At 66.8% G+C, this 43,312-nt stretch carries 40 protein-coding genes and 1 riboswitch; of the genes, 19 read left to right on the top strand and 21 right to left on the bottom strand.

Features of this window, described 5'->3' with window-relative positions; all coding sequences use genetic code 11:
- The first annotated feature begins 180 nt into the window (after positions 1 to 180).
- Positions 181 to 275: riboswitch (glycine riboswitch) on the top strand.
- Positions 276 to 473: 198 nt separating this feature from the next.
- From gcvT to ACUH78_RS08895, 4 genes are all read left to right on the top strand, one after another.
- Positions 474 to 1,565 carry a glycine cleavage system aminomethyltransferase GcvT gene (gene gcvT, locus ACUH78_RS08910; RefSeq protein ID WP_445333267.1) on the top strand — a complete coding sequence of 364 codons (1,092 nt, stop codon included), beginning with the start codon at positions 474 to 476 and terminating at the stop codon, positions 1,563 to 1,565.
- A gap of 113 nt (positions 1,566 to 1,678) precedes the next feature.
- Positions 1,679 to 2,065: a glycine cleavage system protein GcvH gene (gene gcvH, locus ACUH78_RS08905; protein ID WP_418363364.1), complete on the top strand. Its 387-nt coding sequence runs from the start codon at positions 1,679 to 1,681 to the stop codon at positions 2,063 to 2,065.
- 2 nt (positions 2,066 to 2,067) lie between these two features.
- On the top strand, positions 2,068 to 4,962 hold the full coding sequence (gcvP, locus tag ACUH78_RS08900; RefSeq protein WP_435751405.1) for an aminomethyl-transferring glycine dehydrogenase: 2,895 nt from the start codon (positions 2,068 to 2,070) through the stop codon (positions 4,960 to 4,962).
- 122 nt (positions 4,963 to 5,084) lie between these two features.
- Positions 5,085 to 6,704: a glycoside hydrolase family 17 protein gene (locus ACUH78_RS08895; protein ID WP_418363366.1), complete on the top strand. Its 1,620-nt coding sequence runs from the start codon at positions 5,085 to 5,087 to the stop codon at positions 6,702 to 6,704.
- Here the strand turns inward: ACUH78_RS08895 and ACUH78_RS08890 are convergent.
- Complete coding sequence (locus ACUH78_RS08890) at positions 6,600 to 7,037, bottom strand: hypothetical protein (protein WP_418363367.1); 438 nt, start codon at positions 7,035 to 7,037, stop codon at positions 6,600 to 6,602. The two genes, ACUH78_RS08895 and ACUH78_RS08890, sit on opposite strands and share 105 nt — an antisense overlap.
- Before the next feature lie 299 nt (positions 7,038 to 7,336).
- On the opposite strand from ACUH78_RS08890, the gene ACUH78_RS08885 reads away from it, so the two are divergent.
- Positions 7,337 to 9,949 (top strand): glycosyltransferase family 2 protein, encoded by a 2,613-nt coding sequence (locus ACUH78_RS08885; RefSeq protein WP_418363368.1) that lies wholly within the window; start codon positions 7,337 to 7,339, stop codon positions 9,947 to 9,949.
- A gap of 70 nt (positions 9,950 to 10,019) precedes the next feature.
- Here the strand turns inward: ACUH78_RS08885 and ACUH78_RS08880 are convergent, their stop codons facing one another.
- The 8 genes from ACUH78_RS08880 to ACUH78_RS08845 form a co-directional block, all read right to left on the bottom strand.
- Positions 10,020 to 11,357: an SLC13 family permease gene (locus tag ACUH78_RS08880; RefSeq protein WP_418363369.1), complete on the bottom strand. Its 1,338-nt coding sequence runs from the start codon at positions 11,355 to 11,357 to the stop codon at positions 10,020 to 10,022.
- A gap of 94 nt (positions 11,358 to 11,451) precedes the next feature.
- Positions 11,452 to 12,708: a 6-phosphofructokinase gene (locus tag ACUH78_RS08875; protein WP_418363370.1), complete on the bottom strand. Its 1,257-nt coding sequence runs from the start codon at positions 12,706 to 12,708 to the stop codon at positions 11,452 to 11,454.
- A 140-nt stretch (positions 12,709 to 12,848) separates the two neighbouring features.
- Positions 12,849 to 13,502: an adenylate kinase gene (adk, locus tag ACUH78_RS08870; RefSeq protein ID WP_418363371.1), complete on the bottom strand. Its 654-nt coding sequence runs from the start codon at positions 13,500 to 13,502 to the stop codon at positions 12,849 to 12,851.
- An 85-nt stretch (positions 13,503 to 13,587) separates the two neighbouring features.
- Positions 13,588 to 14,373, bottom strand: a complete 786-nt coding sequence (gene kdsB / locus ACUH78_RS08865) for a 3-deoxy-manno-octulosonate cytidylyltransferase (protein ID WP_418363372.1) — start codon at positions 14,371 to 14,373, stop codon at positions 13,588 to 13,590.
- Positions 14,373 to 14,564, bottom strand: coding sequence for a Trm112 family protein (locus ACUH78_RS08860; protein WP_004312605.1), 192 nt, complete (start codon positions 14,562 to 14,564; stop codon positions 14,373 to 14,375). The genes kdsB and ACUH78_RS08860 overlap by 1 nt, the downstream gene beginning before the upstream one ends.
- Positions 14,545 to 15,552: a tetraacyldisaccharide 4'-kinase gene (lpxK, locus tag ACUH78_RS08855; protein WP_445333266.1), complete on the bottom strand. Its 1,008-nt coding sequence runs from the start codon at positions 15,550 to 15,552 to the stop codon at positions 14,545 to 14,547. Before lpxK ends, ACUH78_RS08860 begins: the two co-directional genes overlap by 20 nt.
- A 10-nt stretch (positions 15,553 to 15,562) precedes the next feature.
- The gene (locus tag ACUH78_RS08850; RefSeq protein WP_418363373.1) at positions 15,563 to 15,988 is read right to left on the bottom strand and encodes an ExbD/TolR family protein; all 426 of its coding nucleotides are present in this window, start codon (positions 15,986 to 15,988) and stop codon (positions 15,563 to 15,565) included.
- A 12-nt stretch (positions 15,989 to 16,000) separates the two neighbouring features.
- Positions 16,001 to 16,609, bottom strand: a complete 609-nt coding sequence (locus ACUH78_RS08845) for a MotA/TolQ/ExbB proton channel family protein (RefSeq protein WP_418363374.1) — start codon at positions 16,607 to 16,609, stop codon at positions 16,001 to 16,003.
- Positions 16,610 to 16,914: 305 nt separating this feature from the next.
- Here ACUH78_RS08845 and xseA point away from each other — a divergent pair, with 305 nt between their 5' ends.
- From xseA to tal, 4 genes are all read left to right on the top strand, one after another.
- Entirely contained in the window at positions 16,915 to 18,336 is a 1,422-nt protein-coding gene (xseA, locus tag ACUH78_RS08840) for an exodeoxyribonuclease VII large subunit (protein ID WP_418363375.1), read from the top strand.
- A gap of 137 nt (positions 18,337 to 18,473) precedes the next feature.
- Positions 18,474 to 19,058 carry a superoxide dismutase gene (locus ACUH78_RS08835; protein WP_418363376.1) on the top strand — a complete coding sequence of 195 codons (585 nt, stop codon included), beginning with the start codon at positions 18,474 to 18,476 and terminating at the stop codon, positions 19,056 to 19,058.
- 116 nt (positions 19,059 to 19,174) lie between these two features.
- Positions 19,175 to 20,044, top strand: a complete 870-nt coding sequence (locus ACUH78_RS08830; RefSeq protein ID WP_418363377.1) for a pseudouridine synthase — start codon at positions 19,175 to 19,177, stop codon at positions 20,042 to 20,044.
- Positions 20,041 to 21,117 (top strand): transaldolase, encoded by a 1,077-nt coding sequence (gene tal, locus ACUH78_RS08825; protein ID WP_418363378.1) that lies wholly within the window; start codon positions 20,041 to 20,043, stop codon positions 21,115 to 21,117. Before ACUH78_RS08830 ends, tal begins: the two co-directional genes overlap by 4 nt.
- A gap of 60 nt (positions 21,118 to 21,177) precedes the next feature.
- Here tal and ACUH78_RS08820 read toward each other — a convergent pair whose 3' ends face one another.
- The 10 genes from ACUH78_RS08820 to ACUH78_RS08775 all read right to left on the bottom strand — a co-directional run bounded on the left by ACUH78_RS08820 (position 21,178) and on the right by ACUH78_RS08775 (position 31,737).
- A complete protein-coding gene (locus ACUH78_RS08820) occupies positions 21,178 to 23,082 on the bottom strand; it encodes a chemotaxis protein CheA (protein ID WP_418363379.1) in 1,905 nt (634 codons plus the stop codon).
- Between the two features lie 85 nt (positions 23,083 to 23,167).
- Positions 23,168 to 24,022: a protein phosphatase CheZ gene (gene cheZ / locus ACUH78_RS08815; RefSeq protein ID WP_418363380.1), complete on the bottom strand. Its 855-nt coding sequence runs from the start codon at positions 24,020 to 24,022 to the stop codon at positions 23,168 to 23,170.
- A 32-nt stretch (positions 24,023 to 24,054) separates the two neighbouring features.
- Positions 24,055 to 24,453: a chemotaxis response regulator CheY gene (cheY, locus tag ACUH78_RS08810; RefSeq protein WP_418363381.1), complete on the bottom strand. Its 399-nt coding sequence runs from the start codon at positions 24,451 to 24,453 to the stop codon at positions 24,055 to 24,057.
- A 46-nt stretch (positions 24,454 to 24,499) separates the two neighbouring features.
- Positions 24,500 to 25,450 carry a chemotaxis protein gene (locus tag ACUH78_RS08805; RefSeq protein ID WP_418363382.1) on the bottom strand — a complete coding sequence of 317 codons (951 nt, stop codon included), beginning with the start codon at positions 25,448 to 25,450 and terminating at the stop codon, positions 24,500 to 24,502.
- Between the two features lie 9 nt (positions 25,451 to 25,459).
- Positions 25,460 to 26,434 carry a chemotaxis protein gene (locus ACUH78_RS08800; RefSeq protein WP_418363383.1) on the bottom strand — a complete coding sequence of 325 codons (975 nt, stop codon included), beginning with the start codon at positions 26,432 to 26,434 and terminating at the stop codon, positions 25,460 to 25,462.
- Positions 26,435 to 26,524: 90 nt separating this feature from the next.
- Positions 26,525 to 27,538, bottom strand: a complete 1,014-nt coding sequence (gene motB / locus ACUH78_RS08795) for a flagellar motor protein MotB (RefSeq protein WP_418363384.1) — start codon at positions 27,536 to 27,538, stop codon at positions 26,525 to 26,527.
- A 75-nt stretch (positions 27,539 to 27,613) separates the two neighbouring features.
- Positions 27,614 to 28,468, bottom strand: coding sequence for a flagellar motor stator protein MotA (motA, locus tag ACUH78_RS08790; protein WP_418363385.1), 855 nt, complete (start codon positions 28,466 to 28,468; stop codon positions 27,614 to 27,616).
- A gap of 244 nt (positions 28,469 to 28,712) precedes the next feature.
- Positions 28,713 to 29,291, bottom strand: coding sequence for a flagellar transcriptional regulator FlhC (gene flhC / locus ACUH78_RS08785; RefSeq protein WP_418363386.1), 579 nt, complete (start codon positions 29,289 to 29,291; stop codon positions 28,713 to 28,715).
- 10 nt (positions 29,292 to 29,301) lie between these two features.
- On the bottom strand, positions 29,302 to 29,619 hold the full coding sequence (gene flhD, locus ACUH78_RS08780; RefSeq protein WP_418363387.1) for a flagellar transcriptional regulator FlhD: 318 nt from the start codon (positions 29,617 to 29,619) through the stop codon (positions 29,302 to 29,304).
- 141 nt (positions 29,620 to 29,760) lie between these two features.
- Positions 29,761 to 31,737 carry a sensor domain-containing diguanylate cyclase gene (locus ACUH78_RS08775; RefSeq protein ID WP_418363388.1) on the bottom strand — a complete coding sequence of 659 codons (1,977 nt, stop codon included), beginning with the start codon at positions 31,735 to 31,737 and terminating at the stop codon, positions 29,761 to 29,763.
- Between the two features lie 140 nt (positions 31,738 to 31,877).
- On the opposite strand from ACUH78_RS08775, the gene ACUH78_RS08770 reads away from it, so the two are divergent.
- The 10 genes from ACUH78_RS08770 to ACUH78_RS08725 all read left to right on the top strand — a co-directional run bounded on the left by ACUH78_RS08770 (position 31,878) and on the right by ACUH78_RS08725 (position 40,340).
- Entirely contained in the window at positions 31,878 to 32,426 is a 549-nt protein-coding gene (locus ACUH78_RS08770; RefSeq protein ID WP_418363389.1) for an NUDIX hydrolase, read from the top strand.
- 158 nt (positions 32,427 to 32,584) lie between these two features.
- The gene (gene rsxA / locus ACUH78_RS08765; RefSeq protein WP_418363390.1) at positions 32,585 to 33,169 is read left to right on the top strand and encodes an electron transport complex subunit RsxA; all 585 of its coding nucleotides are present in this window, start codon (positions 32,585 to 32,587) and stop codon (positions 33,167 to 33,169) included.
- A gap of 13 nt (positions 33,170 to 33,182) precedes the next feature.
- The gene (rsxB, locus tag ACUH78_RS08760) at positions 33,183 to 33,734 is read left to right on the top strand and encodes an electron transport complex subunit RsxB (RefSeq protein WP_418363391.1); all 552 of its coding nucleotides are present in this window, start codon (positions 33,183 to 33,185) and stop codon (positions 33,732 to 33,734) included.
- Complete coding sequence (gene rsxC / locus ACUH78_RS08755; protein WP_445333265.1) at positions 33,731 to 35,470, top strand: electron transport complex subunit RsxC; 1,740 nt, start codon at positions 33,731 to 33,733, stop codon at positions 35,468 to 35,470. The genes rsxB and rsxC overlap by 4 nt, the downstream gene beginning before the upstream one ends.
- 7 nt (positions 35,471 to 35,477) lie before the next feature.
- Positions 35,478 to 36,494 carry an RnfABCDGE type electron transport complex subunit D gene (locus ACUH78_RS08750; RefSeq protein WP_445333264.1) on the top strand — a complete coding sequence of 339 codons (1,017 nt, stop codon included), beginning with the start codon at positions 35,478 to 35,480 and terminating at the stop codon, positions 36,492 to 36,494.
- Entirely contained in the window at positions 36,491 to 37,159 is a 669-nt protein-coding gene (locus ACUH78_RS08745) for an RnfABCDGE type electron transport complex subunit G (RefSeq protein ID WP_418363394.1), read from the top strand. Before ACUH78_RS08750 ends, ACUH78_RS08745 begins: the two co-directional genes overlap by 4 nt.
- 2 nt (positions 37,160 to 37,161) lie before the next feature.
- On the top strand, positions 37,162 to 37,875 hold the full coding sequence (locus tag ACUH78_RS08740; protein WP_435751392.1) for an electron transport complex subunit E: 714 nt from the start codon (positions 37,162 to 37,164) through the stop codon (positions 37,873 to 37,875).
- Positions 37,876 to 37,892: 17 nt separating this feature from the next.
- A complete protein-coding gene (gene nth / locus ACUH78_RS08735; RefSeq protein ID WP_435751407.1) occupies positions 37,893 to 38,525 on the top strand; it encodes an endonuclease III in 633 nt (210 codons plus the stop codon).
- A 94-nt stretch (positions 38,526 to 38,619) separates the two neighbouring features.
- Positions 38,620 to 39,054: a DUF1841 family protein gene (locus tag ACUH78_RS08730; protein ID WP_418363396.1), complete on the top strand. Its 435-nt coding sequence runs from the start codon at positions 38,620 to 38,622 to the stop codon at positions 39,052 to 39,054.
- Between the two features lie 158 nt (positions 39,055 to 39,212).
- Positions 39,213 to 40,340 (top strand): aminotransferase class V-fold PLP-dependent enzyme, encoded by a 1,128-nt coding sequence (locus ACUH78_RS08725; protein WP_445333263.1) that lies wholly within the window; start codon positions 39,213 to 39,215, stop codon positions 40,338 to 40,340.
- Here the strand turns inward: ACUH78_RS08725 and cueR are convergent.
- Positions 40,328 to 40,759, bottom strand: coding sequence for a Cu(I)-responsive transcriptional regulator (cueR, locus tag ACUH78_RS08720; protein ID WP_445333262.1), 432 nt, complete (start codon positions 40,757 to 40,759; stop codon positions 40,328 to 40,330). The two genes, ACUH78_RS08725 and cueR, sit on opposite strands and share 13 nt — an antisense overlap.
- A gap of 11 nt (positions 40,760 to 40,770) precedes the next feature.
- Positions 40,771 to 43,302, bottom strand: coding sequence for a heavy metal translocating P-type ATPase (locus ACUH78_RS08715; protein ID WP_445333261.1), 2,532 nt, complete (start codon positions 43,300 to 43,302; stop codon positions 40,771 to 40,773).
- Between the last annotated feature and the right edge of the window lie 10 nt (positions 43,303 to 43,312).

Here is a 43,312-nt window from a genome sequence, read left to right as displayed (position 1 = left end):
GTGCGCATTATAGACCCAGCAGAAACAACGTCAACACAAATCCGCAATCTAAAAATTTATGAGCGAATAAGAAGGTCAGCCAACCAGACGAGGCGCCGCAAGGACTCCGCTCGGCCGGCATCGGCTCCGGCGACATCCGATCCCGCGGTTGCCCGACGGTGGGTGCAGGTGGTATCGTCCGCGCGACACGCGGGAGAGAACTTCTATCTGAATGGCAGAAGTCGCCGAAGGCGCAACCCCCGGAACCGCTCAGGCAAAAGGACCGCGCGTGCAGTAAAAGTCTGGAGAGCGATACGAGCGCGCTGCGTTTGCGTATCCACCGAAGGGGCACTCCGTTGCCGCGCGCCTGAGTCTATATATATGTGGAGGACGGTGAGGACGGAAAATCTCTCAGGTACAAGGGACAGATGGGGCGAACCTGGCGATGCGCTGTGTTCGTCCCTTTTCGTTCACCCCTACGGAGCGCCTCCGCGATGACAACTGCTGCCAAGCAAACCCCACTCCACGCCGCCCATGTCGCTTCAGGTGCACGCATGGTCGACTTTGCCGGCTGGGACATGCCGGTCAACTATGGATCACAGATCGAGGAGCACCATGCAGTGCGCCGCGACGCCGGTATGTTCGACGTCTCGCACATGCTCGCCCTCGACCTCGCGGGCCCGGACGCCACCCATTGGCTGCGCCGGCTGCTCGCCAACGATGTGGCCAAGCTCAAGGAGAGTGGCAAGGCGCTCTACTCCTGCATGCTCAACCCGAACGGCGGGGTGATCGACGATCTCATCGTTTATCGCTTCAGTGAGGCCGACTACCGGATCGTTGTCAATGCGGGCACGGCGGACAAGGACGTGGCGTGGATGCGCCAACAGATCGCATCCACAGGGGTCAATGTGACCCTGCAGGCGCGCCGCGATCTGGCGATGATCGCGGTACAGGGCCCGCGCGCGATCCAGCGCGCAACCGCGGCGCTACCCGAACTTTCCACCGCTAGCGGCATTCCCGCCCCCTTCAGCGGCGCCCGGGTGGGCGACCTGCTGATCGCCCGCACCGGATACACCGGCGAGGACGGCCTCGAGATCGCCGTGCCGGCCGCCCGCGCCGAGGCAATGTGGAACGCACTTGCGGCCTCCGGGGTGAAGCCCTGCGGCCTCGGTGCGCGCGACACGCTTCGCCTTGAAGCAGGCATGAACCTTTACGGGCAGGACATGGACGACACCGTCTCGCCGCTCGACGCCGGACTGTCCTGGACGGTGGACCTGAAAGACGAAGCGCGCGACTTTGTCGGCCGCACTGCCCTGGCGGCCCGACCGGCCACCCAGCGCCTGCTCGGCCTCATCCTCGAAGACAAGGGCGTGCTGCGCTCGCACATGAAGGTCTTCACCGCTGCCGGCGAGGGTGAGACCACCAGCGGCAGCTTCTCCCCCACGCTCGAGAAATCCATCGCCTTCGCACGCGTTCCGCTGGGGAGCAAGGCCGGCGAAGACGTCGAAGTGGAGGTTCGCGGCAAGCGCCTGAGGGCGCGCACCGTAAAACTTCCCTTCGTGCGCAACGGCAAACCACTCGTCTAACCCCCTCCCGGGCGCGGCGACACGCCGTCGCGCCCACTTCCACCGTCCGCAGCGGATCAGCTCGGTCGGTAAGCAGTCATCCGGAATTCCCACCTTCACGATTGGAGCACGCCATGAGCAACATCCCCGCCAACCTCAAGTACACCAAGTCGCACGAATGGATCCGCGTTGAAGACGACGGCACCCTGACCATCGGCGTCACCGACCACGCCCAGGAAGCTCTCGGCGACGTGGTCTTTCTCGAACTGCCCGACGCAGGTCGCAGCCTTTCGGCCGGCGAAGCGTGCGCGGTGATCGAGTCGGTCAAGGCCGCCTCCGACATCTACGCCCCAGTGGCAGGTGAAGTGATCGCCAACAACCAGGACGCGATCGACACCCCCGAGAGCATCAACGCCGACGCCTACGCCAACTGGCTGTTCAAGCTCAAGCCGGCCAACGCAGCCGACGTCGCCGCGCTGATGGATGCCGCTACCTACGAAGCGGAAATTGCCCAGGCCTGATCATGAGCGACTCCCTGCTTTCCGCCCCGCTCGCCCGGCTCGAGCAGCGCGACGCATTCATCGGTCGCCATCTCGGCCCCAACGCCGAAGAGATCGCGTGCATGTGCGCAGCGATCGGCGTACCCAATCTGGACACCCTGATCGCGCAGACAGTACCGGCCGATATCCGCCTCGCGTCGCCGCTGCCGCTCGCTAATCCGATGCCCGAGCATGAGGCCCTCGCCCGCCTGAAGGCCATCGCCGGCCGCAACGTGGTGAAGAAATCCCTGATCGGCCAGGGCTACTACGGCACCCACGTCCCCGCGGTCGTGCTGCGCAACGTGCTCGAAAACCCGGGCTGGTACACCGCCTACACGCCCTACCAGGCCGAGATCTCCCAAGGCAGGCTCGAAGCCCTGCTGAACTACCAGCAGATGGTGATCGACCTCACCGGCCTGGAACTCGCCAACGCCTCCCTGCTTGACGAAGCCACCGCCGCTGCCGAGGCGATGACGATGGCGCGCCGCGTGTCGAAGTCGAAGTCGAACGTATTCTTCATCGACGAGGCCTGCTTCGCGCAGACCATCGACGTGGTGCGCACGCGCGCGCACTATTTCGGCTACGAACTGGTCTATGGCAAGGCCGCCGAGGCCGGCAGCCACGACTGCTTCGGTGCGCTGCTGCAGTACCCGAACGCGCGCGGCGAGGTCGTCGACCTCACCATGCCAATCGCCGAGCTCAAGGCCAGGGGCACCGTGGTCGCGGTCGCCAGTGATCTGATGGCCCTGGTGCTGCTCAAGAGCCCCGGCAGCATGGGCGCCGACATCGCCCTCGGCTCGGCGCAGCGCTTCGGCGTGCCGATGGGTTTCGGCGGCCCGCACGCCGCCTTCTTCGCCACCCGCGAAGGCTACGTGCGCTCGATGCCGGGCCGCATCATCGGCGTCTCCAAGGACGCGCGCGGCAAGACCGCGCTGCGCATGACGCTGCAGACGCGCGAGCAGCACATCCGCCGCGAGAAGGCGAACTCGAACATCTGCACCTCGCAGGTGCTGCTCGCGAATCTCTCCGGCTTCTATGCGGTGTATCACGGCCCGCAGGGCCTGCGCACCATCGCCGCGCGCATCCATCGCCTCGCCGCCGTGCTCGCCGCCGGCCTGCGCGAGGCCGGCTTCGGCCTGCACGACCGCCCCTTCTTCGACACCGTCGAGGTCGAGGTCGGCGTGCGCGCGCCCGCCATCCTGCGCGCGGCCGAGGAAGCCGGCTTCAACCTGCGCAGCGTCTCCGGCACCACGCTCGGCCTCGCAGTGGATGAGACCACCACGCGCGAGGACATCGCGGCAATCCTGGGCTGCTTCGGCGCCTCCACCGACCTCAGTGCACTCGACGCTCGCGTCGCGGCCGCCGGCGGCGCGCTGCCCGTAGAGTTACTGCGTAGCGACGCCGTGCTCGCCCACCCGGTGTTCAACACGCACCACACCGAGCACGAGATGCTGCGCTACCTCAAGAAGCTGCAGAACCGCGACCTGGCGCTCGACCACTCGATGATCTCGCTCGGCTCGTGCACGATGAAGCTCAACGCGACCAGCGAGATGATCCCCATCACTTGGCCGGAGTTCGCCAACATTCACCCGTTCGCGCCGCGCGAGCAGGCTGCTGGCTACCTCGAGATGATCGAGGGCCTGGCCGACTACTTGCGCGCGGTCACCGGCTTCCCGGCGATCAGCATGCAGCCCAACTCGGGCGCCCAGGGCGAGTACGCCGGCCTGGTGGCGATCGCGCGCTACCACGCCAGCCGCGGCGAGGCCAACCGCAGGATCTGCCTGATCCCGAAGTCTGCGCACGGAACCAACCCGGCGACTGCGCAGATGTGCGGCATGCAGGTGGTGGTGGTCGAGTGCGACGACAACGGAAACGTGGACGTTGCGGACCTGCGCGCCAAGGCCGAGAAGCACGCCGCCGACCTGGCCGCGCTGATGATCACCTACCCGTCCACCCATGGCGTGTTCGAAGAGTCGATCCGCGAGATCTGTGACCTGATCCACCAATACGGCGGCCAGGTATACATGGACGGCGCCAACCTCAACGCCCAGGTCGGCCTGACCTCCCCGGCGACGATCGGCGCCGACGTGTCGCACATGAACCTGCACAAGACCTTCTGCATTCCGCACGGCGGCGGCGGTCCGGGCATGGGGCCGATCGGCCTGGCGGCACATCTGGCGCCCTTCATGGCCGACCACGTGATCCAGCCGACTGGCGACGCCGGACGGCCCAACCTGGGCCAGGGCGCAGTCTCGGCGGCACCCTTCGGCTCGGCGAGCATCCTGCCGATCTCCTGGATGTACATCACGATGATGGGCGGAGAAGGTCTCAAGCAGGCAACCGAGGTGGCGATACTCAACGCCAACTACCTTGCCGCGCGGCTGGTGGATCACTACCCGGTACTGTATTCCGGCAGCCAGGGTCGGGTCGCGCACGAGTGCATCCTCGACATCCGCCCAATCAAGGCGGCGACCGGCATCTCCGAGGTCGACATCGCCAAGCGCCTGATGGACTACGGCTTCCACGCGCCGACCATGTCCTTCCCGGTGCCTGGCACGATCATGGTCGAACCGACCGAGTCGGAGGACCTCGCAGAGTTGGAACGCTTCGTGGCCGCGATGGTTGCGATCCGCGAAGAGATCCGCCAGATCGAGACCGGGAACTGGCCCGCAGAGGACAACCCGCTCAAGCAGGCGCCGCATACCCAGGCCGACTTCCTCGGCGACTGGAACCGGCCGTACACGCGCGAGCAGGCGGTGTTCCCGCTGCCCTGGGTGGCGGAGAACAAGTTCTGGCCCAGCGTCAATCGCATTGACGATGTCTACGGCGACCGCAACCTGTTCTGCGCCTGCGTGCCCATGAGCGACTACGCGGCATGACGCAGTAGCGCTGTTAGAATCCGGCGAACCCGGGAGCAGGCCACGCCTTCGGGCGTGGCCTTTTTTCTTGCCGGCGCACGGCGATCGCCGTGCCCCCTCATCCTTGAACGGAAGCACCGAAGGTGTTCATCGCGCCCCGTACCGACCGCAAGCAGCTCTGGCTCGCTCTCCTGCTCTCGAGCCTTGGGGTTCTGCTGCTGCTCGCCCTGATGCTCTGGGATCAGAGCCGCCCCGTGCCCATGCACGACCTGCATCTCGCCGAGGGCGAAAAGCTGCGCTGTGTCTCCTACGCCCCCTACCATCGCCCCGGGCAGACGCCACTGCGGCCGGAAACGCGGATCGAGCGCGAACAGATCGCCACCGACCTTGCCGCACTGGCAGAGATCACCAACTGCATCCGCCTCTACTCGGTCAGCCAGGGGCTGGAGCAGGTGCCGGAACTTGCCCGCAACGTAGGGCTGAAGGTCCTGCTCGGCGCTTGGATCGGCTACGACAAGACGATCAACGCAGCGGAGCTCGAGCGCGCCCTGGCGCTCGCCAACGCCAACACCGACGTGGTGCGCGGACTGATTGTCGGTAACGAGGTCCTGCTTCGCCGCGAGCGCACCGAAGACGAGATGCGCGAACTCATCCGCCACGCCAAGACCCATGCCAAGGTCCCGGTCACCTATGCCGACGTGTGGGAGTTCTGGACCCGCCACGACAGCCTCGCCGCCGAGGTTGACTTCATCACCGTGCACATCCTGCCCTTCTGGGAAGACGAGCCGGTGGATATCGACCGGGCGCTAGAACACGTCGCGGCAACCCGCGAGCACGTCGGCCAACACTTCGCCGGCAAGCCCATCCTGATCGGCGAAACCGGATGGCCGAGCGCAGGCCGCCAGCGCGAGGAATCGAAGCCCTCGCGCGTGAATCAGGCACGCTACATCCGCGAGTTCGTCCACCGCGCCCATGCAGAAGACTGGGACTACAACCTGATCGAAGCCATCGATCAGCCCTGGAAGCGCGCCCTGGAGGGTACGGTCGGCGGCTACTGGGGCATGCTCGAGGCCTCGGAGCTCGCCCCCAAGTTTCCCTTTTCCGGGCCGGTGGCCGAGCGCGAGACCCTATTCGGTCCGATCGGCGGTGCGCTCCTCGGCGGAGTGCTCGGCTTCCTTCTCTCCGCCACCGGCCGGCGCACCTACTGCTTGCGCGTCAGCGCCCTCAGCCTCACCGGCGCAATGGGCGGGCTGGTCGCGGTGCTGCATTGGGAGCACGCCCACCTGGCCTACCGCAATGCACTCGAATGGTCGGTACTAGGCACCGTTGCGGCGCTGGCCGGGCTCCTGCCGCTGGTGCTCACACGTTGGTTCGGCGAGCCGGTTCCCTGCACGCGGCGCGCCGCACGGATCCTCTGGCACGCCGACCGCCTGCGCACCAAGGCGGCATCGATCGGCATGCTGCGCGGACTGCTGCTGTTCGCCGCGGCGGTCGCCGCCCTGCTGCTCTGGGTGGACCCGCGCTACCGGGACTTCCCGGTCCTGCTCTATCTGGCTCCGGCCGTGGTCCTCGGCGTCACCGGCTGGTGGCGCAACGGCACCACCCACGCCGAGCGCCTGTGCGCGGCTGTTCTGCTCTTCTCGGCGCTGGCCCGCTGGTCATCGGAACCGGCCAACCCCCAGGCCATCGCCTGGGCGCTGACCGGCGCCGCATTGGCCCTGCCGGTGCTCCTGGTGCGGCCGCATCAGCACGATCAGGCCTAGGAGCGTGCCGACCGCCGCCGGGTCGTAACTGTAGAGGATCAGCCCGACCAGGCCGGAGAGCCAGGCAAGCCACGCCACCGCCCGCCAGCCGGCAAGGAAGGAGGCCACGCCCGCAGCCAGGCTCAACCACCCCACGCGCTGGTGCTGGAAGCCCTGCACCAGCAGGTCGCGGGCAAGGCAGGCAGGTCCCCCGGAAGTCCCGTCGGAACATGCACTTGCGAGCACCCCGGCCTCGATCACCCGATACCGGAGCCAGAGTGCGACCAGCGCAAGTAGCGTGCCCCAGATCCAGACTGCTGCACCGCCGCATTTCGACCCAATATTTCGCGCCATCCACTGAATTCCCTGCAGAATCAGCCCGCTTTGGACAGGCTGCGACACTGTTGCAAATTGGCACGCTCACGTGCTCGTAAGCATATGAAATCGCGCATAAAATGCGCGCAGCTGCCGAGTTGCACCGGGCTTCGCAGCCATTCTCCGCATTGTGTCACAAGGCTTGCAGGACACGAGAAGCGCAGCGCAACAACACATTCCCCCTTCGGTGACGTCGCCCCTCGTCACCGAACACAAGACTCCGCTCAAAAGGCACTGTTGCAGCCCGCCCAACCGGCGGGTCAAGTACTGGAAACACGATGACCAAAGCCGTCTCCCACCTTGGCCGCCTGGCCATCGCGATCGCCATCGCAGCCGTCGTTGCGCTCACGCAATACTGGATCTGGCACCAGCTCAATCGCAGCGCCGAGTTCACAGGCACCAACCAGAGCATCAAGGGTTTCGCTTACAACGGTTTCCAGCGCGAGCAGAGCCCGCTCAAGGGCACCTTCCCCACGCGCGAGGAGATTGCCTCGGACCTCGACCTGCTCGGGCGCAAATCCGACGGGCTGCGCACCTACGGCGTTACCGACCTGCCCCCGCTGCTCGAACTCGCGGGTCAGCGTGACATGCTCGTCACCGCTGGCGCCTGGCTCGATGCCAACATGGAAACCAACGAGCGCGAGATCACGGCGCTGATCGACGCCGCTCGCAAGATGCGCCACGTCGAGCGCGTGATGGTCGGCAACGAGGCCATCCTGCGCGGAGATCTGAAAGTCGAGGAAATGATCGGCTATCTCGACCGCGTGCGCAAAGCGATCCGCAAACCCGTCTCTACCGCGGAGCCCTGGCACGTCTGGCTGCGCTACCCGGAGCTCGCCAAGCACGTCGACTACATCACCGTTCACCTGCTTCCCTACCACGAGGGGCTGCCCGTCGAGCAGGCGGTCGAATACGCCTTCCAGCGCTACGACGAGGTGGCGCAAGCCCATCCGCGCAAGAAGATCGTGGTGGGCGAGATCGGCTGGCCAAGCCGGGGGCCCACCATCGATGCCGCCGTACCCTCGCTCGACAACCAGGCGCGCTTCGTTCGCGAATTCCTCGCCCATCCTCGCACCGCACGCATCGACTACTTCCTGATGGAAGCCATCGACCAGCCCTGGAAGGTGGACGTCGAAGGCTGGGCCGGTCCCTATTGGGGCATGTTCAACGCCGACCGCGAGCAGAAGTACGCACTGGAAGGCATCGTCGAACGCGATCCGCACTGGTCGACCAAAGCGATCAACGCCGCCGCCCTAGCCTTCATCCCGATGATGCTCACCGCGTTCTTTCTGCCCGGCTGGAGCGTCTTCGGTCGCGTGTTCCTTGCCGCACTGATCCAGGCCTGCGTGTCGACGCTGATCATCGGCATCAACGTGCCGGTCGAGTACTACCTCACCCAGCGTGACCTGATCGGCCTCGCGCTGCTCATCGGCGCCACCGGCATGACCGCGGCGGTGCTGCTGTCCCACGGCTTCGAGTTCGGCGAGGTCCTGTTCAAGAAGAAGTGGCACCGCCGCTTCATGCCGCTGCCGCCGCACGCCCCCGACCAGCAACCCTTCGTATCCATCCACCTTGCGTGCTACAACGAGCCGCCCGAGATGGTGATCGCCACCATCGACAGTCTGGCGAAGATGAACTACCAGAACTTCGAAGTCCTGGTGCTGGACAACAACACCCGCGACGAGGCGCTGTGGAAGCCGCTCGAGCGCCGCTGCGCCGAGCTCGGCCCGCGTTTCCGCTTCTTCCACCTCGCCAACTGGCCCGGCTTCAAGGCTGGCGCGCTCAACTACGGACTCAAGGTCACCGACCCGCATGCCGAGGTCGTCGGCGTGGTGGACGCGGACTACGTCGTCGATCCCGACTGGCTCGCCTGTCTGATCCCGCACTTCGATCAGCCGGACGTCGCCGTGGTGCAGGCGCCGCAAGCGCATCGTGACTGGGAAACCCAGCCCTTCAAGCGCATGTGCAACTGGGAGTTCGACGGTTTCTTCCGCATCGGCATGCACCACCGCAACGAACGCAACGCGCTGATCCAGCACGGCACCATGACCCTGGTGCGCCGTCTGGCGCTGGAGGAGGTCGGCGGCTGGTCCGAGTGGTGCATCTGCGAGGACACCGAACTCGGCCTGCGCCTGATCGAGAAGGGCTATGACACCCGCTACGTCGACCACATCCTTGGCCGCGGCCTCACCCCCTCCGGCTTCGCCGCGATCAAGAGCCAGCGCTTCCGCTGGGCCTTCGGCGCGATGCAGATCCTGAAGGCGCACCTGCCACAGATGATCGGGCGCAGCAGCTTGAACCTCGCCCAGCGCTACCACTTCCTCACGGGCTGGTTCGCCTGGCTGGGCGACGCGCTGCAGCTGGTGTTCGCCTTCGGAAGCCTGCTCTGGACGCTTGGCATCCTGCTGTTTCCGAAGGCCTTCGGCCTGCCGGTGGTGTCCCTCGCGCTGCCGATCTTCGGCTTCATGATCTTCAAGGCGGCACTCGGCCCCATTCTGTACCGCCGCACCATGGACTGTCCCTGGAGGGACATCCTCGGCGCCTCGATCCTGTCGGTGGGGCTCGCACATGCGATCGCGCGCGGCGTGTTCGCCGGCCTGGTGAAGAAGAAAGGCGTCTTCGTGGTTACGCCCAAGGGCTGGCGCGGCGGCGGTGCGCTTGCTTTCTTCAACCCCATCCGCGAAGAGATCGGCATGCTGGTCGCACTGCTGATGGGCGCGGCAACGCTGGTCGCACAGCGTGGCGCGGACAACCTGGAGACGCAGCTATGGGTCGGCATCCTTTGCCTGCAGTGCATCCCCTACGTGGCCGCCATCTTGTGCCAGGTCGCCGCCTACATGCCCGAACGGCGCAACGCTGGGGCCTCATGCGCCCTGCCCGGCTCGGCCTGAGGAACCTGAGGAACAGGCAGCCGCACACGGGGCGCGGCACCGCCGCCCTGGCTTTGTGGCGCTGCACGCGTCAGTACAGCGCGAGCGCCAGGGCTGCAGCAACGATCAGTACTGGGTAGATAAGCGCTGTCACACGCAGGCCGCCAGCAATCATCGCCCTCTGCGGCACATGTCCGCTGCCGAAGATGATCGCATTGGGCGGCGTCGCCACCGGCAGCATGAAGGCGCAGGAGGTTCCCACCGCAACCAGCACCGCAAGCGGGACCTGATCCACCTGCGGCGCCAACCCCAGGAAAAGCGGGATCAGCAGCGCGGCGCTCGCGGTGTTGCTGGTGACCTCGGTGAGCAGCAGGGCGAACAGCACCATCAGCGCCAGACACAGCAGCGCAGGCATGCCTGCCAGCGGCCCGCCCAGCTGGGCCGCCAGCCAGCTCGCGGCGCCGCTTTCGCCCAGCACCTTGCTCAGGGTGAGCCCTCCCCCGAACAGCAGCAGCACGCCCCAGTCGGTACTCCGCTCCACGTCCTTCCACTCGGCCAGGCGCAGGCCATGCAGCAGCACCAGAGCCAGAACCGCCACCATCGCGTCATAGCCGCGCGCCAGCCCCAGCCAGTTCGAAAGCGGTGCACCGAGGACCCACAGCAGCACCGTGGCCCCGAACACAGCGATCATCCGTCGCTGCGCTTCCGTCCAGGCCGCCGGCGGCGGGGGAGGTGAAACACAGGCGCTCAGGCGCGGCTTCAGCGCCCAGCGCAACCCGAGCTCCATCAAGGGCATCAGCACCACGACCAGCGGCAGACCCCAGGCCATCCACTGCGCAAAGCCCAGCCCCACATTTGCGGCTGCGATCGCGTTCGGCGGGCTACCGACCAAGGTACCGATGCCGCCGATGTTGGCCGCAAAGGCCACCCCGAGTAGCACGTACATCCAGGTCCGGCGCTCGTCCTGCAGCGGTAGCGGCGCAAGCAGGCCGAGCGCAAGCGGCAGCATCATTGCCGCGGTGGCAGTATTGCTGATCCACATCGACAGCAAGGCGGTGAGCCAGAACAGCCAGCGCACCGCCCGGCCAAGATCCGAGCCCGCACGCCGCATCACATGCGCCGCAATCCAGCGATCCAGCCCCTGGCGCTGCAGACCCGCGGCAAGGGCGAAGCCGCCGAGGAACAGGAAGATGACCGGGTCCGCAAACTGCAGCAGCGCGTCGTCGAAGGCGAGGACGCCCGAGAGCGCCGCCAGCAGCGGCACCAGCAAGGCCGTCACGCTGACATGCAGTGCCTCGGTGATCCATAGCCAGGCGATGGTCACCAGCAGCGCGATCCCCGCCCCGCTCTGCTCGGGCAATCCCTGCAGTCCGGCGAGCAGCCCGACGTAGAGCACCAGCGCGAAGATCAGCTTGAAACTACGGTGCACGACCCTGGCTCCGTCAAAGCGAATGACACGCGCGCCAACCCTGCAGGACACTCGGCGTACCCGGTCGCGCCTCGGGGCACCGCACCCCGCCGCCTCAGCCCTGCCAGGGCGGCAGGCGGGCCGGTACCTGCGCCCAATCAAAGGGGCGATAGTCCGGCAGACCGCCGCGCACCGGCTGCACGACCTCGCCCGAGATCAGCGGGCGGATGTACTCACAGGCCGCAGGCGTGACGTGGAGGCCATCTGCAGCGATGAACCCGGGCGGCAGCGTGCGCTCGAGGTTTGCAATCCCGGCCGTGTCCACCGCCTCGATCGCCCATGCATACGGCTCACTCCCCAACCGCCGAATCCCCGGCATCATGCCACCCTGCCCAGCCAGCGCAAACCGGACCGCCGCCTCCCCGACCGCCAGCGCCTGGGCCTGGTCGGCGGCCGAGAGCCAGTGCCCGGCAGACCTCTGCATGTAATCGGGGATAGCCCAGTGGTACTTGTAGCCGAGCCGTTCGTGAATGAGGCGCGCGACCGCGAGCCCTGCGCCGCCGAGCTGCACGTAGCCACGCGCATCGCGCGATTTTTCCATCAGCAGCCCACCATCGGCACGACGAATCCCCTCGGACACCGTGACCGCGCAGTAGCCCAGTCGCTCGGTAACGCTCCGCACCCGGGCGAGAAAGGACGCTTCGTCGAAAGGCACCTCCGGCACCAGCACGATATGCGGCGGTCGGTCGGGGTCGCCGCCCGCGGCGAGTGCGGTGGCCGCGGCCAACCAGCCCGTGTTGCGCCCCATCACCTCCATCACGAACACGCTGCCCTTGGCGCCCACCATGGACGCGATGTCCAGCCCGGACTCGAGCATCGAGGTGGCGACGTACTTCGCAGCCGACCCGAAGCCGGGGCAACAGTCGGTGCCGACGATATCGTTATCCACCGTCTTGGGCACCCCGATGCAGATGAGCGGGTGAGCCCGCCGCCGCGCCTCGGCCTGAATGCGGGCCACGGCGTCCATCGAGCCGTTGCCCCCGTTGTAGAGCAACCAGCCGATACGATGTGCGTCGAAGGTCGCGAACAGGCGGTCCATCACGCGTCCGCCATCGTCGTGCGGCAGGTCGAATCGGCACGAGCCGAAGGCACCGCCCGGCGTACGCGCCAGACGCTCGACCGCCTCATCGTCGAGGGTGGAGGTGTCGATCAGATCCTCGTTCAGCACACCCGCGATACCCCGGTGGGCCGCATACACCTTCGCGATCCGCCCGCCCTGCGCACGCGCAGTGCGAATGACCGCCGCAGCGGTGGCATTGATGACCGCGGTCACGCCGCCCGAGTGTGCATACAGCAGCTTGTCGTGATTCATCGCACGCCGCTCCTGGCCGGCCTCGGGAAGCACATCCCGGGCATCGAAATGAAAGCGGCGCGGCCCGCCACCCCGCAGGGGGCGCAACCGCACCGCTGTTGCCGCACGCTTCGGGCGTCGCGGCACGTCCGCACCAGCGCTTACTTGAGCGCGTCGAATGCGCGTGTGGTGATCTCGTCGACCGCTCCCAGCCCCGAGATCTTGCGCACCTTGGGCGCCTTGGCATCCCCCGATGCAGCCCACTTGCTGTAGTACTCGACCAGCGGCTTGGTCTGCGAGTGGTAGACGTCGAGGCGCTTCTTGACGGTTTCTTCCTTGTCGTCGTCGCGCTGCACCAGGTCTTCGCCGGTGACGTCGTCCTTGCCCTCGACCTTGGGCGGGTTGTACTTGACGTGATAGGTGCGACCGGAGGCGAGGTGGGCGCGGCGGCCACTCATGCGTTCGACAATCTCGGCATCAGGCACATCGATCTCGAGCACGAAGTCGATCGGTACGCCAGCGTCCTTCATCGCGTCGGCCTGCGGAAGGGTGCGCGGGAAGCCGTCGAACATGTAGCCCGACTTGCAGTCGTCCTGCTGCAGGCGGTCCTTGACCAGGCCGATGATGATGTCGTCGGACACGAGGCCGCCGGCATCCATGACCTTCTTGGCCTCCAGGCCCAGCGGGGTGCCCGCCTTCACCGCGGCGCGCAGCATGTCGCCGGTGGAGATCTGCGGAATGCCGAACTTCTCCTTGATGAAGTTGGCTTGCGTACCCTTGCCGGCGCCCGGCGGTCCCAACAGAATCAGTCGCATACTCCCTCCCGTAAATGGACGGCCAGTGCATGGCCGTTTCCTTATTGATTGAACAGCAGAAACTTAACTGACGCGCGTCGGGTGGTCAAACCCCTCCAGCCGCGAAGAATGCGCGTACCCGCTCCAGATCCTGTGGGGTGTCGACCCCGGCCGCGGGAGCCTGCGCAAGCTCGAGCACCCGGATGCGGTGGCCATGCCACAGCGCACGCAGTTGTTCCAGCGCCTCCCAGTGCTCCAACGGCGAGGGCTCGAGACTTGCGTAGCGGCGCAGGAAGCCGACCCGGTAAGCGTACAGGCCGACGTGGCGCAGCACCGGCAGCGCTGGCGGCAGGTCGCGGCCGCCCTCCCCCCAGGCGTCGCGCGCCCAGGGAATCGGCGCTCGCGAAAAATACAGTGCGCGCCCCGCGGCATCACACACGACCTTGACCACATTGGGACTGAAGACCTCGGCGGGATCGTGGATCGCATGAGCGGCCGTGGCGATCGCAGCCTCTGCGTCCGCGGCCAGCGCCCGTGCAACCGCCACCACGACCGCAGGGTCGATGAGCGGCTCGTCGCCCTGCACATTCACCACGACGTCCTCGTCCGCCCAGCCGCGCAGCGCGGCGACCTCAGCGAGGCGGTCGGTTCCGCTCGGATGGTCCGGGCGGGTCATCACCACCGCGCCACCGGCCGCCTGCACCGCATCGCGCACACCTTCGTGGTCGGTGGCAACCAGGGTCTCGGCAGCTCCCGCCGCCTGCACGCGCTCCAGCACGCGCACGATCATCGGCTTGCCGCCGAGGTCGGCCAGTGGCTTGCCGGGGAGCCGGGTGGAGGCGTAGCGCGCCGGAATGACGATACGAAAGGCCGCGGATGCCATGGCAGCCATTACTTGCGCAGGGCGTCGACTTCCTCGGCGCTCATCGCGCGCGCTTCCTCGTCCAGCATGACCGGGATGCCGTCGCGGATCGGATAGGCCAGGCGATCAGCCTTGCACACCAGTTCCTGCTTGTCCTTCAGGTAGTCGAGCGGCCCCTTGCACAGCGGGCAGACGAGGATTTCAAGCAGTCGTGCGTCCATCTTCCAGTATCTCCAGGATGCGTTCGGCAGCGCCCGAACCGATCTGCGCCCGGACCGGATACTCCCAGCAGTCATCGGGCGCGAAAGCGGCGCATTTTACCGCATCCTTGGCCGTCATCAGGATCGGAAGTGGCTCGTCGAATGCGAGGTCAGCCGGAGTGAAGCGGTGATGGTCCGGGAAGGGGTGCGGAACCACGACCATGCCCTCGCTCGCGAGCTGGTCGAAGAAGCGCTGCGGACGCCCGATTCCGGCCACGGCATGCACTCGCTGACCACGCAGCTCCACAGCCGCGCGCCGACGCGCGGGCCCTGCGAGCGCATACAGTTCTCCACCGTGCAGGCGCATCGGATACGTGGGCACCGACTCAAGCGCTTCGCGCACGGGCAGCGACAGTGGGCCGTGCGCGACGACCAGATCGACCTCGCGAAGACGCGCGAGCGGCTCGCGCAGCGGCCCCGCCGGAAGCAGCAGACGATTGCCGAGGGTGGCTTCATCCACCACGACAATCTCGATGTCGCGCCCGAGGCGGTAGTGCTGCATGCCATCGTCCGCGATGAGGACGTCGCACTCCGGGTGCAGGCGCATCAGCTCGCGCGCCGCAGCCGGACGGTCGCGGCCGATCACGAGCGGGCAGCCGGTGAGCCGCGCCAGGAGCACGGGTTCGTCACCGTAAAGCACTGGATCACCCTCGCGCGGCACCATCGCCACCCGGCCCTCGGTACTGATCCGCCCGCCATGCCCTCGACTGACGATGCCGGGGTGGCGCCCCGCGCCCCGCAACACGCTTGCGAGCCAGTCCACCACCGGGGTCTTGCCGCTGCCGCCCACGGCAATGTTGCCGACCACGATCACCGGTAGCGGAAGCCGCTCCGGCTGCACCGACCTGCGCCGCTGGGCAGCCAGTGCTCCGAACAGGCAGGCGAGCGGACGCAGGATCTGCGCGACCGGGCCGCGCTGCAGCCAGAACGCGGGCGCCCGTGCCGCCATGCTCAACGGCTCACTGCGCCGGGGCCTGGGTCGCGAACGTGATGTGCGGCAGGCCCGCACGCTGGGCGGCCTGCATTACATCCACCACACTCTGGTGCGCCGCCTTGGCATCCGCATTGATGACGATGACGGGCGGACTCCCCGCCTCCCCCGGCGCGACCTTGCCGAGCGCGGCTGCGATCGCGTCGATGCTGCGCTCGCCCACGGGCTGGCGGTTGACCAGCACCTCGCCTGCAGCGGTGACGGCGACGACGATCTCCCGCGAGACGGACTCCGCCCCATCGGACTCGGCCGTCGGCAGGTTGATCTCCAGCCCGGAAACCTTCGAGAAGGTCGTGGTGAGCATGAGGAAGATGATGATCACCAGCACCACGTCGATGAGCGGAATCATGTTGATCTCCGGCTCCTCGTTGCGGCTGCCGCGGCGAAAATCCATGGCTGTTCGTCCTCAGACCCGGCGGTCGCCGTGCACGACCTCGACGAGCTTGACCGCCTGCTGCTCCATGTCGATCACGAAGCTGTCGATCAGCGCCTTGAAGTGACGCCAGAAGATCATTGCCGGAATGGCGATGATGAGGCCGAGCCCAGTCGTGTACAGGGCGATCGAGATGCCGTGCGCAAGCTGGGCCGGATTGGCGCCGCTCACCCCCTGAGAGGCGAAGATGTCGATCATGCCGATGATGGTGCCGAGCAGGCCCATCAGCGGGCTGATCGCCGCAATGGTGCCGAGCGTGGTGAGGAAGCGCCCCAGTTCATGCACCACGGCACGGCCGGTTTCCTCGATGGCTTCCTTCATGACCTCGCGCGAACTGTTGACGTTGCGCAGCCCCGCAGCCAGGACGCGGCCGAGCGGAGAGTGCGCAGCCACGCGCTCGATCATCTCGAGCGAGGCCTCGCCCTGGCGGACGTCGGCAAGCACCTTGTCGAGCAGTCCGGCCGGAACGATGCGGGCGCGACGCAGGGAGATGGAGCGCTCGATGATCAGCGCAAGCGCAATGACCGACGCCAGAATCAAGGGCCAGATCGGCCAGCCGACGGCCTGGATGATCGCGAACACGCGCGGAAACCTCGTTTGGGTAAAGCGCGAACTCTAGCGCCGCATCCCTGCGCGGGCAAGCACGGCCGTCAATGCGGCCGGCACGCAGATCCATCCACAGAAGCTGTGGATAAGTATGTGGATCAATGAGGAATATTGCCCCGAATCGGCCTGCCTGCAGGCGACAGCACTCTTCGATGCAAAATTGTGCAACACATTAAACCTTTTTAAATCATAGACTTGCAAATTCACCCTTTATTGATCAAGGACTTGCGACATGTACCTTGACAGCGTCCAAAGGCTGTGGATTGAACTACAATCCCGCCATGACATTTCAAGCCTCACAGGCCGCAGGCGGCCTTTCCAGTGCGCCCGATTTCCTGTCCGCTCCGGTACTTAGCGTCGCCGAACTCAACCGCCTTGCACGACAGGCGCTCGAGTCCGCGCTACCGCTGATGTGGGTCGGGGGCGAGGTCTCAAACCTCACCCGCGCCGCCTCCGGCCACGTCTACTTCACCCTCAAGGATGCCGATGCCCAGGTGCGGTGCGCGATGTGGCGCAACCGTGCGCAGTTGCTCGCGTTCCGTCCGGAGAACGGCATGCGCGTGGAGGCCCGCGCGCTGCCGACGCTGTATGAGGCCCGTGGGGAGTATCAGCTCAACGTCGAAACGCTGCGCCCAGCCGGCATCGGCAGCCTGTTCGAAGCGTTCAACCGGCTCAAGGCCAAGCTCGCTGCGGAAGGGCTGTTCGACCCCGCGCTCAGGCGTCCGCTACCGCATCATCCGCGTGCGATCGGGATCGTCACCTCGCCGCAGGCCGCCGCGCTGCGCGACGTACTGGTCACCCTGCGCCGGCGTGCACCGCATGTGCCCGTGATCCTCTACCCCGCCCCGGTACAGGGCGGCGACGCAGCGGCACGACTGCGCGCCGCCATTCAGCGTGCAGGCCAGCGGGCCGGACAGGATGGCGCAGAGGTGCTGCTGCTGGTGCGCGGCGGCGGGAGCATCGAGGATCTCTGGTCCTTCAACGACGAGGCGCTCGCGCGCGCCGTGCGCGCGTGTCCGCTGCCAGTGGTATGCGGGGTGGGGCACGAAACCGACTTCACGATCGCCGACTTCGCCGCCGACGTGCGCGCCCCGACCCCCACCGGCGCAGCCGAACTCGTCAGCAGCGGCTGGCAGGCGGCCCCGGCCCGATTGGATGCCATCGACCAGGCCTTGCAGCGGGCCATGGCACGCCGCATCGCCGAGCTGGCCCAGCGCCTGGATCGCGCCGGACTGCGGCTCGTGCACCCGCGCGAGCGCCTGCAGCGCGCGGGCAGCACGCTCGACGCGCTGGCCATGCGACTGCGGGACGCCGGCAACCGCCACCTCGAGCGCGCCCGCCTCCGCGTTGCGCAGTCCAGTCTGCGGCTTGGTGCAGCTGTCCCCAGGCCAGCGGTGCAGCGCGAACGCATCGACACCCTCTCCCTGCGGCTGCGCACGGCGTTCCACACCCAGCTCGAGCGCCGCGGCGACCGCCTGCAGGCACTCGATTCGCACCTCCAGCATCTCGACCCGCAGGCCGTGCTCGGCCGGGGCTACGCAATCGCGCGTGACGAACACGGCAACGTACTGCGCAGCGCGGACGATATCGCGATCGGCAGCGTGGTCAGCGTGCAGCTCGCAAAAGGCCGGCTGGACACCCGGGTCATGCGCTGCGGCAGCGACCGGGCACGCGATGGGCGGGAAGCTGCGCCACGCGACTGATTTGCACAGTCGTGTTCCGCACGCGCCGCGATGGGCTTAACATGCGGGGCGCAACATTGTCAGCCCGTCTCAATAAAGACTAAAATGGTACGTCTTTATAGACCTACAGACAGACAAATCACAACAGGAGAATCCGTATGGAACACACCCTTCCCGCACTGCCCTATGCCAAGGACGCTCTGGCCCCGCACATCTCGGCCGAAACGCTGGAGTTCCACCACGGCAAGCACCATCAGGCCTACGTCACGAACCTGAACAATCTGATCAAGGGTACCGAGTTCGAGAACCTCGACCTCGAAGCCATCGTCAAGAAGGCGCCCGCGGGCGGCGTCTACAACAACGCGGCTCAAGTCTGGAACCACACCTTCTTCTGGAACTGCATGTCGCCCAACGGCGGCGGTGAGCCTGCCGGCGCGCTGGCCGATGCGGTCAAGGCCAAGTGGGGCTCTTACGAGGACTTCAAGAAGGCCTTCCAGACCTCCGCTGTCGGCAACTTCGGCTCGGGCTGGACCTGGCTGGTCAAGAAGGCAGACGGCTCGGTGGACATCGTCAACATGGGCGCCGCCGGTACGCCGCTGACCACCGGCGACACCGCGCTGCTCTGTATCGACGTCTGGGAGCACGCGTACTACATCGACTACCGCAACCGCCGTCCCGACTTCGTCGCCACCTTCCTCGACAAGCTGGTGAACTGGGACTTCGCGGCGAAGAACTTCGCCTGATTCCCACTGCCGGCATCCAGCCGGCCGCGTCGAATGCGAAAGCGACCCACGTGGTCGCTTTCGCGCTTTCCGGCCCCCTGCGCCGAGCAGGCGGCGCGCCACCGACGAGACGCCCCATGCTCGACATCCTCTACCGCGACGCGTCGCTGATCGCGATCCACAAGCCCTCGGGCCTGCTCGTGCATCGCAGCCCGATTGCGGCGCACGAGGCGCGTTTCGCAGTGCAGTTGCTGCGCGACCAGATCGGCCAGCGCGTGTATCCCGCCCACCGGCTGGACCGCGGCACCTCGGGCGTGCTGCTGTTCGCGCTCGAGCGCGAGGTTGCGCGCACACTCGCACAGCGCTTCGAGTTGCAGGCGGTCGACAAGCAATACCTCGCCATCGTGCGCGGCCATCCACCCGAACGGGGATGCATCGACCATCCCCTGGTGCGCCGCCTCGACCCGGTCGAAATCCACCGCGGCAAGGGGGCGGGCGCACGCGATGCGCTGCCCGAGGATCTCGATGCGCACGATGGGGTCGATGCCGCAGGGGGCACGCGCGCGACCGCCGAACCCGTCGCCCAGCCCGCACGCACCCGCTACCGCCGCCTGGCCACGGTCGAACTGCCGCACGCGGTGGACCGATATCCGAGCAGCCGTTATGCACTGCTGGAGCTGTGCCCCGAAACGGGCCGCCGCCACCAACTGCGCCGCCACCTCAAGCACATCGCCCATCCGATCATCGGTGACGCCACCTATGGCAAGGGCCGCCACAACCGGCTGTTTCAGCATCTGTTCGGCAGCCATCGCATGCTGCTTGCCTGCACGCGGCTGGCCCTCGCCCATCCGGTGACAGGAGAACCACTCGAGATCGTGGCGCCGGTGGCGGAGGATTTTGCAGCGGTGGTCGAGGCGCTGGGCTGGAGCCCCGCTTTCGGTGCACAATCGCCCTCTCCCGCACTGCGGATCCCAAGCTCCGAAACGACTCTCCAGGTAGAACGATGAACCCGCTGCTTCAGGTACGCCAGCACGGCCAGCAGATCTGGCTCGACAACCTCTCCCGCACCCTGCTCAACGAAGGCCAGCTCGCGCGCTTCATCGCCGAAGACGGCATTGCCGGCGTGACCACCAATCCGGCCATCTTCCACAAGGCCATCTCCGGCGGTCGCTACTACGAGGACGACCTGGCGGCACTCAAACAGCAGGACATCTGCGCCGAAACGCGCTACGAAGCGCTCGTCATTCCCGACGTGCAGCGCGCCTGCGACCTGCTCGCCCCCCTTCATCGCGACACGCAGGGCGCGGCCGGCTATGTGAGCCTGGAGGTGTCTCCCGCGCTCGCGCACGACGCTGAAGGCACGGTTACTGCCGGGCTACGCCTGAAGGCAGCGGTCGACCGCCCCAATCTGCTGATCAAGGTGCCGGCCACCACAGCGGGGCTGGTGGCGATCGAACGCCTGATCGGCGAGGGCGTCAGCGTCAATGTCACGCTGATGTTCTCCCTCGCACACTGCGAGGGCGTCGCGGAAGCCTACCTGCGCGGACTCGCCCGGCTGCAGGCGGCAGGCGGCGATGTCTCGAAGGTCATGTCGGTGGCCAGCCTGTTCCTCTCGCGGGTCGACACTTTGGTGGACAAACGGATCGAGGCACACGGCGGCGATCTGCTGTCACTACGCGGGCAGACCGCCGTCGCCATGGCGCGGCTGGCCTACGCAGCCTACCAGGAACGCTTCCACGGCGCCGGCTTCGAGGATCTCGCCAGCGCAGGCGCGCGGCCGCAGTACATGCTGTGGGCAAGCACCGGCACCAAGAACCCGGACTACAGCGACCTGCTCTACGTCGAACCGCTGATCGGCCCCGAAACCATCAACACCCTGCCCGACGCCACGCTCGCGGCGCTGCGCGACCACGGCCGCGTCGCCGACACGCTGGAGGAGGACGTCGAGCAGGCTGGACAGCACTTCGTCGCCCTCGCGGCGGCAGGCATCGATCTGGTCGCCATCGGCGAGCAACTGCAACGGGAAGGCCTGAACCAGTTCGAGGAGGCCTTCGCCGGGCTGCTGCAACTGACCGCCTGAAACGCACGGCCCCCGCGTCGCTGTATGCGAACGCGGGGGCCGGATGCAGGCGCGTGCCGCTCAGGCCGCTACGCTTTCCGGCTCGGCCAAGAGATTCGCGCGCGAGATGCCCCGGCGGTCGCCGGTCGAGTCGAGCAGTTCCTTCATGTCCAGGATGAGCACGATCTGACCGTTGGATAGCGTCGTGACGCCCGCCACGCCCTTGGGCCGGAAATCGTCCAGCGACTTGATCACCGCGTCCTCACGCCCGGAGAAATTGTCGATTGCGAGAATGAAGGACCAGTCGGCGGCCTGCATCAGCACGCCGTACTGCGGCACGCACTCGCGCGGCCAGCCAAGCAGCGTGGTGAGCGGCAGGATGGGGAGCACCTCGCCGCGCACGGTCATCGTCGCCTTGCCGCCAACGTCCTGGATGCTCTTCGGATCCATGGGCAGGATCTCCCGCACCATGGACAGCGGCACCGCAAAGGGCTGATTACCCAGCCCGACCAGCAGCACCGGCAGGATCGCCAGCGTGAGCGGCAGATTGATGACCAGCGTCGTGCCCTTGCCGAGCTGCGAGCTGACCTCGATGCTTCCGTTCAGTTTCTGGATGTTCGTCCGCACGACGTCCATGCCGACGCCGCGGCCCGACACGTCCGAAACCTTCTCCGCAGTCGAGAAGCCGGGCAGGAAGATGAGGTTGTAGCTCTGCCGCTCATCCATCGTGCTCGCTTCCTCATCGGTGATGAGGCCTTTCGAGAGCGCCTTGGCACGCAGCTTCTCGGCGTCCATCCCGCGCCCATCGTCGGCCACCACGATGACGATGTGGTCGCCCTCCTGGCGGGCTTCGAGGCGGACGGCCGAGCGCGAGGGCTTGCCCGCCGCAGCGCGCCCGGCGGCATCCTCGATGCCGTGGTCCACCGCGTTGCGGATCAGGTGGATGATCGGGTCGGAGAGATCCTCGATCATCGTCTTGTCGATCTCGGTGTCCTCGCCGACCAGCATCAGTTCCACGTCCTTGCCCAGACTGCGCGCAAGGTCGCGTGCAATGCGCGGATATTTCTGGAACAGGCGGCCGATCGGCTGCATGCGCGTCTTCATTACCGCGTTCTGCAGATCCGAGACGAGCAGGTCGAGCTGGCTGACCGCAAGGTCGAGCGCGTGCAGGGTATCGGTGTCCGTCCGGCCCGCGAGGATGTCGCTGCGCAGCGCATTGAGCCGGTTCTTCGTGAGCCCGATCTCGCCCGACAGGTTGAGCACCTGGTCCAGGCGCGAGGTATCGACCCGGATCGAGTTGTCGCGCTGGCGCTCCCCTTCCCGGCGGCCGATCGGTGCCGGCGCGCCCGGCACGTCCGTCGCCCGGCGACCGAAGGCCGCCTTGACGATCGCGTCCTCGACCGCGGCGACCGGCTTGGCTCCATGCGCGTCCGCAGGCGTAGGCGCAGCGGCCGCAGCAGGCTGCCCGACCACCGTTCCGGATGTGACCACCGCGTAGAGCGTATCCCAATCGGGCTCGCCCTGGCGCGGCACGTTCACCGCCTCCTTGGCCGCCGCCGGTGCAGCCGCACGCAAGCCGCCCGCCGCGGCATCGGTGCCTGCGATCGCGGCACGCAGGCTCTCCAGCAGCTCAGGGGCGGCCGCAGAGGGCTGGGTACTGCGCTCGAGCTCGGAGAACATGTCACGCACGGCGCCCGTTGCGGCGAGGATCACGTCCATACGCTCGGGCGTGATCGAGAGCTCGCCATTGCGCAGCTTGTCGAAGAGGTTCTCGGTGAGGTGGCACAAGGTGACGAGTTCGGCCGCATTCAGGAAGCCCGCCCCGCCCTTGATCGTGTGAAAACCACGAAAGATGTCGTTCAGCAAGCCCTTGTCGCCCGGCGACCGCTCCAGGTCCACCAGCTTGTTATCGACTCCCGACAGCAGGTCGCCTGCCTCGATGAGGAAGTCCTGCAGCAGATCTTCCATCCCTGCGAAGTCACTCATGATTCACCTTGCTCCACAATTCGGCGCCATCGACGATGACACCAGCCCGCTGCGCGCAAAGATCGTTGCGCAACGGGGCGATAGTTCAGAAGCCGAGGCTCTCGAGCAGGTCATCGACCTGGGCCTGGCTGGTCACGACATCCGTACGCCCTTCCGAATCGATGACAGGGCCGTTCATCAGCCCGGTGTGCCTTTCAGCCCGAACCTCGGGAGGCGCCGCCTCGAGCAGGACCTGGATCAGCTGCGTCTCCAGCGTCTGGGCCAGTTCGACCACGCGCTTGATCACCTGTCCGGTCAGGTCCTGGAAGTCCTGCGCCATCATGATCTCGTGCAACTGGGCGCCGGTCTCGCGGCTCCCCTCCGCCACCGAATCCAGAAAGCGGTGGGTGTCCGCGCTCAGGTCCTTGAACGCCTCGGGCGAGAGGCGGCCTGCATACAATTCGTCCCAGCGCGCGGACAGGGCCTTCGCACCGTCACAGAGCCGATCCTGGATCGGGTTTGCAATATCGGTCGCATTGAGCACGCGGCTGGCCGCCTGCTCGGTCGCCTGGGCGATATAGGCGAGCCGCTGGCGCGCATCGGGCACGGCTGCTGCAGCGTCCTTGATCGTCGCTTCGAGCCCGAGTTCGCGCAGGGTGTCATGCACCTGCCGCGTCAGGTGCCCGAGGCGGTTGAAAACGACGCCCGCCTCCTGATCTCCGGTCTCTCCCGCCGCCGGGGGCGCGGGAGCCACGTCGGCCTGGGGCTGCCCCTGTTCCGCAACCGCGTCGAACAGCGCCTGCAGTTCGTCGCTGTCGCCACTGTCGCCGCCCGATACGGGCGCGGGAGAGGGCGCTGCCGGGCGCGCGGGCGTGCTCACGGGGTCTGCAGCGATGCTGTCGAACAGTGCCTGCAGATCGTCCGAATCACCGTTTGCATCCATTCTCGACCTCTTGTTCATGGTTCTTTGCTCCGATTCCCACGCTCGCCCGCTCAACCCTGGGGACGCGCCATCTTCTCGAAGATCTTCTCGAGCTTCTCGGCGAGGGTTCCCGACGTGAAGGGCTTCACGATGTAGCCGCTGGCGCCTGCCTGGGCTGCAGCGATGATGTTTTCCTTCTTCGCCTCCGCGGTGATCATCAGCACCGGCAGATGCTTGAGCTGGGGCGTGCGCCGGATGGTCTGCAGCAGCGTCAGGCCATCCATGTTCGGCATGTTCCAGTCGGTGACGACGAAGTCGAACGCGCCGGCCTGCAGCTTCTGCAGCGCCACCTGTCCGTCTTCGGCCTCGTCGACATTGGTGAAGCCCAGTTCCTTGAGCAGGTTGCGCACGATGCGGCGCATGGTCGAAAAATCGTCGACGACAAGAAACTTCATTTTGGGGTCGGCCATCTGTGTTCTCCGGTTCGGCTGACAGGGTTCTGGGTGTTGCGCACCGTCAGCGCTGCAGCATCGGGCGAATCGTGTCAGCAAGCACCTCGGCGTCGAATTTTGCCACGTAGGCATCCACCCCGACGTTCCTGCCCATCGCCCGATTGGCCTCGGATGAGAGCGAGGAGTGCATCACCACCGGAATGCCGGCGAACCGCGCATCGGACTTGATGTTGCGCGTCAGCACGTAGCCGTCCATCTCCGGCATCTCGGCATCGACCATGATGAGGTCCACTTCGTCCAGCAGCACCCGTCCGGTCTGTTCGGCGTGGTCAGCCAGGCTCTGCAGCCGGTTCCAGGCCTCGAGGCCGTTCTGGGCGTGCTTGTGGCGCACGCCGAGCTTGTCCAGCACCTCACTGATCTTGCGCCGCGCAACCGCCGAGTCATCCACGAAGAAGACGTTGACATCATGTCCACCCGCAATCGGCGCGATGTCACCAATGACGCTGTCGCCGAAGGTGTTGGCGAGGATCGACTCCACATCGAGGATCGAGATCAGCCTGCCATCGGGCAACTCGGTGATCGCCGTGATGTAGCCCTGCTGGGTGCCGGCAGCGGAGACGTTTTCGGGCGCACGCACGCGATCCCACTCCACACGCACGATGCGATCGACCGACTCCACCAGGAAGCCCAGCGTGCGCTTGCTGTATTCGGTGACCATCATCGCCCCGCCAAGCGGCGCGCCGGGCTCGGTCAGCCCCAGGATGCGGCCGAGGGACAGCACCGGGATCACATTGCCCCGCAGCGAGATGAGCCCTTCCACACCGGCCGGCATGTTCGGCGTACGGGTGATGAACGGCGTCGTCGAGACCTCGCGCACCTTGAACACGTTGATGCCGAAGTTCTCGTTCGTTCCGAGCGAGAACAGCAGGATCTCCATCCGGTTCGAGCCCGCCAGCGTGGCGCGGCTATCGACCGTGTCGAACAGGCCCGACCCTTCGCGATCAGTCATTTGCATGTCGGCTCCTCACTTGTCCTTCTTTCTTGCGGCGCCTGCTGCACCGAGCAGGCGAAGCAGTGTCTGCGCGAGCCGCTGCGGCTCGAACTTGGGAACGTATTCATCCACCCCGACCGACAGCCCGAGCTGCTGGTTCGACATCCCCGAGAGCGACGAATGCATGATCACCGGAATGCCGGCGAAGCGGCGGTCCGCCTTGATCTGGCGGGTCAGCATGTAGCCGTCCATCTCCGGCATCTCGACGTCCGTGAGCACCAGGCTGACGAAATCGCTCACCGGCCGGCCGCAGGCGTCGGCGTGCGCGGCCACGCGGCGCAATTCTTCCCAGGCCTGGCGGCCATTGACCGAGCCGACATGCCGGACGTTCATCGCATCAAGGGTTTGCGTGATCTGCTTGCGCGCCACGGAGGAGTCGTCGGCGAAGTACACCACGTGCTCGCTGCCCTCCGGCACCGCGGGGATGTCGCGGAACAGGAACTCGTCGTCGTACTTCGAGGTTTCCGACAGCACCCGCTCCACGTCGAGCATCATCACCAGCTGGTTGTCGGCGAGTTCGGTGACCGCCGTAACCAGCCCCCCCAGGCGGGCGGTCAGCATCTCCGGGGGCACCCGCATCTGCGACCAGTCGAGGCGCAGGATCGTATCCACCCCCTCGACCAGGAAGCCCTGGGTGTGACCGTTGTATTCGGTCACGATCATGATGTCGCGCGCCGCATCTCCACCGATGCCCACATAGCTACCGAGATCGACCACCGGCACCAGCGCGCCGCGCAGACTCACCATGCCTTGCACCGCATCCGGCATGTCCGGGGCCGCCGTGATCTGCGGCGTACGCATCACCTCGCGCACCTTGAACACGTTGATCCCGAAAATTTCGCGCCGCCCCGTCCTCGCATCCACCCCGAGCGTAAACAGGAGGATCTCGAGCTTGTTCGTCCCCGCGAGTCGGGTCCGGGCATCAATGTTCTTCAGCAGTTCTGACATGATTTCCTGCTCTGCGGTCGGTTGTGCGCGTCCAGTTTCTCGCGCGATGTTGGTTTAATCGGCTACCGGGACGGGAACTTGAGCCCGTTTTCAACGCAGCATGGCTCCGGAGGGTGGCCCCCCTCCCGCCTGCGCTGCCTCAGCGCCCGAGGCGTCCGGAAATACAGACTCGAAGCCCGGCGCGCTATCCACTTCGATCGCCGCACGGCTGCCCTGCGTTCGGATCGCCTCTTCGGCAGCCCGGTTCAGGACCACGATGCTGATGCGCCGGTTGGCAGGATCGAGCGGATTGTCGAGCACCAGATGTTCGGTGTCCGCGAGCCCCACGACCCGCACCATCTTGCCTGATTCGAGCCCTCCGGCAACGAGTTCGCGCCGCGCGGCGTTCGCACGGTTGGACGACAGTTCCCAGTTCGAGAACCCTCGCTCCCCGCCCGCATATTGCGCCGAGTCGGTATGCCCGGACATGCTCAGGCGGTTCTCCACGTCGTTCAGGGCCTTCGCAATCTCACGCAGTAATTCACGCGTATAGGGGCGCAACTCTGCGCTCGCGGTGGTGAACATCGGCCGGTTCTGCGCGTCGATGAGCTGAATGCGCAGACCATCCTTGATGATATCGAGCAGGATCTGGTTCTTGAACTGGCGCAAGGTCGGATTGGCCTCGATGATGGCCTCGAGCTTGCCCTTCAGGTCGATCAGCTGCGCCCGCTCGCGCCGCGCCGCGGCCTCGACCGCCCCATCCGCCCCATGCTTCGCGCGCGATGGCGCCGCGTCGATGTTGATCGAGCGCGTGTTCGGCGTATCACCGCGCCGTACCTGCCCTACCTTGCGCGACAGGTCCTCGCCACCACCCTGAATGATGCTGGAGCTGTCGCCAGTGCCCTCGCCCCCCTGCATCGCGACCTTGAGCGGATTCTGGAAGTAGTCGGCGATCCCCTCCAGATCGCCCTGCGCTGTCGAGCCGAGCAGCCACATCAGCAGGAAGAAGGCCATCATCGCCGTGACGAAGTCCGCATACGCGATCTTCCATGCACCACCGTGGTGGCCGCCGCCGCCCTTCTTGATACGCTTGACGACGATTGGCTGTTGAGTATCGTCGCTCACGGCATGCTCCCGGACGGGTCCCCGGTCGTCGGCCGCTCAGCGGCACGATGAAGTGTTCGGTACGCGGCCATCGGCTCAACCCTTGCGGCTCTTGATTTCCTGCTCGAGCTCGAGGAACCCCGGACGATCGGACGCATAGAGCACCTTGCGGCCGAACTCCACCGCGACCTGCGGCGCATAGCCGTTCATGCTCGCAAGCAGCACCACCTTGATGACCTGGTAGATCTTGCCGCTCTCCTCCACCTTCTGCTCCAGCTGGCTGGCGATCGGCGCCACGAAACCGTATGAAAGCAGAATGCCGAGGAAGGTGCCGACCAGCGCGCCGCCGATCATCTTGCCCAGCACCGCTGGCGGCTGGCCGACCGAACCCATCACGTTCACCACGCCCATCACCGCAACCACGATGCCGAACGCCGGCAGTGCATCCGCCACCTTGGCGACGATATGCGGCGCCTGGTGCGCTTCCTGATGGTGGGTCTCGATCTCCATGTCCATCAGGTTCTCGATCTCGAAGGCGTTGAGGTTGCCACCCACCATCATGCGCAGGTAGTCGGTCATGAACTCGACGGCATGGTGATCCGCAGCCACGCTCGGATACTTGGCGAAGATCGGGCTGGATTCGGGATTCTCGATGTCGTTCTCGATCGACATCAGGCCTTCCTTTCGTACCTTGGCAAGAATCTCGAACAGCAGCGAGAGCAGATCGACGTAGAGCGCCTTGTTGTACTTCGAGCCCTTGACGGCCAGCGACAGCGAGCCGAGCGTTGCCTTGACCGCCTTGGGCCCGTTGCCGGCAACGAAACCGCCGATCATCAGGCCGATGATGGCGAGGTACTCCATCGGCACCCAGAGCGCGGCGAGGCTGCCGTGCACCGCGTAGGTGCCGAGCGAGGCTGCGAGGATGATGACGTAACCAATGATCAGGAACACCGCTTACTCCATGGAAAGGGCCCGGTGCGCGAAAGGGCGGGGCGGTCGTTGACGGCAGTAACGACCGCGCTGAACGGAACTTGAGCGTACCGGCCCATCCTGTTGCGCGGCACGAACGATGCGCGGAGCCGGCGTCGCTGCGCCACCGGATGACGCAACGCCACAACGAACAAGGGCCGCCTGTCTCCAGTGCGGCCCATATCGGTACTCGCGGCCCGGCGCCGCGACATGCAGTGCAGCCCCGTCAGGCGGTCTCGACCTGCTTCGCCGATTGACGTGTGCGCGAAACCGCCTTGCGGGCGCCGACCTTCTTGCGCGAGGAGCCCGCGCGCGAGGGCATGTTGCACAGCCCGCACACATAGTCCTGAACCGGATCGTGCGCATGCGCCACGAACTGACCACCGCAGCAGGTGCAAGCCGCGCTTTGCAGCAGATCCGCATCGAAGAAGCGCACCAGCGTCCATGCCCGCGTCAGGCTGAGCACCGGCTCCATCGCCGTGCTCTCGATGTGGTCAAGATACAGGTGATAGGCCTTGAGGGTCGCCTCCAGCCCCTGCACGCCGCCACGCCCGGTGAAGAAGCGGTGATAACCCATGAACAGCGAGGAATGCACGTTCGGCTGCCAGGTCATGAACCAGTCGGTGGAGAACGGCAGCATGCCCTTGGGGGGCGATGCGCCACGCACTTCCTTGTAGATCTTCAGCAGCTTCTCGCGGCTCAGGCGGGTTTCGACCTCGAGCATCTGCATGCGTGCGCCGAGTTGCACCATCTCCACCGCGCGGCGGACGTCCTCAGCTTCCTCGATGACACTCTTGTTCTTCATTACCGACTCCTCATGGCGTCTCTCCAGCTGCCCGCCCTGCGGCCAGAATCGCGGCATGCAGGCTTGCGCTGGTGGCGTCGCGCCCCTCACCCGACATCAGCCGGGCGATCTGCGCGTCATCGAAGCGAAAGCAGGGGATCAGGGTCTGCGAGGACGCCATCCGAACCAGCTTCGCTGCCGACATGGATTCGATCAGGTCGGCCAGTTCATCACCGATCCCGAGCCGGAACAGCGCCGTCGCCCTGTCGCTGCGCAACATCTGCTGCGCGAGCATGAGGTAGGCGAGATTCAACTCGCGGATTTCGGCCTGAAAATCTGGTCGCTCCATCACTTCCTATCCCGTTCAGGGACGAATGGCCCCGAACTTAAAGTACTTTCTGAGCAACAGCAAGTAACAAAGTCACGATTCGCGCCCGATCGTGCCCCTTGACTGTCGCTCGCCAGCAACATCCGCAGCTCCACCGGCCGATCAAACCTGGGTGGCCGCAGCCGGCTGCCGCTCGCGCTGCGGCGCAACGACCCGGTCGCGGCCGTGCTGCTTCGCGCGGATCGCGCCACGGTCCGCGCATTGGACGAGCGCCTCCGGGGTGCTCATGTCGACGGTCCGCTCCGCCACGCCTACGCTTACGCTCAAGTTCAGCTTCGGCATGTCGGACGCCAGCACCGTCGCACGCACGGACTCGCACACCCGCTGAGCCATGGCACAGGCAGCGGGAAGATCTGCATCCAGGCACAGCACGAGGAACTCGTCCCCCCCGGTACGACACACCACGTCCTGCACGCGCAAGGCCTTGCGCACCGCCTCCGCGGCCAGACGCAGCGCGATGTCGCCGATGTCATGACCATGGGTGTCGTTGATCGATTTGAAGTTGTCCAGATCGACCACCATCACCGACAGCGGGCGCGCGTGACGGACCGACTTGGACCACTCCATGCGCAGCGCCTCCCCTGCATGACGCCGGTTCGGCAAACCGGTCAGGGCATCGGTCAGCGCCGCTTCGTGCAAGCGGCGGTTCGAAATCGCCAGTTCGGCGGCGTGGCTGCGCAGTTCCTCACGCTCACGCTCCAGATCGCGCTGCAGCGCCACCGTGCGCAGGCAATTGCGCAGGCGCAACATCAGTGCGGCGTGCCCAAGCGGCTGCACGAGGAAGTCGTCCGCCCCCGCTGCCGAGGCCGACACCAGCATGGCGTCATCCTCGGACACGACCACCGCAAGCACGAGAATGCTGCGTCCCATGCGCAGGTCGCGAAGGCTGCGCACGAGCCTTGCAGCCGCCTCATCCCACTCCACGACGAGCACCTGGGGCTGCACGTCCAGCGCCCGCTCCAGCGCGCTCTCCGCATCCGGCACCTCGGACATCATCATGCCGAGCTCATTCAACCCCGTCCGCAAGAGCTTGCGGACAGCCTCATCGCGCACCAGCACAAGCGCGCGCGGCCTTGGAACGGCATCCTGCCCGCCCAGTCCGTCGCGCACCTCCCGGGCGTCCTGAGCGGAATCGGGGGAGGCACACGCCTGCGTCGTCTCTTCGACCTTGCCCAGCGCCTCGAAGCGCGGGCAGGCGCCCGTATTCATCTGCAGCAGGCGGCCCCACTCGCCCCAGCTGCGCCCGATGCGCTCGCAGATTGCAACGAGCTCTTCACGCGGCAGCCCCAGACGGCTCGCAAGACGCAGGATCGCCGGCATCAGCGCCTCGTGCTCGGCCTCCGGCAGCAGGCACAGGCGTGCGATCGCGCGCGAAAGCACAAGGCACTGCACGATACCCGATTCACGCGACCCCTCCGCAAAACCAGACAGATCGGGCTGCTCGTAGTAGCGCACCGGGTGCGCGAGCGACTCGGGCACCCCCCAATCCAGCAGCATCGCTGCCCCGAGTTCGCAGTGGTCGATGGCGAAGGCCTGATCTTCGAGCCTGCCCTGCTGCAGGCCCGGGTTCGCACGCAATTCGCCCAGAATTCTCGCGAACGCATCCGGATACGCGGAGGCGAGGCCGAGCTCGCCGACCCGTGCCAGCAGGCCGAGGCTGAAAGCCTCATCCGGCGAAACAACGCGCAGACGCAAGGTAAGCATCTGCATCGACAGCCCCATGAGCAGCGACGAGGACCAGAACTGTGTGTAGTCGAAACCCTTGCAGGCGCCCTTTCGGTAGCTGGAAAGCAAAGAGAAACCCAGCGCAAGCCCGCGCACCGCGGGCAGGCCGAGCACCATCAAAGCCTCCTGCACCGAGACGATCGGGCGCCGGCCCTCGTGGAACATGCCGTTGGCCGCCTTGATCAGCCGCCCGACAAGCGCCGGATCTGCCTTGATGGTGCGCCCGAGGTCCGCCAGCGACACCGTGCTCGACTGCGTCATGCGGATGACCGCGAGCGCGACGCCCCTGGGAGAGGGCAACTCCCCCGCGCTCTTGATCTGCGCGAAACGCTTCATGTCTATCGGTAGGGACATACTCATCCTGTGCAAATCGCTCACGCCGCGGCTGCGCGGACGCGCCGCGCTACCAGCCGCCCTGCCATTCTTCGTCACACATCGGCGGCAGGCAAGCGGAAGCGGGCTAGAATCGCCGAAAATCTCACAAGCGCAAGCCCATGAAATACTGTTCGAGCTGCGGTAGCCAGGTCGCCTTCCGCATTCCGGCCGGCGACACCTTCCCTCGCCACGTGTGCGAACACTGCGGAACCATCCACTACCAGAACCCCAAAGTCGTCGTCGGCGCGCTGGCAACCTGGGAGGATCGGGTCCTGCTCTGCCGGCGCGCGATCGAACCCCGCTATGGCAAGTGGACGCTGCCCGCCGGATTCATGGAAAACGAGGAAACGACCGCCCAGGCCGCCGCCCGAGAAACGCTGGAGGAAGCCTGCGCCCGCATCGAGGTGGGCGAACTCTATACCCTGATCGACGTTCCGCACATCAGCCAGGTGCACATCATCTACCGCGCCCGGCTGATCGAGCCCGAGTTCCGCCCCGGGGAAGAGTCGCTCGAGACGGCACTGTTCGCCGAGCAGGAGATCCCCTGGGAGCAGATCGCCTTCCGCTCCATCTCGCTCAGCCTGCGCCACTTTTTCGAAGACCGGCGGGCCGGACGCTGGCAGGTACACACCGCCAGCCTGCCGCCGCCACCGCTCGAATGGCGCTGAGTGCCGGAGCCAGCCGGCGACAGGCCTCAATCTGCCTGATAAACCTATTAGTGCATCAGGGTTGAGCCCCCCTGCCGCGCGGAGGATAATCGCGCTCAGAGTCAAAAGGCCGACCTCACCCACTCCTCCTTTCCCCTTCCCCACTCTGCGCGCGGATCATGACCAGCTACATCTTCGTCGTAATCGGCGCCGTCCTGGTGAACAACGTCGTACTCGTCCGTATCCTCGGGCTGTGCCCGTTCATGGGCGTGTCGAAGAAGCTCGAGACCGCAATCGGCATGGGCGCGGCGACGACCTTCGTGCTCACCCTAGGCTCCGGCACGAGCTACCTGATCGACCATTACCTGCTGCAACCCTTCGACCTCGCCTACCTGCGCACACTGTCCTTCATCGTCGTCATCGCGGCCATCGTCCAGCTCACCGAGCTCGTGATCCAGAAGACCAGCCCGCTGCTGCACCAGGTGCTGGGCATCTACCTGCCGCTGATCACCACCAACTGCGCGGTACTCGGTGTGCCGCTGCTCAACGTCGGCATGAAGCACAACCTGCTCGAGTCTCTGCTGTTCGGATTCGGATCCTCGGTCGGCTTCACGCTCGCGCTGGTGCTATTCGCCGGCATCCGCGAGCGCCTGGACGGTGCCGACGTACCCTTGCCCTTCAAGGGCACTGCGATCGCGATGATCACCGCCGGGTTCATGAGCCTGGCCTTCATGGGCTTCGCCGGCCTGGATCGTTTCCACTGAGGCCGCCGTAAGCATGCTCACTGCAATCCTCGTGATGACCGGTATCGCCATCGTGCTCGGCGTGGTGCTCGGTTATGCCGCAATCCGCTTCCGTGTCGAGGGCGATCCACTGGTCGAGAAGATCGACGCCATCCTGCCGCAGACCCAGTGCGGCCAATGCGGATACCCCGGCTGCAAGCCCTACGCCGAAGCCATCGCCAAGGGTGAGGCCGAAATCAACCAGTGCCCACCGGGGGGAGAGGAAGGCGTGCGCAAGCTCGCCGACCTGCTCGGGCGAGAGTTCAAGCCGCTCTCGGAAGAGCACGGCGTCGAGAAACCCAAGGCGGTGGCGGTCATCGACGAGCAGACCTGCATCGGCTGCACGCTGTGCATCCAGGCCTGTCCGGTCGATGCCATCGTGGGCGCCGCAAAGCAGATGCACACGGTGGTCAGCCCCCTGTGCACCGGTTGTGAGCTGTGCGTGGCGCCCTGCCCGGTCGACTGTATCGAAATGGTCGCCGTCCCGGATACCGTACAGACCTGGAAATGGAAGTACCCGGTGGTCGAAATCAGGAAGGCATCATGATCGGGCGACTGTTCAGATTCCACGGTGGCATAAAGCCCGACGCGCACAAGAATGAGTCCTGCACGCCGGCAATCCGGCGCGCGCCCCTGCCCGCCCGGCTGATCGTTCCCCTTCGCCAGAGCGCGCGCGCCAGCGCCGCATGCATGGTCGAACCCGGCCAGAAGGTGCTCAAGGGCGAGCGCATCGGCGAAGCCGAAGGCATGCTCGGCACCGCGGTCCACGCCCCGACCTCGGGCACCGTGCTGGAGATCGGCGATTACCCCATGGCCCACCCGTCCGGACTGGACACCCGCTGCGTGGTGATCAAGCCCGACGGCGAAGACCGGTGGGTCGAACTCGCCCCCTTCGACTACCACAACGCGAGCCGTGGCGAGGCGCTCGCCTGGCTGCGCGACTGCGGCATCGTCGGTCTGGGCGGCGCAACCTTCCCGAGTCACGTCAAGCTCGGCAAAGGGGCCGGCATCGAGATCCTGATCCTCAACGGCGCCGAGTGCGAACCCTGGATCACCTGCGACGACCGCCTGATGCGCGAGCGCGCGACCGACATCCTCGCCGGCGCGAGCATCCTGCGCGAGCTCATTGGCGCACGCGAGCTCGTGGTCGGCATCGAGGACAACAAGCCGGAGGCGATCGCCGCGATGCAGCAGGCAGCCGGTGCAGCTTCAGGTCCGGTGCGCATCGTGCCCGTGCCGGCGCTCTACCCGGCCGGTGGCGAGAAGCAACTGATCCGCGTGCTCACCGGCATCGAGATCCCCTACGGCAAGCTCGGCGGCGACTATGGCGTGCAATGCTTCAACGTCGGCACCGCGCATGCGGTGTATCGCGCGATCGCGCACGGCGAGCCACTGGTGAGCCGCATCGTCACCCTTACCGGCAATGCCAAAAACCCGGGTAACTGGGAAGTCCCGATCGGCACGCCGGTGGAGGACCTGCTCACGCTCGCGCACCCGAAAGCCGACACCGACCGCTACATCATGGGCGGCCCGATGATGGGCTTTGCCATGCCGCGCCTCGACGTTCCGGTGGTCAAGGGCAGCAACTGCATCATCGCCGCGTCCCCCAAACTGTTCCCGCCCGCCCCGCCGGAGCAACCCTGCATCCGCTGCACCGAATGCGCCAAAGCCTGTCCAGCCGAGCTGCAACCATTCGAGCTGTACTGGTTCAGCCGCGCGAAGAACTTCGGCAAGGCGCAGGAATACCACCTCTTCGACTGCATCGAGTGCGGCAGCTGTGCCTACGTCTGCCCCGCGCACATTCCGCTGGTCGATTACTTCCGCTTCGCCAAGAGCGAGATCTGGGCGCGCGAGCGCGAAAAGGCCGCCGCCGATCAGGCACGCGAGCGCTTCGAGTTCCGCAACTTCCGCCAGGAGCGTGAGAAGGCCGAAAAGGCCGCCAAGCTCGCGGCCAAAGCCGCAGAGACGCGGGCCAAGCTGGCCGAGAACCCGGCCGCGGGCGCATCGACCGCACCGGCTGCCGCCGAGGCCGAAGATCCGAAAAAAGCCCTGATCGCTGCCGCGCTGGCCCGCGCCAAGGCACAGAAGGCCGAGATCAAGCCGCAGAACACCGACAACCTCAGCCCGCAGACACAGGCCGAAATCGCCGACATCGAAGCGCGCCGCAAGGTGCTCGAAGCCGCAGACGCGCTGCCGCCCTCCGCGGAGGCCGCAGTTGCAGCCGCACCCGAATCCGAGTCCGCCGAAACGCGCGCCACGACCGACGCCGAGCCCCGCCCGTGAGCCCGAAATGATCCATTCTCCCTACGTCCGAAAGCCGGTCAGCGTGCAACGCACGATGGGTCTCGTGCTGGTCGCGCTCGTGCCCGGCATCCTCGCACACGTCATCAACATCGGCGCCGGCGTGCTGGTCAACCTGGCCATCTCCACCATCACCGCGGTTGCCGCCGAGGCACTGATGCTGGCGCTGCGTCGCCGGCCGGTGCAGATCGCGGTCACCGACCTGTCCGCGGTGGTCACCGCCTGGCTGGTCACGCTGTGCTTCCCGCCGATCGTGCCCTGGTGGCTGACGGTCAGTGCGGTGCTGGTGGCGATCGTCGCCGTCAAGCACCTCTACGGCGGCCTCGGCCAGAACCCCTTCAACCCGGCGATGGTCGCCTACTGCTCGATGATCGTCGCCTTCCCGGCCCTGATGTCGCAGTGGCCGCCCGCCGGCCATCTGCCTTTTGACACCCAGCTCTCGCTGATTCTGGGCGGACCTCGCGACATCGACGGCATCACCGGCGCCACCGCGCTGGATGCCCTGCGCACTGGCCTGCGCGCCGGCACCCAGACGGTAGAACAGGTCCTCAAGGGCGACGCCTTCGGCGCGCTCGGCGGGCGCGGCTGGGAATGGGTGCCGCTCGGCTACATCGCCGGCGGCCTGTTCCTGCTCGCGACCCGCATCGTCACCTGGCACATGCCGGTGGCCTTCCTCGGCACCCTGACGGTGGTGTCCGGTACTTTCTGGCTGGCCGCACCAGGCAGCTTCGCCTCGCCGCTGTTCCACCTCGCTACCGGGGGAGCGATGCTTGCGGCCTTTTTCATCGTCACCGATCCGGTGTCTGGCGCCACCACGCCGCGCGGCAAGTTGCTGTTCGCGGGCGGCATTGCGCTCATCGCATGGCTGATCCGCAACTTCGGCGCCTACCCCGAGGGCATCGCCTTCGGGGTGCTGCTGATGAACATCTGCGTGCCGCTGCTCGACATGAAGACGCAGCCGCAGGTGTTCGGGCACCGCCACGAACCGCGGGAGGGCAAAAAATGACCGCTCGCTACTCGGCGACTCGCACAGCCCTTCGCACCGGCGCGATCATGGTGGTGTTCACGCTGCTGTTCACCGCGATGATGGCCGCCACCTACCAGCTCACGCGCCCCACCATCGAGGCCTCCGCCCAGGAAGCCCAGATGCGCCTGATCAACGAGGTTCTGCGCCCGCGCAGCTACAACAACGACCTGCTCGCAGACGTGGTGCGCTTCGGCCCTGCCCCGCAGATCGGCATGGACCAGGGCGGCCGTGTGTGGCGTGCGCGCAGGAACGGGCAACCGGTCGCACTCATCATCGAAGGTGCGGCCACCGACGGCTACGCAGGACGGATCTCGCTCATCGTCGCGGTTCACACCAGCGGCCTGCTCACGGGTGTGCGCGTCACGCATCACAAGGAAACCCCGGGCCTGGGCGACTACATCGACCCGAAGAAGGACCGCCGCAAGGACATGCCCTGGATCGGCCAGTTCGCCATCGCCACCTGGAAAGACGTTAACACCGCCGAATGGAAGGTGCGCAAGGATGGCGGCACCTTCGGCTATCGCACCGGTGCCACCATCAGTGCACGCGCGGTGGTCGGCGCCGCCGGGCGCACCACTGCCTTCGCCGTCGAGCACATGGATGCGCTCTTTGCCGCGCCGGCCGGCAGCACGCTGGGAGAATGAACATGACTGCACACCCATTCCGCGAAATCGCCTGGAACGGCCTGTGGAAGCAAAACCCCGGCCTCGCGCAGCTCCTCGGCCTGTGCCCGATCCTCGCGATCAGCACCAGCGCGGTGAACGCGGTCAGTCTCGGCCTGGCCACCATCCTGGTGATGTCGGTCGCCAACCTCGCGATCGCAACCCTGCGCAACTTCATCCCCTACGAGATCCGCATCCCGGTGTTCATCCTGGTCATCGCGGCGCTCGTGACCGTGGTCGACCTCACGTTCAACGCCTTCTTCCACGACCTGTACCTGGTGCTGGGCATCTTCATCCCGCTCATCGTCACCAACTGCATCGTGCTCGCGCGTGTCGAGGCCTACGCCGCCAAGAACGATCCGCTCAGTTCCACCTTCGACGGCATCATGATGGGGCTGGGGCTGGTCTGGGTGCTTGGCCTGCTCGGCGCCATCCGCGAACTGCTCGGCGCCGGCACCCTGCTGTCGGGCATCGAGATGGTGATCCCGGGCGCATCGCCGATCAATGTTTTCGGCGACGACTATCCCGGCTTCCTGATCGCCATCCTGCCGCCCGGCGCCTTCTTCGCGCTCGGCATGCTGATCGCTGCCTTCAACGCCATCAACGCCCGCCTGGCCGCGCGCGCGCGCCGCAACCCGCCGCCCGCGCCCACGCCGGCGCCCAAGGCGGAGGAAGGCGCCGAACCGGCCGCGAGTTAGCGCCCCGCATGGCATCGATGAAGCGCGAGGCGATCTGCGCGTTTTTCCACCGCCTGCACGAGGCCAACCCGAACCCGCAGACCGAGCTCGAGTACGCCTCGCCCTATCAGCTGCTGGTGGCAGTGGTGCTGTCGGCGCAGGCCACTGACCGGAGTGTCAACCTCGCCACACGCAAGCTGTTCGCGCTCGCGCCCACCCCCGAGGCCATGGTCACGCTCGGCGAGGAAGGCATCGCCGAGTGCATCAAGACCATTGGCCTGTTCCGCAACAAGGCGAAGAACACGCTCGCGCTGTCGCACCTGCTGCTCGAACGCCACGGCGGCGAGGTGCCGGCGACACGCGAGGCGCTCGAAGCCCTGCCCGGCGTTGGCCGCAAGACCGCCAACGTGGTGCTGAACACCGTGTTCCGCCAGCCGGCGATGGCGGTCGATACCCACATCTTCCGCCTCGCCAACCGTACCGGGCTGGCCCCCGGAAAGGACGTGCTGGAGGTCGAGAAGGCGCTGCTGCGGCGCGTGCCGAAGGACTACCTGCTCGACGCCCACCACTGGCTGATCCTGCACGGCCGCTACGTATGCACCGCTCGCAAGCCGAAGTGTGGCGCATGCATCGTGCGCGACCTGTGCCTGTGCCGCGACAAGACCGACTGAAGGTCCATGCGGGCGCCCACGGTCGCGCGACCGCAGCCTTCACCCGCGTGAGAACACCCCCGCGCCCGAGGGCGCACGACACCGAGGACACGACATGTTCAACCCCAGCCGAGATCAGGTGCGCAGCTTCTTCATCGACACCTGGCGCAAGGCCCGCGCCCGGGAAGTGCTGACGCCGATGGAAACCATCGCCGCCGACATCATCGCGCTGCACCCCGAGTACCACCCGATCGTCGAGGACCCGGACGCGATCGACCGCGACTTCCCTCCCGAGGCCGGGCAGGTCAATCCCTTCCTCCACCTGTCGCTGCACCTGGCGATCGAGGAGCAGCTCTCGATCGACCAGCCCCCTGGCATCCGCGCCGCCTTCGAAGCCGCCTGCGCACACCGCGGGGATCGCCACCAGGCCATGCACGACGCGCTCGAATGCCTGGGCGAGATGCTGTTCAACGCCCAGCGCAACAACACCCCCCCCGATGGCGCGGCCTACGTCGCTGCCCTGCGCAAGCGTGCCGGACTAGCGCTCTGAGGCTCCGCACCGCGTCGCCCGCAAGTCGCGCGAAGCGCTAGAATGACCGCTTTGGGGCCAATGCACCGCCGCCGCACAGGCTGGCCGCGGTGCCTTACCCCCGGTCCTTTGCCCCACCCCGTTTTCCTCGAAGAATCCCCGCTCCCCAGGAGGTTTCCATGCCCGGTCTGCTGTCCAACGTCGATCCCGATGGCCTGCTCGAATACTCGGTGGTCTACACCGATCGCTCGCTCAACCACATGTCGCAGGCCTTCCAGGGCGTCATGCGCGAGCTGTCCGCGACGCTGAAGACGGTCTATCGCGCCCACGCCGTCGCCATCGTCCCGGGTAGCGGCACCTTCGGCATGGAAGCGGTGGCGCGCCAGTTCGCCACCGGCAAGAAGACCCTGGTGATCCGCAACGGCTGGTTCAGCTACCGCTGGACGCAGATCTTCGAGATGGGGAACATCCCCGCCGAATCCGTGGTGCTCAAGGCGCGCCAGGTACGCGCCGAGGCGCAGGCACCCTTCATCCCGGCGCCGATCGAAGAGGTCATTGCCGCCATCCGCCAGCACCGCCCCGACGTGGTGTTCGCGCCGCACGTCGAAACCTCGGCCGGCATGATGCTGCCCGACGACTACCTGCGCGCGGTGGCCGACGCCACCCATGAGGTCGGCGGCCTGTTCGTGCTCGACTGCATCGCATCGGGCACCGTGTGGGTGGATATGGACGCCGTCGGCGTCGACGTGCTGGTGAGCGCGCCGCAGAAGGGCTGGAGCGCCTCGCCCTGCTGCGCGATGGTGATGCTCAGCGCCGCCGCACGCGAGCGCATCGAGGGCACCACCAGCACGAGCTTCGCATGCGACCTCAAGAAGTGGCTGCAGATCATGGAAGCCTACGAGGGCGGCGCCCACGCCTACCACGCCACCATGCCCACCGACGGCCTGGTGACGCTGCGCAACGTGATGCGCGAAACCAAGGCCTATGGCTTCGACAAGGTCAAGGAAGAGCAGCTTGAGCTCGGTCGCCGCGTGCGCGCCCTGCTCGAGGCACGCGGCTTCACCAGCGTGGCCGCCGCCGGCTTCCAGGCCCCCGGGGTGGTGGTGAGCTTCACGGCCGACGACGGCATCAAGACCGGCGCCAAGTTCGCCGCAGCCGGTCTGCAGGTCGCTGCCGGCGTGCCGCTCGCGCTCGACGAGCGCCCCGACTACAAGGCCTTCCGCGTCGGCCTCTTCGGCCTCGACAAGCTGCACCATATCGAGCGCAGCGTCACCACGCTCGAGAAAGCGCTCGATCAGCTCGCCTGATCGGTGCCGCAGCACGCACGCCCGACACCGCCCGCATCCAGGTCCGCCAGGATCGGGCAGTCCGGGCGAGCATCGCCGTGGCAATGCGCAGCGAGCGTGCGCAGCGTATCCACCATCCCCTGCAGTTCCGCAATCTTGCGTTCGAGCGCGGAGACATGCCCTAGCGCGATGCGCTTCACGTCCGCGCTCGCCCGCCCCTGATCGCGCCACAGCGCGAGCAGTTCGCCGATGTCCGCCACCGAGAAGCCGAGATCACGCGCACGGCGGATGAAGCGCAACACATGCACCGCCTCGTCGGCGTATGTGCGGTAGCCGGAGTCGGTGCGCCGCGCAGCCGGAAGCAGACCGATCGACTCGTAGTAGCGAATCATCTTCGCCGACACGCCCGATGCGGTGGCGGCCTTGCTGATGTTCATCATGACTCGCCCCCTCAGCCCGCCGCCGCCTCGGCGCCGAAGCGACGCAGCCTCAGCGCGTTGCCGAGCACGAACACGCTCGACATCGACATCGCCGCCGCGGCGAAAACCGGCGACAGCAATAGCCCGAAGGCCGGGTAGAAGGCCCCCGCGGCGAGCGGGATCAGCGCGCTGTTGTAGGCGAAGGCCCAGAACAGGTTCTGGCCGATGTTGCGCATGGTGGCGCGCGACAACGCGATCGCGCGCGGAACGCCCATCAGGTCGCCCGACATCAGCACCACATCGGCGCTCTCGATCGCCACATCGGTGCCGGTGCCGATCGCGATGCCGACATCGGCTTCGGCGAGCGCGGGCGCGTCGTTGATGCCGTCGCCGACGAAGGCGATGCGGCGGCCGGCCGCCTCCCCATCCTCACCGCGCCCAGCCAGCCTGCGCAGCGCCGCCACCTTGCCGTCGGGCAGCACCTCCGCGATCACCTCGTCGATCCCGGCCTGGCGCGCAATCGCGCGCGCGGTGCGTTCGTTGTCGCCGGTGATCATCGCCACCTTCAGGCCCAGCGCATGCAGCGCCTGCACCGCCGCCACCGAGGTCGGCTTGAGCGGATCGGCCACCGCGAGGATGGCCGCCAGGCGACCGTCGATCGCGGCGTAGAGCGGCGACTTGCCCTCGTCGGCGAGGCGAGCCGCGGTGTCGGCGAACACATCGACCTCCAGCCCAAGCCGGCGCATCAGGCGGTCGGCGCCAACCTCGACGCGCAGCCCGGCGACCATCGCGCGCACGCCGTAGCCAGCCTCCGCTTCGAAGCCCTCGGTGGCCGCGATGTCCAGCCCATCCGCGCGCGCAGCGGCAACGATGGCCTCGGCGATCGGATGCTCGGAAGCACGCTCCACCGCTGCCACCCGCGCCAGCACGTCCGCACGCGCGAAGCCCTCGGCCACCACCAGGTCGGTGAGCTGCGGCTTGCCCACGGTGAGCGTGCCGGTCTTGTCCACCGCCACCACGGCCGCATCGCGCAGCAGCTGCAGCGCGTCGCCCTTGCGGAACAGCACGCCCATCTGTGCCGCGCGCCCGGTGGCGACCATGATCGAGGTTGGCGTCGCCAGCCCCATCGCGCATGGGCAGGCGACGATCAGCACCGCCACCGCATTCACCAGCGCGAAGGTCAGCACCGGCACATCCGCCGGCAGCCAGACCGCGCCGAACAGCAGCCAGGCGAGGAAGGCGAGTGCCGCCAGCGCCATCACCACCGGCACGAACACCATGGTGACCCTGTCGACCATGGCCTGGATCGGCAGCTTGGCGCCCTGCGCCGCCTCGACCATGCGGATGATCTGCGCCAGCACCGTGTCCGCCCCGACCCGCGTGGCGCGGAAGGCGAAGGCGCCACGGGCGTTGAGCGTACCGCCGACCACGGTCGCGCCCGCGCGCTTCTCCACCGGCACCGGCTCGCCGGTGATCATCGACTCGTCGACAAACGAAGCCCCCTCGACCACCTCGCCATCGACCGCCACCTTCTCGCCGGGGCGCACCTCGACCACGTCGCCCACCGCCACCTCGGCGATCGGAATCTCCACCACCTCTGCACCTGCCAGCCCGCCCCTGCGCACCCGCGCGGTGCGCGGCTGGATGCGCATCAGGCGGCGGATCGCGTCGCTGGTCTTGCCGCGTGCGCGCGCTTCGAGCAGGCGGCCGATCAGGATCAGGGTGATGATCACCGCCGCGGCCTCGAAATACACATTGACCGTGCCCGCCGGCAGCAATCCGGGCGCGAACAGGGCCACCACCGAATAGCCCCAGGCCGCCGTAGTGCCCACCGCCACCAGCGCATTCATGTCGGGCGCGCCGCGCAGCAGGGAAGGCACGCCCTTGCGGAAGAAGCGCAGCCCCGGTCCAAACATCACCGCGCTCGTGAGCACGAACTGCAACAGCCAGCTCTCGCGGTGACCGATCGTGGCCATCACCCAATCGTGCATGCCGGGGATCAGGTGCGAGCCCATCTCGAGCACGAACACCGGCAGGGTGAGCGCAAGCGCGATCCACACCGCGCGCCGCAGCGCGGACACTTCGGCCGCAGCATCGGCTTCACGCGCGTCCTCGCTCACCTCGTTCGCCGGGCGCGCACCGAAGCCCGCCTTCTGCACCGCGGCCACCAAGGCCGCCGTCGGTACGCCGCCGGCGAGCTCGACGTGCGCCTTGCGTGCCGCCAGGTTCACGTTCGCCGTCACCACGCCCGGCACGCGCTGCAGCACCTTCTCGACACGGCCCACGCACGCTGCGCAGCTCATGCCCTCGATGTCGAGTTCCAGCCTGTCGCGCCGCACCGCATAACCGGCCTTCTCCACCGCAGCGATCAGCACCGACAGCGGCACCGAGGCCGGCGCGCGCACGCTTGCCGCCTCGGTGGCCAGATTCACGCTCGCCGCCTGCACGCCCTCGACTTTCAGCAAAGCCTTTTCGACATGTGCCACGCAAGAGGCGCAGTTCATGCCGGCGATGTTCAGGGTGCGCTCGACGCCCTTGGCGGGCGCGGCAGTGCTCGTATTCATGGCGGGTCCT

Source organism: Thauera sp. ZXT1-4, assembly GCF_052598215.2.
The sequence above is the reverse complement of the archived record's forward strand: the minus strand, read 5'-3'. Positions and strand labels throughout refer to the sequence as shown.

Coding starts and splice junctions, on each gene's coding strand:
- rsxC (WP_445333265.1), top strand. CDS start 33,731: ATGATCGGGCGACTGTTCAGATTCCACGGTGGCATAAAGCCCGACGCG.
- ACUH78_RS08715 (WP_445333261.1), bottom strand. CDS start 43,302: ATGAATACGAGCACTGCCGCGCCCGCCAAGGGCGTCGAGCGCACCCTG.
- kdsB (WP_418363372.1), bottom strand. CDS start 14,373: ATGGCTGCCATGGCATCCGCGGCCTTTCGTATCGTCATTCCGGCGCGC.
- ACUH78_RS08730 (WP_418363396.1), top strand. CDS start 38,620: ATGTTCAACCCCAGCCGAGATCAGGTGCGCAGCTTCTTCATCGACACC.
- rsxA (WP_418363390.1), top strand. CDS start 32,585: ATGACCAGCTACATCTTCGTCGTAATCGGCGCCGTCCTGGTGAACAAC.
- ACUH78_RS08750 (WP_445333264.1), top strand. CDS start 35,478: ATGATCCATTCTCCCTACGTCCGAAAGCCGGTCAGCGTGCAACGCACG.
- ACUH78_RS08740 (WP_435751392.1), top strand. CDS start 37,162: ATGACTGCACACCCATTCCGCGAAATCGCCTGGAACGGCCTGTGGAAG.
- flhD (WP_418363387.1), bottom strand. CDS start 29,619: ATGGAGCGACCAGATTTTCAGGCCGAAATCCGCGAGTTGAATCTCGCC.
- ACUH78_RS08830 (WP_418363377.1), top strand. CDS start 19,175: ATGCTCGACATCCTCTACCGCGACGCGTCGCTGATCGCGATCCACAAG.
- ACUH78_RS08835 (WP_418363376.1), top strand. CDS start 18,474: ATGGAACACACCCTTCCCGCACTGCCCTATGCCAAGGACGCTCTGGCC.
- ACUH78_RS08805 (WP_418363382.1), bottom strand. CDS start 25,450: ATGCAAATGACTGATCGCGAAGGGTCGGGCCTGTTCGACACGGTCGAT.
- ACUH78_RS08875 (WP_418363370.1), bottom strand. CDS start 12,708: ATGAATCACGACAAGCTGCTGTATGCACACTCGGGCGGCGTGACCGCG.
- ACUH78_RS08725 (WP_445333263.1), top strand. CDS start 39,213: ATGCCCGGTCTGCTGTCCAACGTCGATCCCGATGGCCTGCTCGAATAC.
- ACUH78_RS08800 (WP_418363383.1), bottom strand. CDS start 26,434: ATGTCAGAACTGCTGAAGAACATTGATGCCCGGACCCGACTCGCGGGG.
- ACUH78_RS08890 (WP_418363367.1), bottom strand. CDS start 7,037: ATGGCGCGAAATATTGGGTCGAAATGCGGCGGTGCAGCAGTCTGGATC.
- ACUH78_RS08775 (WP_418363388.1), bottom strand. CDS start 31,737: ATGTCCCTACCGATAGACATGAAGCGTTTCGCGCAGATCAAGAGCGCG.
- gcvP (WP_435751405.1), top strand. CDS start 2,068: ATGAGCGACTCCCTGCTTTCCGCCCCGCTCGCCCGGCTCGAGCAGCGC.
- tal (WP_418363378.1), top strand. CDS start 20,041: ATGAACCCGCTGCTTCAGGTACGCCAGCACGGCCAGCAGATCTGGCTC.
- nth (WP_435751407.1), top strand. CDS start 37,893: ATGAAGCGCGAGGCGATCTGCGCGTTTTTCCACCGCCTGCACGAGGCC.
- ACUH78_RS08745 (WP_418363394.1), top strand. CDS start 36,491: ATGACCGCTCGCTACTCGGCGACTCGCACAGCCCTTCGCACCGGCGCG.
- ACUH78_RS08820 (WP_418363379.1), bottom strand. CDS start 23,082: ATGAGTGACTTCGCAGGGATGGAAGATCTGCTGCAGGACTTCCTCATC.
- cheY (WP_418363381.1), bottom strand. CDS start 24,453: ATGGCCGACCCCAAAATGAAGTTTCTTGTCGTCGACGATTTTTCGACC.
- adk (WP_418363371.1), bottom strand. CDS start 13,502: ATGCGACTGATTCTGTTGGGACCGCCGGGCGCCGGCAAGGGTACGCAA.
- ACUH78_RS08885 (WP_418363368.1), top strand. CDS start 7,337: ATGACCAAAGCCGTCTCCCACCTTGGCCGCCTGGCCATCGCGATCGCC.
- rsxB (WP_418363391.1), top strand. CDS start 33,183: ATGCTCACTGCAATCCTCGTGATGACCGGTATCGCCATCGTGCTCGGC.
- gcvT (WP_445333267.1), top strand. CDS start 474: ATGACAACTGCTGCCAAGCAAACCCCACTCCACGCCGCCCATGTCGCT.
- cheZ (WP_418363380.1), bottom strand. CDS start 24,022: ATGAACAAGAGGTCGAGAATGGATGCAAACGGTGATTCGGACGATCTG.
- cueR (WP_445333262.1), bottom strand. CDS start 40,759: ATGATGAACATCAGCAAGGCCGCCACCGCATCGGGCGTGTCGGCGAAG.
- ACUH78_RS08770 (WP_418363389.1), top strand. CDS start 31,878: ATGAAATACTGTTCGAGCTGCGGTAGCCAGGTCGCCTTCCGCATTCCG.
- ACUH78_RS08850 (WP_418363373.1), bottom strand. CDS start 15,988: ATGGATTTTCGCCGCGGCAGCCGCAACGAGGAGCCGGAGATCAACATG.
- gcvH (WP_418363364.1), top strand. CDS start 1,679: ATGAGCAACATCCCCGCCAACCTCAAGTACACCAAGTCGCACGAATGG.
- flhC (WP_418363386.1), bottom strand. CDS start 29,291: ATGAAGAACAAGAGTGTCATCGAGGAAGCTGAGGACGTCCGCCGCGCG.
- ACUH78_RS08860 (WP_004312605.1), bottom strand. CDS start 14,564: ATGGACGCACGACTGCTTGAAATCCTCGTCTGCCCGCTGTGCAAGGGG.
- xseA (WP_418363375.1), top strand. CDS start 16,915: ATGACATTTCAAGCCTCACAGGCCGCAGGCGGCCTTTCCAGTGCGCCC.
- lpxK (WP_445333266.1), bottom strand. CDS start 15,552: ATGGCGGCACGGGCGCCCGCGTTCTGGCTGCAGCGCGGCCCGGTCGCG.